Source organism: Sinorhizobium glycinis, assembly GCF_001651865.1.
GTDB lineage: Bacteria > Pseudomonadota > Alphaproteobacteria > Rhizobiales > Rhizobiaceae > Sinorhizobium > Sinorhizobium glycinis.
Genome location: NZ_LPUX01000060.1, coordinates 346,029 through 403,699, shown reverse-complemented (window position 1 = coordinate 403,699; position 57,671 = coordinate 346,029). Strand labels below are relative to the sequence as shown.

The 57,671-nt window shown below is 63.7% G+C and carries 53 protein-coding genes (2 of these 53 cut by a window edge); 20 read left to right on the top strand and 33 right to left on the bottom strand.

Features of this window, described 5'->3' with window-relative positions; genetic code table 11:
* The 5 genes from fdhF to AU381_RS15285 form a co-directional block, all read right to left on the bottom strand.
* Positions 1-2,095, bottom strand: partial view of a formate dehydrogenase subunit alpha gene (fdhF, locus tag AU381_RS15310; RefSeq protein WP_064242587.1) — the 5' portion only. It extends 785 nt beyond the left edge of the window; 2,095 of the gene's 2,880 nt are visible here — the first part of the coding sequence; it begins with the start codon at positions 2,093-2,095; its stop codon lies beyond the left edge, outside the window.
* Positions 2,096-2,324: 229 nt separating this feature from the next.
* On the bottom strand, positions 2,325-3,881 hold the full coding sequence (locus tag AU381_RS15300) for a formate dehydrogenase beta subunit (protein ID WP_064242585.1): 1,557 nt from the start codon (positions 3,879-3,881) through the stop codon (positions 2,325-2,327).
* Positions 3,878-4,357: a formate dehydrogenase subunit gamma gene (locus tag AU381_RS15295; protein ID WP_064242584.1), complete on the bottom strand. Its 480-nt coding sequence runs from the start codon at positions 4,355-4,357 to the stop codon at positions 3,878-3,880. Before AU381_RS15295 ends, AU381_RS15300 begins: the two co-directional genes overlap by 4 nt.
* Before the next feature lie 177 nt (positions 4,358-4,534).
* A complete protein-coding gene (locus tag AU381_RS15290) occupies positions 4,535-5,431 on the bottom strand; it encodes a LysR family transcriptional regulator (RefSeq protein WP_064242583.1) in 897 nt (298 codons plus the stop codon).
* Positions 5,432-5,680: 249 nt separating this feature from the next.
* A complete protein-coding gene (locus tag AU381_RS15285) occupies positions 5,681-6,451 on the bottom strand; it encodes an SDR family NAD(P)-dependent oxidoreductase (RefSeq protein ID WP_064242582.1) in 771 nt (256 codons plus the stop codon).
* 179 nt (positions 6,452-6,630) lie between these two features.
* Between AU381_RS15285 and AU381_RS15280 the strand changes: the two genes are divergently transcribed.
* From AU381_RS15280 to AU381_RS15235, 10 genes are all read left to right on the top strand, one after another.
* Entirely contained in the window at positions 6,631-7,395 is a 765-nt protein-coding gene (locus AU381_RS15280; RefSeq protein ID WP_064242581.1) for a DeoR/GlpR family DNA-binding transcription regulator, read from the top strand.
* 129 nt (positions 7,396-7,524) lie between these two features.
* Positions 7,525-9,042 (top strand): glycerol-3-phosphate dehydrogenase, encoded by a 1,518-nt coding sequence (gene glpD, locus AU381_RS15275; protein ID WP_064242580.1) that lies wholly within the window; start codon positions 7,525-7,527, stop codon positions 9,040-9,042.
* A gap of 40 nt (positions 9,043-9,082) precedes the next feature.
* A complete protein-coding gene (locus tag AU381_RS15270) occupies positions 9,083-10,153 on the top strand; it encodes an ABC transporter ATP-binding protein (protein WP_064242579.1) in 1,071 nt (356 codons plus the stop codon).
* Positions 10,154-10,174: 21 nt separating this feature from the next.
* On the top strand, positions 10,175-11,245 hold the full coding sequence (locus tag AU381_RS15265; RefSeq protein WP_064242578.1) for an ABC transporter ATP-binding protein: 1,071 nt from the start codon (positions 10,175-10,177) through the stop codon (positions 11,243-11,245).
* A gap of 1 nt (position 11,246) precedes the next feature.
* A complete protein-coding gene (locus tag AU381_RS15260; RefSeq protein WP_012709585.1) occupies positions 11,247-12,113 on the top strand; it encodes a carbohydrate ABC transporter permease in 867 nt (288 codons plus the stop codon).
* Positions 12,114-12,130: 17 nt separating this feature from the next.
* On the top strand, positions 12,131-12,955 hold the full coding sequence (locus AU381_RS15255; RefSeq protein ID WP_064242577.1) for a carbohydrate ABC transporter permease: 825 nt from the start codon (positions 12,131-12,133) through the stop codon (positions 12,953-12,955).
* 66 nt (positions 12,956-13,021) lie between these two features.
* On the top strand, positions 13,022-13,303 hold the full coding sequence (locus AU381_RS15250) for a DUF2160 domain-containing protein (protein ID WP_064242576.1): 282 nt from the start codon (positions 13,022-13,024) through the stop codon (positions 13,301-13,303).
* Between the two features lie 86 nt (positions 13,304-13,389).
* Positions 13,390-15,114, top strand: a complete 1,725-nt coding sequence (locus tag AU381_RS15245; protein ID WP_064242575.1) for an ABC transporter substrate-binding protein — start codon at positions 13,390-13,392, stop codon at positions 15,112-15,114.
* 278 nt (positions 15,115-15,392) lie between these two features.
* Positions 15,393-16,865, top strand: a complete 1,473-nt coding sequence (locus AU381_RS15240; RefSeq protein ID WP_082910033.1) for a nucleobase:cation symporter-2 family protein — start codon at positions 15,393-15,395, stop codon at positions 16,863-16,865.
* Between the two features lie 97 nt (positions 16,866-16,962).
* Positions 16,963-17,568: a deaminase gene (locus AU381_RS15235; RefSeq protein ID WP_064242661.1), complete on the top strand. Its 606-nt coding sequence runs from the start codon at positions 16,963-16,965 to the stop codon at positions 17,566-17,568.
* A 359-nt stretch (positions 17,569-17,927) separates the two neighbouring features.
* Here AU381_RS15235 and AU381_RS15230 read toward each other — a convergent pair whose 3' ends face one another.
* On the bottom strand, positions 17,928-18,356 hold the full coding sequence (locus AU381_RS15230; RefSeq protein WP_064242573.1) for a Fur family transcriptional regulator: 429 nt from the start codon (positions 18,354-18,356) through the stop codon (positions 17,928-17,930).
* Positions 18,357-18,479: 123 nt separating this feature from the next.
* On the opposite strand from AU381_RS15230, the gene AU381_RS15225 reads away from it, so the two are divergent.
* From AU381_RS15225 to AU381_RS15205, 5 genes are all read left to right on the top strand, one after another.
* Complete coding sequence (locus AU381_RS15225) at positions 18,480-19,385, top strand: metal ABC transporter substrate-binding protein (RefSeq protein WP_064242572.1); 906 nt, start codon at positions 18,480-18,482, stop codon at positions 19,383-19,385.
* Positions 19,382-20,311, top strand: a complete 930-nt coding sequence (locus AU381_RS15220) for a manganese/iron ABC transporter ATP-binding protein (RefSeq protein ID WP_064242571.1) — start codon at positions 19,382-19,384, stop codon at positions 20,309-20,311. Before AU381_RS15225 ends, AU381_RS15220 begins: the two co-directional genes overlap by 4 nt.
* Positions 20,308-21,168 (top strand): metal ABC transporter permease, encoded by an 861-nt coding sequence (locus AU381_RS15215; protein WP_064242570.1) that lies wholly within the window; start codon positions 20,308-20,310, stop codon positions 21,166-21,168. Before AU381_RS15220 ends, AU381_RS15215 begins: the two co-directional genes overlap by 4 nt.
* Complete coding sequence (locus AU381_RS15210) at positions 21,165-22,016, top strand: metal ABC transporter permease (protein WP_064242569.1); 852 nt, start codon at positions 21,165-21,167, stop codon at positions 22,014-22,016. Before AU381_RS15215 ends, AU381_RS15210 begins: the two co-directional genes overlap by 4 nt.
* Positions 22,017-22,327: 311 nt before the next feature.
* Positions 22,328-23,227 (top strand): DUF6030 family protein, encoded by a 900-nt coding sequence (locus AU381_RS15205; protein WP_064242568.1) that lies wholly within the window; start codon positions 22,328-22,330, stop codon positions 23,225-23,227.
* A gap of 7 nt (positions 23,228-23,234) precedes the next feature.
* Here AU381_RS15205 and AU381_RS15200 read toward each other — a convergent pair whose 3' ends face one another.
* Entirely contained in the window at positions 23,235-23,666 is a 432-nt protein-coding gene (locus AU381_RS15200; RefSeq protein ID WP_064242567.1) for an Lrp/AsnC family transcriptional regulator, read from the bottom strand.
* A gap of 127 nt (positions 23,667-23,793) precedes the next feature.
* Between AU381_RS15200 and AU381_RS15195 the strand changes: the two genes are divergently transcribed.
* Positions 23,794-24,897, top strand: a complete 1,104-nt coding sequence (locus tag AU381_RS15195) for a saccharopine dehydrogenase family protein (protein ID WP_064242566.1) — start codon at positions 23,794-23,796, stop codon at positions 24,895-24,897.
* Between the two features lie 369 nt (positions 24,898-25,266).
* Here AU381_RS15195 and AU381_RS15190 read toward each other — a convergent pair whose 3' ends face one another.
* The 7 genes from AU381_RS15190 to AU381_RS15160 form a co-directional block, all read right to left on the bottom strand.
* The gene (locus AU381_RS15190; protein WP_064242660.1) at positions 25,267-25,671 is read right to left on the bottom strand and encodes a F0F1 ATP synthase subunit epsilon; all 405 of its coding nucleotides are present in this window, start codon (positions 25,669-25,671) and stop codon (positions 25,267-25,269) included.
* A 121-nt stretch (positions 25,672-25,792) separates the two neighbouring features.
* The gene (atpD, locus tag AU381_RS15185) at positions 25,793-27,310 is read right to left on the bottom strand and encodes a F0F1 ATP synthase subunit beta (protein WP_082910032.1); all 1,518 of its coding nucleotides are present in this window, start codon (positions 27,308-27,310) and stop codon (positions 25,793-25,795) included.
* A gap of 24 nt (positions 27,311-27,334) precedes the next feature.
* The gene (locus AU381_RS15180; RefSeq protein ID WP_064242565.1) at positions 27,335-28,216 is read right to left on the bottom strand and encodes a F0F1 ATP synthase subunit gamma; all 882 of its coding nucleotides are present in this window, start codon (positions 28,214-28,216) and stop codon (positions 27,335-27,337) included.
* Positions 28,217-28,243: 27 nt separating this feature from the next.
* Positions 28,244-29,773: a F0F1 ATP synthase subunit alpha gene (gene atpA / locus AU381_RS15175; protein WP_064242564.1), complete on the bottom strand. Its 1,530-nt coding sequence runs from the start codon at positions 29,771-29,773 to the stop codon at positions 28,244-28,246.
* A complete protein-coding gene (locus tag AU381_RS15170) occupies positions 29,773-30,339 on the bottom strand; it encodes a F0F1 ATP synthase subunit delta (RefSeq protein ID WP_064242563.1) in 567 nt (188 codons plus the stop codon). Before AU381_RS15170 ends, atpA begins: the two co-directional genes overlap by 1 nt.
* A gap of 250 nt (positions 30,340-30,589) precedes the next feature.
* Positions 30,590-30,976, bottom strand: coding sequence for an AGROH133_08824 family phage infection protein (locus AU381_RS15165; protein WP_064242562.1), 387 nt, complete (start codon positions 30,974-30,976; stop codon positions 30,590-30,592).
* 119 nt (positions 30,977-31,095) lie between these two features.
* Entirely contained in the window at positions 31,096-33,300 is a 2,205-nt protein-coding gene (locus AU381_RS15160) for a primosomal protein N' (protein ID WP_064242561.1), read from the bottom strand.
* A gap of 176 nt (positions 33,301-33,476) precedes the next feature.
* On the opposite strand from AU381_RS15160, the gene fsa reads away from it, so the two are divergent.
* A complete protein-coding gene (gene fsa / locus AU381_RS15155) occupies positions 33,477-34,130 on the top strand; it encodes a fructose-6-phosphate aldolase (RefSeq protein ID WP_064242560.1) in 654 nt (217 codons plus the stop codon).
* 271 nt (positions 34,131-34,401) lie between these two features.
* On the opposite strand, the gene AU381_RS15150 is transcribed toward fsa, so the two are convergent.
* Positions 34,402-35,304, bottom strand: a complete 903-nt coding sequence (locus AU381_RS15150) for a GNAT family N-acetyltransferase (RefSeq protein ID WP_064242559.1) — start codon at positions 35,302-35,304, stop codon at positions 34,402-34,404.
* Positions 35,305-35,447: 143 nt separating this feature from the next.
* Here AU381_RS15150 and AU381_RS15145 point away from each other — a divergent pair, with 143 nt between their 5' ends.
* Positions 35,448-36,380: a tyrosine recombinase XerC gene (locus AU381_RS15145; protein ID WP_082910051.1), complete on the top strand. Its 933-nt coding sequence runs from the start codon at positions 35,448-35,450 to the stop codon at positions 36,378-36,380.
* 145 nt (positions 36,381-36,525) lie between these two features.
* Complete coding sequence (locus tag AU381_RS15140) at positions 36,526-37,605, top strand: TraB/GumN family protein (protein ID WP_064242557.1); 1,080 nt, start codon at positions 36,526-36,528, stop codon at positions 37,603-37,605.
* A gap of 173 nt (positions 37,606-37,778) precedes the next feature.
* On the opposite strand, the gene lpdA is transcribed toward AU381_RS15140, so the two are convergent.
* From lpdA to sdhC, 16 genes are all read right to left on the bottom strand, one after another.
* Positions 37,779-39,185, bottom strand: coding sequence for a dihydrolipoyl dehydrogenase (gene lpdA / locus AU381_RS15135; protein ID WP_064242556.1), 1,407 nt, complete (start codon positions 39,183-39,185; stop codon positions 37,779-37,781).
* A gap of 40 nt (positions 39,186-39,225) precedes the next feature.
* Entirely contained in the window at positions 39,226-39,978 is a 753-nt protein-coding gene (locus tag AU381_RS15130; RefSeq protein WP_064242658.1) for an SDR family oxidoreductase, read from the bottom strand.
* A complete protein-coding gene (locus AU381_RS15125) occupies positions 39,975-40,478 on the bottom strand; it encodes a hypothetical protein (RefSeq protein WP_064242555.1) in 504 nt (167 codons plus the stop codon). The genes AU381_RS15130 and AU381_RS15125 overlap by 4 nt, the downstream gene beginning before the upstream one ends.
* A 1-nt stretch (position 40,479) precedes the next feature.
* A complete protein-coding gene (locus AU381_RS15120; RefSeq protein ID WP_064242554.1) occupies positions 40,480-41,121 on the bottom strand; it encodes a LysE family transporter in 642 nt (213 codons plus the stop codon).
* Between the two features lie 164 nt (positions 41,122-41,285).
* The gene (odhB, locus tag AU381_RS15115; RefSeq protein WP_064242553.1) at positions 41,286-42,515 is read right to left on the bottom strand and encodes a 2-oxoglutarate dehydrogenase complex dihydrolipoyllysine-residue succinyltransferase; all 1,230 of its coding nucleotides are present in this window, start codon (positions 42,513-42,515) and stop codon (positions 41,286-41,288) included.
* 61 nt (positions 42,516-42,576) lie between these two features.
* Positions 42,577-45,573 (bottom strand): 2-oxoglutarate dehydrogenase E1 component, encoded by a 2,997-nt coding sequence (locus AU381_RS15110; RefSeq protein WP_064242552.1) that lies wholly within the window; start codon positions 45,571-45,573, stop codon positions 42,577-42,579.
* 228 nt (positions 45,574-45,801) lie between these two features.
* Positions 45,802-46,704, bottom strand: a complete 903-nt coding sequence (gene sucD / locus AU381_RS15105; RefSeq protein WP_064242551.1) for a succinate--CoA ligase subunit alpha — start codon at positions 46,702-46,704, stop codon at positions 45,802-45,804.
* A 17-nt stretch (positions 46,705-46,721) separates the two neighbouring features.
* A complete protein-coding gene (gene sucC, locus AU381_RS15100) occupies positions 46,722-47,915 on the bottom strand; it encodes an ADP-forming succinate--CoA ligase subunit beta (protein ID WP_064242550.1) in 1,194 nt (397 codons plus the stop codon).
* 113 nt (positions 47,916-48,028) lie between these two features.
* Entirely contained in the window at positions 48,029-48,994 is a 966-nt protein-coding gene (mdh, locus tag AU381_RS15095; protein ID WP_064242549.1) for a malate dehydrogenase, read from the bottom strand.
* A gap of 180 nt (positions 48,995-49,174) precedes the next feature.
* Entirely contained in the window at positions 49,175-50,329 is a 1,155-nt protein-coding gene (gene zapE, locus AU381_RS15090; RefSeq protein ID WP_064242548.1) for a cell division protein ZapE, read from the bottom strand.
* Positions 50,330-50,449: 120 nt separating this feature from the next.
* Entirely contained in the window at positions 50,450-50,992 is a 543-nt protein-coding gene (locus AU381_RS15085; RefSeq protein ID WP_064242547.1) for a protease inhibitor Inh/omp19 family protein, read from the bottom strand.
* Between the two features lie 181 nt (positions 50,993-51,173).
* A complete protein-coding gene (msrA, locus tag AU381_RS15080; RefSeq protein WP_064242546.1) occupies positions 51,174-51,770 on the bottom strand; it encodes a peptide-methionine (S)-S-oxide reductase MsrA in 597 nt (198 codons plus the stop codon).
* Positions 51,771-51,913: 143 nt separating this feature from the next.
* Positions 51,914-52,693: a succinate dehydrogenase iron-sulfur subunit gene (locus AU381_RS15075; RefSeq protein ID WP_064242545.1), complete on the bottom strand. Its 780-nt coding sequence runs from the start codon at positions 52,691-52,693 to the stop codon at positions 51,914-51,916.
* Between the two features lie 18 nt (positions 52,694-52,711).
* Positions 52,712-54,553 carry a succinate dehydrogenase flavoprotein subunit gene (sdhA, locus tag AU381_RS15070; RefSeq protein WP_064242544.1) on the bottom strand — a complete coding sequence of 614 codons (1,842 nt, stop codon included), beginning with the start codon at positions 54,551-54,553 and terminating at the stop codon, positions 52,712-52,714.
* A gap of 7 nt (positions 54,554-54,560) precedes the next feature.
* Positions 54,561-54,941, bottom strand: a complete 381-nt coding sequence (gene sdhD, locus AU381_RS15065) for a succinate dehydrogenase, hydrophobic membrane anchor protein (protein ID WP_064242543.1) — start codon at positions 54,939-54,941, stop codon at positions 54,561-54,563.
* A gap of 13 nt (positions 54,942-54,954) precedes the next feature.
* Positions 54,955-55,347 (bottom strand): succinate dehydrogenase, cytochrome b556 subunit, encoded by a 393-nt coding sequence (gene sdhC / locus AU381_RS15060; RefSeq protein ID WP_064242542.1) that lies wholly within the window; start codon positions 55,345-55,347, stop codon positions 54,955-54,957.
* 304 nt (positions 55,348-55,651) lie between these two features.
* On the opposite strand from sdhC, the gene AU381_RS15055 reads away from it, so the two are divergent.
* Positions 55,652-56,302, top strand: a complete 651-nt coding sequence (locus AU381_RS15055) for a hypothetical protein (RefSeq protein ID WP_064242541.1) — start codon at positions 55,652-55,654, stop codon at positions 56,300-56,302.
* 230 nt (positions 56,303-56,532) lie between these two features.
* On the opposite strand, the gene AU381_RS15050 is transcribed toward AU381_RS15055, so the two are convergent.
* Both AU381_RS15050 and AU381_RS15045 read right to left on the bottom strand, forming a co-directional pair.
* Complete coding sequence (locus tag AU381_RS15050; protein ID WP_064242540.1) at positions 56,533-57,201, bottom strand: class I SAM-dependent methyltransferase; 669 nt, start codon at positions 57,199-57,201, stop codon at positions 56,533-56,535.
* Between the two features lie 69 nt (positions 57,202-57,270).
* On the bottom strand, positions 57,271-57,671 hold the 3' portion of the coding sequence (locus AU381_RS15045; protein ID WP_064242539.1) for an EVE domain-containing protein. It continues 31 nt past the right edge of the window; only the last 401 of its 432 coding nucleotides appear in the window; its start codon lies beyond the right edge, outside the window; it ends in the stop codon at positions 57,271-57,273.

Below are 57,671 nucleotides of genomic sequence, written 5' to 3'. Positions count from 1 at the left end.
GGAAGGTCGAGCCCGGCAGGAAGACATGCGCGTAGTTGGCCGTCTCGTTCAAGAAGAGATCCTGCACCACGACGCATTCCATCGCCGCAAGGCCGGCCGCCACGTGCTTGGTGTCCGGGTCGGACTGCAGGATGTCCTCGCCCTGGACGTAGAGCGCCTTGAAGGTGCCGTCGACCGCCGCATCGAGCATGTTGGGGATGCGCAGGCCCGGCTCGTTGCTCAAGCTCACACCCCAGAGCTTCTCGAAGATCTCGCGGGTCGCATCATCGGAAATATGCCGGTAACCGGGCAGCTCGTGCGGGAAGGAACCCATGTCGCAGGAGCCCTGCACGTTGTTCTGGCCGCGCAGCGGATTGACGCCGACGCCCGGCCGGCCGATGTTGCCGGTCACCATGGCAAGGTTGGCGATCGCCATGACCGTGGTCGAGCCCTGGCTGTGCTCGGTGACGCCGAGACCGTAATAGATCGCGCCGTTGCCGCCTGTCGCGTAAAGGCGAGCAGCGCCGCGCACCAGTTCGGCCGGAACGCCCGTATAGGCTTCGGTCGCTTCCGGGCTGTGATAGGGTTCGGCCACGAAGGCCGCCCAGTCCTCGAACTCCGACCAGTCGCAGCGCTCGCGGATGAACGCTTCGTTGGCGAGGCCTTCGGTAACGATGACATGCGCCAACGCCGTCAGGATGGCGACGTTCGTGCCGGGCTTGATCGGCAGGTGGTACGACGCTTCGACATGGGCCGAGCGGACGAGATCGATCCGGCGCGGGTCGATGACGATCAGCTTGGCGCCTTCGCGCAGCCGCTTCTTCAGCCGCGAGGCGAAGACCGGATGGCCGTCGGTCGGGTTGGCGCCGATGATGACGGCGACATCCGTATGCTCGACGCTGTCGAAATTCTGCGTGCCGGCCGAGGTGCCGAAAGTCTGGTTGAGCCCGTAGCCGGTCGGCGAATGGCAGACGCGGGCGCAGGTATCGACATTGTTGTTGCCGAAGCCGGCGCGCACCAGCTTCTGCACCAGATAAGTCTCCTCGTTGGTGCAACGCGACGAGGTGATGCCGCCGACCGAATCGCGGCCATACTGGTACTGGATGCGTCGGAACTCGGAGGCGACATGGGCGAAGGCCTCCTCCCAGGTGACTTCGCGCCAGGGATCGCTGATCTTCTCGCGGATCATCGGGTTGAGGATGCGATCCTTGTGGGTGGAATAGCCATAGGCAAAGCGGCCCTTGACGCAGGAATGGCCGCGGTTCGCCTGGCCGTCCTTCCACGGCACCATGCGCACCAGTTCCTCGCCGCGCATCTCCGCCTTGAAGGAGCAGCCGACGCCGCAATAGGCGCAGGTGGTGACGACCGAATGTTCCGGCTGGCCGATCTCGATCACCGATTTTTCCGTCAGCGTCGCCGTCGGGCAGGCCTGCACGCAGGCGCCGCAGGAGACGCATTCGGAGGAGACGAAATCCTCGCTCATGCCGGCGGAGACGCGGGAGTCGAAACCGCGGCCGCTGATCGTCAGCGCGAAGGTGCCCTGCACTTCTTCGCAGGCGCGCACGCAGCGCGAGCAGACGATGCATTTCGCCGGATCGAAGGTGAAGTAAGGATTGGATTCATCTTTCGGCGTCCATTGGCGGTTGATCTCGCCATTGCTGCGCGCCTTGACGTGGTTGGCGCCGTCATAGCCGTAGCGCACGTCGCGCAGGCCCACGGCGCCCGCCATGTCCTGCAGTTCGCAATCGCCGTTGGCGGCACAGGTCAGGCAGTCGAGCGGATGATCGGAGATATAGAGCTCCATGACGCCGCGGCGGACGTCCTTCAGCCGCTGCGTCTGCGTCGAAACGCTGATGCCTGCTGCCACAGGCGTCGTGCAGGAAGCCGGCATGCCGGCGCGACCCTCGATCTCCACCAGGCAGAGCCGGCAGGAGCCGAACGCGTCCATCATGTCGGAGGCACAGAGCTTCGGCACCTCGATGCCCGCCTCCATCGCCGCGCGCATGATCGACGTGCCTTCCGGCACACTGATCTCGCGCCCGTCGATCGTCAGCGTCACAAGCTTTTCGGACTTGGAAGCAGGAGTGCCGAAGTCGATTTCATGAATGAGAGACATTAACGGGCCTCCTGGGAAGATACGTTCACGGGAGCGGGCTTACCCTCCGCCGCTGATACCGGCGCCTGCCCCTCATCCGGCTGCCGCCACCTTCTCCCCGCAGGCGGGGAGAAGGGATATGCCGCGCCGTCCTGCTCAACCGCCGCCACCGCAAGGGGGGTGTCCCCTCTCCCCGCGAGCGGGGAGAGGGCTAGGGTGAGGGGCAAAGCTCGATATGCCGTCGCTGCCATCATTCCGCAGCCTCCACCCTTGGCGCCGGCTTGAAATCCTCCGGGAAATGCGTCATGGCGCTCATCACCGGATAGGGCGTGAAGCCGCCGAGCGCGCAGAGCGAACCGAACTTCATCGTGTTGCAGAGATCGGCGAGCAGCTCGCGGTTCTTTTCCGGCTCGATGCCGGCGGCGATCTTGTCCGCGACCTCGACGCCGCGCGTCGAGCCGAGGCGGCAGGGCGTGCACTTGCCGCAGCTCTCGACCGCGCAGAATTCCATGGCGAAGCGGGCCTGCTTCAGCATGTCGGCCGTGTCGTCGAAGACGACGATGCCGGCATGGCCGATCAGCCCGTCCTTTGCCGCGAAGGCCTCGTAGTCGAAGGGCGTGTCGAAGAGTGCCCGTGGGAAATAGGCCCCGAGCGGACCGCCCACCTGCACCGCCTTGACCGGCCGGCCGCTCGCCGTGCCGCCGCCGATCACGTCGACGATCTCGCCGAGCGTCAGGCCGAAGGCGATTTCATAAAGGCCGGCATGCTTGACGTTGCCGGCAATCTGGATCGGGATCGTGCCGCGCGACCGCCCCATACCGAAATCGCGATAGTAAGCGGCACCTTTGTCCATGATGACCGGCACCGAGGCGAGCGAGATCACGTTGTTGATGACGGTCGGACAGTCGAACAGACCCTTGTGGGCCGGCAGCGGCGGTTTGGCGCGCACCAGCCCTCGCTTGCCTTCGAGACTGTTCAGGAGAGAGGTCTCCTCGCCGCAGACATAGGCGCCGGCGCCGGTGCGGACTTCCATGTCGAAGGCATGCGTCGAGCCGAGCACCGATTGGCCGAGCACGCCGGCGGCACGCGCGATCTCGATCGCGGCGCTCATGGCGGCAATGGCATGCGGATATTCGGAACGGGTATAGACGTAACCCTTGGTCGCGCCGGTGGCGATGCCGGCGATCGCCATGCCTTCGATCAGCACGAAGGGATCGCCCTCCATGATCATCCGGTCGGCGAAGGTGCCGCTGTCGCCCTCGTCGGCGTTGCAGACGATGTATTTCTGCGCGCCCTCGGCCTCGAGCACGGTCTTCCACTTGATGCCGGTCGGGAAGCCGGCCCCGCCGCGACCGCGCAGGCCGCTTTCGGTGACCTCGGCGACGATCGCCGCCGGCTGCATCGAGATAGCCCTTTCAAGGCCGCGCAAGCCGCCATGGGCGCGGTAATCGTCAAGCGACAGCGGATCGATGACGCCGCAGCGGGCGAAGGTCAGCCGCGTCTGCTGCTTGAGGAAGGGGATATCCTCGGTCTTGCCAAGACACAGCGGGTGCGCGGCACCCGAGGTGAGCCCTGCATCGAGAAGCGAAGCGACGTCGCGTGTCTGCACCGGACCGTAGGCGATGCGGCCCTCGGCGGTTTCGACTTCGACCAGCGGCTCCAGCCAGTGCATGCCGCGCGAGCCGTTGCGGACGATCGTCGCATCGAGACCGCGGGCGGCGATCGCCTCGGCCATCGCCGTCGCCACCTTTTCGGCGCCGAGCGCAATCGCTGCGGCATCACGCGGAATGTAGATCTTCACGGTCATCGGCGTGCCTCCGCGACCAGCGCCTCGATTTCCGCCTCGTCAAGCCGGGCATGCACCTCGCCGTCGAGCATCGCCGACGGCGAGCAGGAACAGAGCCCGAGACAGTAGACGGGCTCGAGCGTCACGGCGCCGTCCGGCGTCGTCTCGTGGAAGTCGATGCCGAGCAGCGCCTTGGCGCGTTCGGCGAGCCGGTCACCGCCCATCGACTGACAGGCTTCGGCGCGACAGAGCTTCAGTACATGGCGCCCAGCCGGATGTTCGCGAAAATCATGATAGAAGGTGACGACGCCATAGACTTCGGCGCGCGACAGGTTGAGTTCGCGGGCGATCACCGGCAGGCATTCCTGCGGCACATAGCCGAACTCGTCCTGGATTTCGTGCAGGATCGGCAGAAGCGGGCCTTCCAGCCCCTTGAGTTCGCCGACAATCGCCAGCGTCCGCTCGGTCACGTCTGCGCCAGGCAGATGAATGTTCACCCGAAGAGCCCTCCCGGCTCGCGGCGCGTCGCAATCAAGGTCTTGCTGGATCGCTACACGCTAGATTTCATGCGCTGCTGCAGAGTCGGAGCCTCTTCGGTCTCTGCACAGGCAACAAGCTTCGCGCTTAAGGGCAGAAGGGTCAATAATGCTGTTCCGTCAGTCGATAGAAAAAATCTATTGATCGACGTTGCGCTCGCTGAGCATGCGCGCCTCGTGCAGCAACGCCGAGACCAGTGGCGTAAACGGCTCACGATAGGTCGCGACCAGGCCGACCGTGTGACGCACGTCCGGTTCGACGATCGGAATCAACCGGATGTCCTCGTGAAAACCGAATGATTTCGCGACGTTGTAGGGCATGATGCTCGCCCATCGCCCGGTCCGGACGTGGGAGAAAAGCACGATCATCGAGTTCGATTCGAGCGTCGGACTGGCAACCGCACCGGCTTCGGCAAAGTGCTGATTGATGATGCGCCGGTTCTGCATATCGGCCGTCAATAGACAAAGCCGAATATTGCTAACCTCTTTCCAGGTCACGCTTTTGCGATCCGACAGCGGCGTGCCGGCGGCGGTAACCAGGTGATATTGCTCGATCTGCAGCGGCACGCTGGTGACGCGGCCAAGCGGCTCGTTCTCCAGATAGGTGAGCCCCGCGTCGATCTCGAGATTTTCGAGCAGCGCCAGGATCTGCAGCGAGGTGGTCGACAGCACCGAAAAGGTCACGTCCGGATGCTTCTCCTGAAACGGCGCGGTGATCATCGGCACCATCGACAGCGTCGTCGGGATCGCCGCAAGCCGGATGTGACCGGACAAGCCCTTGCGCGCCGCCCGCATCTCCTCGCGCATGGTGCGCGTATCGCCGACGATCCGCCGCGCCCATTCGAGCACCCGCTGGCCTTCGGGCGTCAGGCCCTGAAAGCGTGAGCCGCGATTGACCAGGATGACGCCGAGCTGATCCTCGAGCTGGCGGATCGCCGCCGACAGCGTCGGTTGCGTCACGCCGCATTCCTCCGCCGCACGGCCGAAATGCCGTTCACGGGCGAGGACGAGAAAGAATTCCAGCTTGTCGATCATGCCTGGCCTTTGAGCAGATGGGCACCGCCCCTTGCTCCAATGCTCATCCGCACGCGGGGTTCGCCCCTCTCCTCGGGTTTAACCCGAGGACTAACCCTCTCCCCGCCTGCGGGGAGAGGGGACTGAGGCGCCGCAGCCTCTCCCCGCAGGCGGGGAGAGGGGACTTGGACGGGGCGGCATCTCCCTTCTCCCCGCGTGCGGGGAGAAGGGACCGGCAGGCGGATGAGGGGCAAAACGCGCATATCTTCCCTAGCAGATGAGCTGGCCACCATTCACCTCCAGCACCTGGCCGGTGATATAGCCGGAAAGCGCATGCGAGGCGAGGAACAGATAGGCAGGCGCGCAATCCTCGGCGGTGCCGAGCCGCCCGAGCGGGATCGACTTGCGGGTCGCCTCGAGCTTGTCGGGTGTCGAGTAGCGCTCGTGGAAATCGGTGGTGATCGTCCCGGGCGAAACGCAATTGACGCGGATCCCGTCCGGCGCCAGTTCGCGCGCCAGCGCCTTGGAATAGGTCGAAACAAAGGCCTTGGTGGCGGAATAGATCGACGAGCCGGCGCTGCCGCCGGAGCGTGCCGAGATCGACACGGTGTTGACGACCGCCGGGTGCGAGCCCTTGCGCAACAGCGGCAGCATCGCCCGGGTCATCTCCACCACCGAGGTCTGGTTGAGCTGGACGATCGTTCGGTACTCGTCGTCGGTCAGGTCAGCTGCCGCAAAGCGACCGACCATGGTGCCGGCATTGTTGACGAGCACGTCGAGGCTGTCGAAGCGGTTCCTCACCTCGTCGGCAAGCACCTCGACGCCGCCGGCCGCAATAAAATCCGCCGCCGAAAGGAACGCCCTGCCTTCCGCCGCCGCCAGTTCGAGAAAATCCGGGCGCGCACCGGCAGTCGTCCGGCCGACATGGACCAGCACCCGCGCACCGCAATCGAGGAATTGCCGGGCGACTTCGAGACCGATGCCGCGACCGGCGCCGGTCACCACCACATTCATGCCCTTGAACAAGGCCGGATGATACATGGGCTTGCCTTCCTCCCTCTCGAAAAAACCACGCTGGCGCATCGCAAGGTGGATTGCAACGGTCGGTTTCGGCGACCGCCGCAGTCGAAGTCTAAATCACAACCAAGCGCTGATTCTGAAATTGCGCGGCTTTCGTTTTTGCATATTATGAAAGAAAACGAAAACAGAGGGAGCGAAGCATGTATCTCACCGGACGGCAAGCGGAGATTCTGGACCTGGCAAAGGCCGAAGGCCGCGTGCTCGTCGAGGAACTCGCCCAGCGTTTTTCGGTGACGCCGCAGACGATCCGCAAGGATCTGAACGACCTCTGCGATGCCAGGGTGCTCAACCGCATCCACGGCGGCGCGATCTTTCCGAGCGGCAAGGAGAACGTGAAATACGACGCCCGCCGCCAGATCGCCGCGACGGAAAAGCAGGCGATCGGCCGCGCCGCCGCTGCCCTCATCCCCGACAACGCCTCGCTCTTCATCAATATCGGCACCACCACCGAAGCGGTTGGCGAGGCGCTTCTCGACCACAGGGAACTGATGGTCATCACCAACAATATCAATGTCGCCAATCGGTTGCGTGTCTTTCCCTCGATCGAGGTGGTGATCGCCGGCGGCGTGGTGCGCGGTTCGGACGGCGGCATCGTCGGCGAGGCGGCGGTCGATTTCATCAGGCAGTTCAAGGTCGATTTCGCCGTCATCGGCGCCTCGGCCATCGACCACGATGGCGCGCTTCTCGATTTCGATTATCGCGAGGTGAAAGTCGCGCAGGCGATCATCGCCAATGCGCGCCACGTCATCCTGGTATCCGATTCGACGAAATTCGAACGCACCGCGCCGGTGCGGATCGGCCACATTTCCCAAGTCCAGACCTTCATCACCGATCGCTGCATCGTTGAAAATGTTCGCAAAATCTGTTCCGAGCAGGGCGTCAAGCTGGTCGAGACCGAGGAGTGACCGCATCCGAATGGATCCCGCCAGATTCGGGAAACATTCGTTTGACATTCGAAATGTTTTCGTTTTAACTGCCTTCACTTTCGCGATTGCATAAATTTGTGCATTGCGAAAAGTGGAGGGGAAATCACGGTGTCAGAGCAGGCAATCTTCGACGTCTTTGTCATAGGCGGCGGCATCAACGGATGCGGCATTGCGCGTGATGCGGTCGGCCGGGGATATTCGGTGGCGCTCGCCGAAATGGACGACTTCGCCTCCGGCACCTCGTCCGGCTCCACCAAGCTCATCCATGGCGGCCTGCGCTATCTCGAACATTACGAGTTCCGGCTGGTGCGCGAGGCGCTCATGGAGCGCGAAGTGCTCTGGGCGATGGCGCCGCACGTCATCTGGCCGATGCGCTTCGTTCTCCCCTACCACAAGGGGGGCCCGCGCCCCGCCTGGCTGATCCGCCTCGGCCTGTTCCTCTACGACCATATCGGCGGGCGCAAGCTGTTGCCGGCCACGGGCACGCTGGACATGACCCGCGATCCGGCCGGCGCGCCGCTGAAGCGACTCTTCACCAAGGCCTTCGAATATTCCGACGGCTGGGTCGACGACGCCCGGCTCGTGGTGCTGAACGCCCGAGATGCCGCCGACCGCGGCGCAAGGATCATGGCCCGCACCCGCGTCGTCTCGGCCCGCCGCGACAACGGACGCTGGGCCATCGAAACCGAGGACACGCTTACGGGCAAGCGCGAAACCCTCCGCGCCCGCATGCTGGTCAACGCCACCGGGCCATGGGTGGACCGGGTACTCGCCGACACGATCGGCAAGGACGATGTCCGCAATGTCCGTCTGGTCCAGGGCAGCCATATCGTCGTGAAGAAGAAGTTCGACGATCCGCGCGCCTATTTCTTCCAGAACCCGGACGGGCGGATCATGTTCGCCATTCCTTACCAGGACGATTTCACGCTGATCGGCACGACCGACCGGGATTTTGCCGGCAATCCGGCCGAGGTGCGCATCAGCGACGCCGAGATCGATTATCTCTGCACGTCGGCGAGCGAATATTTCAGCGAGCCGGTGACCAAGGACGATATCGTCTGGACCTATTCGGCGGTTCGCCCGCTCTATGACGACGGGGCAAGCAAGGCGCAGGAGGCGACGCGCGACTATGTCCTGCGCCTCGAGGATCAGAACGGCCAGGCGCCGTTGCTCAACGTCTTCGGCGGCAAGCTCACGACCTATAGACGGCTGGCGGAATCGGCGCTCGAGAAGATCGGCGAGGCGATCGGCACCAAGGGCGATAAATGGACGGCGGCGTCGCGCCTGCCGGGCGGGCATTTTCCCGCCAGCGGTTACGAGGCAGAGGTCGAGAAGTTGAAGGCGCGCTACCCTTTTCTCGCTGTTTCACACGCTCGCCGGCTGGTCCGGCTTTACGGCACGCATGCCGCAAGGCTGCTCGACAATGCCGCAAGCGAGGCCGACCTTGGAAGGCGCTTCGGGTCGGATCTCTATGCGGCCGAGGTCGATTGGCTGATAGCACAGGAATGGGCGTTGCGCGCGGAGGACGTGCTTTGGCGCCGGACAAAGCTGGGCCTGAAGCTGTCGCGAGCGGAAGCCGCGGAACTGGAGGAATACATGCGGGACGCGGCCAGCGCCGCCGCCTGATGTCCTGCAACTGAAAGCCGATGGCTGGGTGGAGAATTCGATGCTTGAAATGAAGAACATATCCAAGGTCGTGGGCGGGGAGACACATATCCACCCGACCGACCTTGCGCTTGAGCGGGGGTCGCTGAACGTGCTGCTCGGCCCGACGCTCTCCGGCAAGACGTCGCTGATGCGGTTGATGGCCGGTCTCGACAAGCCAGCCTCCGGTTCGATCCATTTCGACGGCGCCGATGTTACCGGCGTGCGCGTGCAGCAGCGCTCGGTCGCAATGGTCTATCAGCAGTTCATCAACTATCCGGCGATGACGGTCTACGACAACATCGCCTCGCCGATGCGCATCAAGGGTGCCGACGGTGCCACGATCGACCGGGAGGTCCGCAAGGCGGCAGAGCTCCTGAAACTCACCCCCTATCTCGACCGCACGCCGCTCAATCTCTCCGGCGGTCAGCAGCAGCGCACCGCGCTGGCTCGCGCCATCGTCAAGAATGCCGATCTGGTGCTGCTCGACGAGCCGCTCGCCAATCTCGACTATAAGCTCCGCGAGGAATTGCGCGAGGAACTGCCGAAGATCTTTGCCGCCTCTGGCGCGATCTTCGTCTATGCGACGACCGAACCTTCCGAGGCGCTGCTCCTCGGCGGCAATACGGCTACGTTGAGCGAAGGCCGCATAACACAGTTCGGCCGCACCATCGACGTCTACCGGCGGCCGGTCGACATCGTTACGGCCCGTACCTTCGCCGATCCGCCGCTCAACACGATCGCGCTGGTGAAAGCGGGATCGCATTTCACGCTTGAAGGTAAGCCGGTCCTTTCCGTTCCCGGTCATCTGGCGACGGTTTCCGACGGACCTTGCACGGTCGCCTTCCAGCCGCACCACATCTCTTTCGGCCGGCCCGACGGCAGCGGCAACCCGCTCACCGTCAAGACGGCGATTTCCGAGATCGCCGGGTCGGAAAGCTTCATTCACGTCGGCTTCGCCGATGCGCGCTGGGTCATGCTGGCGCCCGGCGTTCACGACATCGAACCGGACGCGACCCTCGAGGTCTTCGTCGACACACGGCACCTGATGGCCTTCGGGCCGGACGGCCGGGCGATCGGCGGGACAGCATAAGGGAGGCGCTGGGAGGAGACCATGGCACGCATCAATCTCGAACATATCCGCCACGCCTATGGCGCCAAGCCGAAGTCGGAAGCCGACTACGCGCTGAAGGAGGTCCATCACGAGTGGAACGACGGCGGCGCCTACGCGCTGCTCGGCCCTTCGGGCTGCGGCAAGACAACGCTGCTCAATATCATTTCCGGGCTGATCAACCCGTCGGAAGGCCGCATCCTCTTCGACGGCACCGATGTGACGCATCTGACGACGCAGCACCGCAACATCGCCCAGGTGTTCCAGTTCCCGGTCATCTACGACACGATGACCGTCTACGACAACCTCGCCTTTCCGCTGCGCAACCGCCACGTGCCGGAGGCCGAGGTCGACCGCCGCGTCAAGGAGATCATCGACATGATCGGCCTCGGCGGCTGGGCGAAGAAGACCGCACGCGGATTGACGGCCGACCAGAAACAGAAGATCTCGCTCGGCCGCGGCCTGGTGCGCTCCGATGTCAGCGCCATCCTGTTCGACGAGCCGCTCACCGTCATCGATCCCGAAATGAAATGGGTGCTGCGCTCGCAGATCAAGCGGCTGCACAAGCAGTTCGGCTTCACCATGGTCTATGTCACCCACGACCAGACCGAGGCGCTGACCTTCGCCGACAAGGTCGTCGTCATGTATGACGGCCAGATCGTCCAGATCGGCACGCCGGCCGAACTCTTCGAGCGTCCGCGCCACACCTTCGTCGGCTACTTCATCGGCTCGCCGGGCATGAACGTGCTGCCGGCCGAGATCGAAGGCAACAGGGCAGCCGTGGGTGAGCAAAGCATCGCCCTGAGTTTCCAGCCGAAGGTCAAGGCCGGCGCCAAGACCGAACTCGGCATTCGCCCGGAATTCATTTCCCTCGGCCGCGAGGGCATGCCGGTGGCAATCACCAAGGTTGAGGATATCGGCCGCCACAAGGTGGTCCGCGCCCGCTTCGCCGACCGGCCGATCTCGATCATTGTCGACGAGGACGGCGAGATCCCGGCCGAACCGCGCGTCAGCTTCGACCCGAAGGCAATCAACATCTACGCCGATTCCTGGCGTGTCGGCGAGGAGGCCTGACATGGAGAAGACCTGGAACAACAAGGCCTGGTTCATGGTCCTGCCGGTTCTGGTGCTCGTCGCCTTCTCGGCCGTGATCCCGCTGATGACCGTCGTCAACTATTCGGTGCAGGACACCTTCGGTAATAACGAGTTCTTCTGGGCCGGCACCGACTGGTTCATGGATGTGCTCGAATCCGACCGCTTCTGGGACGCGCTCACCCGCAACCTGATCTTTTCGGCGATCATCCTGGCGATCGAGATCCCGCTCGGCATCGTCATCGCCCTCAACATGCCGAAGAAGGGCATCGGCGTACCGATCTGCCTGGTGCTGATGGCGCTGCCGCTGCTCATTCCGTGGAACGTCGTCGGCACCATCTGGCAGGTCTTCGGCCGCGTCGACATCGGCCTGCTCGGACGCACGCTCGCCGCGCTCGGCATCAACTACAACTACGTGCAGAACCCCATCGACGCCTGGGTGACGCTGATCGTCATGGACGTCTGGCACTGGACGAGCCTCGTCGTGCTGCTCTGCTACGCTGGTCTCGTGTCGATCCCGGACGCCTATTACCAGGCCGCCAAGATCGACGGCGCTTCGCGCTGGTCGGTGTTCCGCTACATCCAGCTGCCGAAGATGAAGCGCGTCCTGCTGATCGCCTTCCTGCTGCGCTTCATGGACAGTTTCATGATCTATACGGAACCGTTCGTCGTCACCGGCGGCGGCCCGGGCAACTCGACGACCTTCCTGTCGATCGATCTCGTCAAGATGGCGATCGGCCAGTTCGACCTCGGCCCCGCCGCAGCCCTTTCGATCATCTACTTCCTCATCATCCTGCTCTTGTCGTGGATCTTCTACACCGTGATGACCACAAGCGACGCGCAAGGCTGAGAAGGGAGGGAGGAGAAATGATGACCAACAAGCAACCGCTTACGCAGCGCCTCTCCTGGCTGGTGCCGACGATCTACATCGTCTTCCTGCTGCTGCCGATCTACTGGCTCGTCAACATGAGCTTCAAGGAGACGAGCGAGATCCTCAGCACCTTTTCGCTCTGGCCGCAGAATCCCACGCTTCGCAATTATACGGTGATCTTCACCGATCCGTCCTGGTATTCGGGCTACATCAACTCGATCACCTACGTCGTCTTGAACACGCTGATCTCGGTGACCGTGGCGCTGCCGGCCGCCTATGCCTTCTCGCGCTACCGGTTCCTCGGCGACAAGCACCTGTTCTTCTGGCTCTTGACCAACCGGATGGCGCCACCGGCGGTTTTCGCCCTGCCCTTCTTCCAGCTCTATTCCGCCTTCGGCCTGATCGACACCCATATCGCCGTGGCGATCGCCCACTGCCTGTTCAACGTGCCGCTCGCCGTCTGGATCCTCGAAGGCTTCATGTCCGGCGTGCCGAAGGAAATCGACGAGACCGCCTATATCGACGGCTACTCCTTCCCGCGCTTTTTCGTGAAGATCTTCGTGCCGCTGATCGCCTCGGGCATCGGTGTCGCCGCCTTCTTCTGCTTCATGTTCTCCTGGGTCGAGCTCCTGATCGCCCGCACGCTGACGACGACCGACGCCAAGCCGATCGCCGCGACGATGACGCGCACGGTTTCGGCCTCCGGTCTCGACTGGGGCGTGCTCGCCGCCGCCGGCGTGCTGACGATCATCCCCGGCGCGCTCGTCATCTACTTCGTCCGCAACTACATCGCCAAGGGCTTCGCCCTGGGTCGCGTCTAGAGCGGGATGAGGAAAAGTGTGTGCGGTTTTCCGCCCGCATCCCGCTCTAACTAAAGGAGACTTCCAATGGACTTTTCATGGATGGCATGGACGCTGCCGACGGCGCTGTTCTTCCTGGCGATCGCGCTGATGCTCGTCGGCATGGGCGTCTGGGAATATGTCTCGCCCGGCGGCAATCCGCGCGTCGGCGTGCTGCGCTTCGAGACGACAAGGGGCGACCGGCTCTTCGTGTCGCTGCTCGGAGCCGCATTCATTCACCTCGCCTGGCTGGGGCTGGTCGGCGCAAATCTCTGGTGGGCGCTCGCCCTCTCGGTGATCTACGCCATCGCCGTGTTCCGCTACGTCTGAGGCACCGGAATGAGGGGTGCCCGGCCAAGGGGCGCCTTTCGAAACTGCAAGGAAACGCAATCGCAAAACCCAAAGGGAGGAAATTTATGCGACGGCACCTTTTGACAACGACGGCGGCAATGCTGCTGGCACTTACCGGCACGGCCTTCGCCGGCATGGACGAGGCAAAACAGTTCCTGGACAAGGAAGTCGGCGATCTTTCCTCGCTCGACCGCGCGTCGCAGGAAGCCGAACTTCAATGGTTCGTCGATGCGGCGAAGCCCTTCGCCGGCATGGAGATCAAGGTCGTTTCCGAAACGATCACCACCCATGAATACGAAGCGAAGGTGCTGGCCCCGGCCTTCACCGCGATCACCGGCATCAAGATCACCCACGACCTGATCGGCGAAGGTGACGTCGTCGAAAAGCTGCAGACGCAGATGCAGTCGGGCGAAAACGTCTACGACGCCTATATCAATGACTCCGACCTGATCGGCACCCATTGGCGCTACCAGCAGGCCCGCAACCTGACCGACTGGATGGCGAACGAAGGCAAGGACGTCACCAACCCGAACCTCGACATCGACGACTTCATCGGCAAGTCCTTCACCACCGCTCCGGACGGCAAGCTCTACCAGCTTCCCGACCAGCAGTTCGCCAACCTCTATTGGTTCCGCTACGACTGGTTCAACGACCCGAAGATCCAGGAAGAGTTCAAGGCCAAGTATGGCTACGACCTCGGCGTTCCGGTCAACTGGTCGGCCTATGAGGATATTGCCGAGTTCTTCAACGGCCGCGAGATCGACGGCAAGAAGGTCTATGGCCACATGGACTACGGCAAGAAGGACCCGTCGCTCGGCTGGCGCTTCACCGACGCCTGGCTGTCGATGGCCGGCAACGGAGACAAAGGCATCCCGAACGGCCGCCCGGTCGACGAGTGGGGCATCAAGGTCGACGAGAATTCCCGCCCGGTCGGTTCCTGCGTCGCGCGCGGCGGCGACACCAACGGCCCGGCCGCGGTCTATTCGATCGACAAGTACCTGACCTGGCTGAAGAGCTACGCTCCGCCGGAAGCTCAGGGCATGACCTTCTCCGAAGCCGGCCCGGTTCCGGCCCAGGGTGCGGTCGCCCAGCAGATGTTCTGGTACACGGCCTTTACCGCCGACATGGTCAAGGACGGTCTGCCGGTCGTCAATGCCGACGGCACGCCGAAGTGGCGCATGACCCCCTCGCCGCATGGCGTCTACTGGAAGGACGGCATGAAGCTCGGTTATCAGGACGCCGGCTCCTGGACGCTTCTGAAGTCGACCCCCGACGACCGCGCCAAGGCCGCCTGGCTCTATGCGCAGTTCGTCACCTCGAAGACCATCGACGTGAAGAAGAGCCATGTCGGCCTCACCTTCATCCGCCAGTCGACCCTCGACCACCAGAGCTTCACCGAGCGCGCACCGAAGCTCGGCGGCCTGATCGAGTTCTACCGTTCGCCGGCGCGGGTGCAGTGGACCCCGACGGGCACGAACGTGCCTGACTATCCGAAGCTGGCGCAGCTTTGGTGGCAGGCGATCGGCGATGCGTCTTCCGGCGCCAAGACCGCGCAGGAAGCGATGGACTCGCTTTGCGCCGAGCAGGAGAAGGTGCTGCAGCGCCTCGAGCGCGCCGGCATCCAGGGCGACATCGGTCCGAAGCTCGCCGAGGAACACGATCTCGAATACTGGAACGCGGAAGCCGTCAAGGCCGGCAATCTCGCTCCGCAGCTGAAGGTCGAGAACGAAAAGGAAAAGCCGGTCACCGTCAACTACGACGAACTGGTCAAGAGCTGGCAGACCAATTAAGTCCAGCGGCAAAAAAGCGCCGCCCGGATGTTTCGGGCGGCGCTACACGAAGGAGATGCGGCGCCGGGGCTGGCAACAGCTCCGGTTTTCGCTTTCCTTGCGGGCGCGAACCGCGCGCTGTTCGGGCCATCGGGCCTGATCGAAAGCATTACGGCCGTACAACCGAAAACTGTTTCCGTTTTTTCGATAAAGTCAGGCTCCGCAGCCGATGCCATAGTTTGCCGCCCACGTCGCAGGAGGAGGTGGGCATGCACGCAAAGGTATTGGAGGAGACTACCTTGGCAAACAGCCCGGAGGAGACTGTGGCGCAATCGCGCCCGGAAGACGAAAAGCTCGGCATCGGCGCCAATCTGGCCTATGGCCTGCAACACGTGCTTACAATGTATGGCGGTATCGTTGCCGTGCCGCTGATCCTGGGCCAGGCGGCGGGCCTGAGTTCCGGCGAGATCGGTCTGCTTGTCACCGCATCCCTTTTCGCCGGCGGCCTCGCCACCATCCTGCAAACGCTCGGCCTGCCCTTCTTCGGAAGCCGGTTACCGCTGGTCCAGGGCGTTTCGTTTTCCGGCGTCGCGACGATGATTGCCATTTCCGGCAATGGCGGCATGCAGTCGGTACTGGGCGCGGTCATGGCCGCCTCGCTGATCGGCCTTCTGATCACGCCGATCTTTTCGCGGGTCACCCGCTTCTTCCCGCCGCTCGTCACCGGCATCGTGATCACGACGATCGGCTTGACGCTGATGCCGGTCGCCGCACGCTGGGCGATGGGCGGCAATGCCCAGGCGCCGGACTTCGGCAGCCCGGCCAATATCCAACTCGCCGCAGTGACGCTCGTCATCGTACTCTTGCTCAGCAAGCTCGGCAGCTCAGCGATCTCGCGGCTCTCGATCCTGATCGCCCTCATCATCGGCACGCTCATCGCCTATTTCACCGGCATGGCCGATTTCTCCAAGGTGGCCGAAGGACCTTTCTTCGCCCTGCCGACGGTTTTCCACTTCGGCTACCCGATCTTCGAGATTGCTGCGATCGTGTCGATGTTCATCGTCATCATGGTGACGCTGGTCGAGACCTCGGCGGATATCCTGGCGGTTGGCGAAATCATCGAGACGAAAGTGGATTCGTGCCGCCTCGGCGACGGCCTGAGGGCCGACATGCTCTCGAGCCTCGTCGCGCCGATCTTCGGCTCCTTCACCCAAAGCGCCTTTGCTCAGAATGTCGGGCTGGTGGCGGTCACCGGCGTGAAGAGCCGCTACGTGGTGGCGACCGGCGGCTTGTTCCTCGTGGCGCTCGGTTTGCTGCCCATCATGGGCCGCATCGTGGCGGCGGTTCCGAGCGCCGTGCTCGGCGGCGCAGGCATCGTGCTCTTCGGCACGGTCGCGGCGAGCGGCATCCGCACGCTGTCGAAAGTCGACTACAACAACAACATGAACCTGGTCATCGTCGCCACCTCGATTGGCTTCGGCATGATCCCGATCGCCTCGCCCGGCTTCTACGAGCACTTCCCGGCGTGGTTTGCGACGATCTTCCACTCCGGCATCAGTTCGGCCGCGCTGATGGCGATCAGCCTCAACCTTATCTTCAATCACCTGACCGCCGGCAACTCCGACCAGCAATCGGTATTCGTCGCTGGAACGGAGCGGACACTCCGGTACCAGGACATCGCGCGGCTGCACGATGGCGACTATTTCCTCAACGGCAAGCTCTACGACGCGAAAGGCATCGAGGTGCCGGTGATCGCGTCGGAAGCGCACTAATCCCCAACTGCCGCAACGCATCATGCTTGCTCCCGGGATCGGTCACGACCGCTCCCGGGCCGGCGCAGCGGCGCGGCACAACAACAAAGGAACGATCATGGCACAACAACAGGAATTACTCGGGCTGCTCGACGCCCTGCTGACCACGATGGAGCAAGGCATCATCCCGGCGACGGAAGCAGGCGTCGCTGCCGGCAACAAGATCTTCGGCGCCGCCCTCATCAGGAAATCGGACCTGTCGCCGGTCCTCGTCGAGACCAACAACGAAACCGAGAATCCGCTCTGGCACGGCGAAGTGCATACCTTGAAGCGGTTCTACGAAATGGCGGGCGGCGAACGCCCGGATCCGGGCGACCTCATCTTCCTGTCGACGCACGAGCCCTGCTCGATGTGCTTATCGGCCATCACCTGGGCGGGCTTCGACAATTTCTATTATTTCTTCAGCCACGAGGATTCGCGTGATGCCTTTTCGATCCCGCACGACCTGAAGATCCTCAAGGAAGTCTTCACCCTGGAGCCCGGCGGCTACAACAGGACAAACGCCTTCTGGAAGGGCCAGTCGATCCATGATCTGATCGCCGCCGTTCCCGAGCCCGACCGAGCGCGGCTTCAACAGCGCGCGGAGGCGATCAGCAACAAATATGCCGATCTCTCGGCCGCCTATCAGGCCGGCAAGAAGAACAACGCCATTCCTCTGAATTAAGTCGCTTATCCGGCGTCAACGCGATCGAAATGCCTCATGGATCACTTAGAGCGCGCAAACCGTTGCACACTTCTGGGCGGCATCCACTATATTTTGTGGACAGTCACCGCGGGAGCAGGTGGACGGCGCCGATGATACCCCCTCTGGCCTGCCGGCCATCTCCGCCACAAGGGGGGAGAATAGGTGCGGCTCGCCCCTCGCTCCAACCAAGTCGCTTCTACAAACGGATGCGCGGGTCGGGGCGCAAAGCGTACCGCGTCCACTCTCCCACCCCTTTGTGGGTCCCTTGTGGGGGAGATGGCCGGCAGGCCAGAGGGGGCTCAGCCAGCTCAAGACGCAATGGGCCAAGTGTCCGCGACCTATTCCTTCCGCTTCCGGCAATAAAGCTCCAGCCGGTGGCGCACCAGGTCGTAGCCTAGCTCCGCGGCGATTTCGGCCTGCAGCTGCTCGATCTTGTCGGAGCGGAATTCGATGACGGCGCCCGTTTCGATGTCGATCAGGTGGTCGTGGTGCGGGGCGTCGGCGGTCTCGAAGCGGGCGGTGGCATTCTCGAAGGCGTGCCGCTGCACGACCCCCTGCTGCTCCAGCGCCGACAAGGTGCGGTAGACGGTCGAGAGCGACACGGTCGCGTCGATTTCCTTGGCGCGCCGATGCAGTTCGCTTGCATCCGGATGGTCCTCGGCCTCGGCCAGAATCTTCAGAATCGCCGCCCGTTGGCGGGTGACGCGCACGCCGCCTTCACGAAGGATTCCTTCCAGCTCGACGATCCTATTCTTGCTTTGTCTCATGCGGCGACACTAGCCAAGGGCGATCCTTTTGAAAATAGCTAGTTGCAAATGGTTCTCATTTGCATTGACTTATGCAGGCCCTTCGCCTACCCATAACGCAGGTTCAAGATTGAGGAGCGATGGATGATCGATCGGATGCGGCGCATGATTCTTACGGCAGCAACGGCAATGGCTGCCCTTTCCCTCCTGCCCGGCGCGGCAGCAGCGGCGGATAAATTCAAGGCGGTTACCACCTTCACGGTCATTGCCGACATGGCGCAAAACGTTGCGGGCGATGCGGCGATCGTTGAATCCATCACCAAGCCCGGCGCCGAGATCCACAACTACCAGCCGACGCCCCGCGACATTCTGAAGGCGCATGATGCCCAGTTGATCCTCTGGAACGGCCTCAATCTGGAGCTCTGGTTCGAGAAATTCTTCCAGAACTTCGATGACATTCCAGGCGTCGTCGTCTCCGAAGGCGTCGAGCCGATGGGCATCGCCGAAGGCCCCTATACGGGCAAGCCGAACCCGCATGCCTGGATGTCGCCATCGGCCGCGATGATCTATGTCGACAACATCCGCGACGCCTTCGTCAAGTTCGACCCGGAGAATGCCGAGACCTACAAAGCGAATGCCGAGGCCTACAAGAAGAAGATCGAGGCGACCATCGCGCCGATCAAGGCGGAGCTCGACAAGATCCCGGCGGAAAAGCGCTGGCTGGTCTCAAGCGAAGGCGCCTTCAGCTATCTCGCCCGCGATTTCGGCCTGAAGGAGCTCTATCTCTGGCCGATCAACGCCGACCAGCAGGGCACGCCGCAGCAGGTGCGCAAGGTGATAGACGCGGTGAGAGCCAACCACATTCCGGTGGTCTTCTCCGAAAGCACCATCTCGCCCGACCCGGCCAAGCAGGTGGCGCGCGAGACGGGTGCCAAATACGGCGGGGTGCTCTATGTGGATTCCTTGAGCGAGGCCGACGGACCGGTCCCGACCTATATCGATCTCCTGCGTGTCACGTCCGAAACGATCGCGAAAGGTCTTTCGCAATGAACCTTCAGGTAAAGGCCCGGCCTATCCCGCGGCCCGGCTCTCAGGACGAGGGCGGCGGCATTCGCGTCCGCCATGCCACTGTCACCTACCGCAACGGGCACCGAGCGCTGCATGACGCCTCATTCGAGATTCCGACCGGCACCATCGCCGCGCTTGTGGGCGTCAACGGCAGCGGCAAGTCGACGCTGTTCAAGGCGATCATGGGCTTCGTCCGGTTGGCCAAGGGCGAGATTGCGGTCCTCGGCCTCACCGTGCCGCAGGCGCTGAAGAAGAACCTCGTCGCCTATGTCCCGCAGGCCGAGGAGGTCGACTGGAATTTCCCGGTCCTCGTCGAGGATGTGGTGATGATGGGCCGCTACGGCCACATGAACATGCTGCGCATGCCGAAGCGGGCCGACCACGAGGCGGTCGAGGCGGCGCTGGCGCGGGTCGGCATGAGCGATTTCCGCAAGCGCCAGATCGGCGAGCTTTCCGGCGGCCAGAAGAAGCGCGTTTTCCTTGCCAGGGCGCTCGCCCAGGACGGCCGCGTCATCCTGCTCGACGAGCCCTTCACCGGTGTCGACGTGAAGACCGAAGACGCGATCATTCGCCTCCTTCTCGCGCTTCGCGACGAGGGGCGCGTGATGCTCGTCTCCACCCACAATCTCGGCAGCGTGCCGGAATTCTGCGACCGCACCGTGCTCCTGAAGAACACCGTGCTCGCCTACGGGCCGACCGAGACGACCTTTACCCGCGACAATCTCGAACTCGCCTTCGGCGGCGTGCTGCGTCATTTCGTGCTGGGCGGCGACAGCCTGCACGACGATGCCGATCCGCGCCAGCTTTCGGTCATCACCGACGACGAGCGGCCGCTGGTCATGTACGGCGCGAAGGGAAAAATGGTCACCTGGCCGGCCAAGCCCGAGACGGAGGCGGACAGCGAATGATCGCCCTGCTCGCCGAGCCCTTCACCTATGGCTACATGCTGAATGCCATGTGGGTCAGCGCGCTGGTCGGCGCCGTCTGCGCCTTCCTCTCGGCCTATCTGATGCTGAAGGGCTGGTCGCTCATCGGCGATGCGCTCTCCCACTCGATCGTGCCCGGCGTCGCCGGCGCCTATATGCTCGGTCTCCCCTTCTCGCTCGGCGCTTTCTTCTCCGGCGCGCTCGCCGCCGCCGCCATGCTGTTCCTGAACCAGCGCACACGGCTGAAGGAAGATACCATCATCGGATTGATCTTCACCTCCTTCTTCGGCCTCGGCCTCTTCATGGTGTCGCTGTCGCCGACCTCGGTGAACATCCAGACGATCGTGCTCGGCAACGTTCTTGCGATCACACCCGCCGACACGCTGCAGCTCGCCATCATCGGCATTGTCTCGCTGGCGATCCTGTCGGCGAAATGGAAGGATCTGATGGTGACCTTCTTCGACGAGAGCCACGCCCGCTCGATCGGCATCCATACGACCTTGCTGAAGGTGCTGTTCTTCACCTTGCTTTCGGCCTGCACGGTGGCGGCGCTGCAGACCGTCGGCGCCTTTCTGGTCATCGCCATGGTCGTGACCCCGGGAGCCACCGCCTATCTGCTGACCGACCGTTTCCCGCGGCTGATCCTGATCAGCATCGCCATCGGGGCGCTCACGAGCTTCGTCGGCGCCTATGCGAGCTATTTCCTCGACGGCGCCACCGGCGGCATCATCATCGTGCTGCAGACGGTGTTCTTCCTGCTCGCCTTCGTGCTTGCCCCGAAACACGGGCTGATCGCCGCCCGCCGCCGTGTGTCGGAAGCATTGGAGGCGACGCGATGATCTCTCTCGACATGCTTACTGCAGTCTTCGAGTTCGAGTTCATGCGCAATGCGCTGCTGATCTCGGTCCTCGTCGCCATCCCGACGGCGATGCTCTCCTGCTTCCTGGTGCTGAAGGGCTGGTCGCTGATGGGCGACGCGATCTCGCACGCGGTTTTCCCCGGCGTCGTCGTCTCTTATATCGTCGGGCTGCCGCTTGCTCTGGGCGCCTTTACCGCCGGCATGTGTTGCGCGTTGCTCACCGGCTATCTCAAGGAAAACAGCCGCATCAAGCAGGATACGGTGATGGGCGTCGTCTTTTCCGGCATGTTCGGCTTTGGCCTGGTGCTCTACACCAAGATCCAGAGCGACGTGCATCTCGACCACATCCTCTTCGGTGACATGCTCGGCATCGGTTGGGGCGACATCCTCGAGACCGGCCTCATCGCACTTTTCGCCGCCGGCATCCTTTCTTTGAAATGGCGCGACCTGCTGCTGCACGCCTTCGATCCGGCCCAGGCGCGCGCCGTCGGCTTGCCGGTCGGCTGGCTGCATTACGGGCTGCTGGCCATCCTGTCGCTGACGATCGTCGGCGCGTTGAAGGCCGTCGGACTGATCCTCGCCATCGCCATGCTGATCGCCCCCGGCGCGATCGCCTTTCTCGTGACGCGGACGTTTCGCGGCATGCTGATCGTCGCGGTCGTCGTCGCGGTCGCCGCCGCCTTTTCCGGCGTCTACCTCTCCTTCTTCATCGACAGCGCCCCCGCCCCGACCATCGTCCTCCTGATGACCGTGATCTTCCTCGCCGCCTTCGCCTGGTCGACCTGGAGAACGGCACGGATGGAAGCGCAGCGGACACGCGTGGAGTAGAAAAACTGACCCCTCCCCAACCCCTCCCCACAAGGGGGAGGGGCTCAGCGCCAGCGGCGGTCTCCTGCCAATTCGAACCGTCGCGTCTGCGCGAAGGTCGAGTTGGAGGCCCAGACGGTGCGGCCAGGTAGCCCCTCCCCCTTGTGGGGAGGGGTTGGGGAGGGGTCCTTTTGCCCTTCGCTTCTGCCTTGCCTATTTCGAGCACAAAGTCTCTTGGAGGCCGGTGCCACAATCCCTTATTGTGCCCCGTCGATTAGGTGATGGGACGCGGGCGGAGAACTCCCTGCGCTCCCGGTCGGAGCAACGGTGGCATGGAGAAGAAGCAGAAAGGCCGTTCCGGCGCCGCTTTCTTCCTGTCCGCCGTGGCGCTGATCTTCACGGCGATCCTCGCGACCGTGCTGCTCGCCAACGAACACCGGAATCTGAAACAGTTGCTGACGGCGCTGGGGCTGCAAGATGTGCTCTCTCGGGCCGCGCCAATGCCGGCGCCCGCGTCTGTCCACGTGCGTCCCAAGAGGGCGGAGCCCCCGAAGGCGTTGCTGCCGGCCCGGACGTTCGAGGATCTTGATGCGCCGGAGCAGCAATTCGTCCGCCAGATCCGCAGCGACCCGCGTGCCCTGTGCGAGGGCCTGCGGGAGGCCGGCTTTCGCGAACTCGAATGGAAGTCGGCCGAGAGCAGCCGGTGGGAATGTTCCTCGCTCGTTCCTTTTGCCCGCCCGGGCGTGGAGAAAAGTTCATCCATCTTCATCTTCGTCAAAGGCAGCGAAGAGGATGAAATCACCTCCTTCCGGGTCAAGCTCAACATCGAGCATCCCGAAGACACCCAGGCTGTCACCAGCGCCGCGGCGACGGCCGCTTCAGTGTTTCTGCGTGAGGTTCATTGGGCCGACAGCGAAAGCGTGACGCTGAAGATACAGGCGCTCGGCGAATTCGATCTCAAGCGTTTCGGCAGCCGCATCCAGTTCAAGCGCGAATCGGGCAACACGCCACGCTACAACTTCCTCGCCAACCAGACGGCGCGCACGCGAGCAAAAAGCGCCGCCGAGCTCTACTTCGATCGCGAGAAATGGCTGCCGCCCGGGGATGGCTCGATTGTTTCCGCCATTCGCGGCCCAGATGCCTGGAACAAAGCTCCAGCGCCAGGCCAGCCGCAAACCGAAACCGCTCCTGACGGTGGCGGCGGCCGGACCGAAAGCGCCACGATCCGCTGAGGAAGCGTCAGCGGTCGATGCGGGTCGAGAGAATGATCGACGACAGCGTCTTTTCGACTCCGTCGATCTCGCCGATCCGATCGATCAGCAGGTCCAGCTCGCTGATCGATGCCGCCGCAACGACGGCGATCAGGTCGAAGCTACCGCTGACCGAGTGCAAGGTACGGATCTCGCGGATCGCGCTCAACTCCGGCGTGACGCGGCTGAGCGCCCGCGGCGCGATGGTGATCAGCACATGCGCCTTGACAAGCCCTTTCTCGTAGCTTTCCGCCAGCCGGACACCGTAGCCGGCAATCACCCCCTCGCGCTCGAGCCGCTCGATGCGCGCCTGCACGGTGGTGCGCGAAAGGCCGAGTCGCCGCGCGATCGTCGCCGTCGGCATGCGGGCATTCTCACTGAGGATGGCCAGAAGTTCACGATCCTTGTCGCTGACATGCATATCGTCGTTTCCGATCGGCGAAATGCCGATTATGCGTCGTCGATTTAGCCATATCGGCGCTTCAAATCAACATGCCCTCGCAGGACAATGACAGCCGAAGAGGCTCATACCCTAGGGGAAAAGAAGAATGAAAGACATCGTTGTCATCGGCGCCGGCAAGATCGGCTCGACGATTGCCCGCATGCTGGCCCATACCGGCGACTACCGCGTCTGCGTGGCCGACCGCAGCGCCGAACAATTGCAGCAGGTCGAGAGCCACGAGGCGATTTCGACCGCCGTCGTCGACATCGCCGACCGACAAGCCCTCGTTGAGCTGCTGACAGGCAAGTTCGCGGTCTTGAGCGCCGCACCCTTCCACCTGACGGTCGCGATCGCCGGGGCTGCCGCCGAGGCGGAGATCCACTACCTCGACCTCACCGAAGACGTCGAATCGACCCGCCAGGTCAAGGCGATCGCGGCGGAAGCGAAGACCGCCTTCATCCCGCAATGCGGCCTCGCACCCGGCTTCATCTCGATCGTCGCCAACGACCTCACCAGGCATTTCGATACGCTCGAAAGCGTCCGCATGCGGGTCGGCGCCTTGCCGCAATACCCGTCGAACGCCCTGAACTACAATCTCACCTGGAGCACCGACGGCGTCATCAACGAATATATCGAGCCCTGCGAGGCGATCGTCGAAGGTTCGCTGATCGAGGTTCCGGCCATGGAGGAGCGCGAGGAGTTTTCCTTGGACGGCGTTACCTACGAAGCCTTCAATACCTCCGGCGGCCTCGGCACGCTGTGCGAGACGCTCAAGGGCAAGGTCCGGACGCTCAACTACAAGACGATCCGCTATCCCGGCCATGCTGCGATCTTCAAGGCGCTGTTGAACGACCTCGGCCTGCGCCATCGCCGCGAGGTCCTGAAGGACATCCTCGAAAACGCCCTGCCGACCACCACCCAGGACGTCGTGGTTATCTTCGTAACGGTGTCCGGCTTCCGCCAGGGCCGGCTCATCCAGGAGACCTATGCCAACAAGGTCTATAGCGGCGTCGTTGCGGGACGCATGCAGAGCGGCATCCAGATCACCACGGCCGGCAGCATCTGCGCCGTCCTCGACCTGCTTGCCGAAGGCAATATCCCGACGACAGGCTTCGTCCGCCAGGAAGACGTTTCCCTCGACACGTTCCTCGCCAACCGCTTCGGCCGCTACTACGCGCAAAAACATGAGACGGAACGGGCGGCGGGCTAACCTCGTCCGAGCGGCAGCGTGGGCTGCAAGCCTCGGAAATAAGAAATGCCCGGACATACTCCGGGCATTTTCGTTCGTGGCACATTCGGATGCTTCGATCCAAGGCCGTCCCCCTCATCCGGCCTGCCGGCCACCTTCTCCCCGCAGGCGGGGCGAAGGGACTCGCGGCTAGGCGTTGCCTTCCAGTCCCCTCTCCCCGCGCGCGGGGAGAGGGTTAGGGTGAGGGGCAGAATTGCCTACGTCCAAACGATCGCGCCATAGCTGCACGCGCCGCCTCTGGTACATTGCAGCAAGATGGCAAGCACAAAAAACCCCGCTCGGAGCGGGGTCTGATGTCTATCCGTCGTTTCCCTTATCGGGATGTCCCTTTCACGCGGGGATGACGATCTCCCCAAGTGTCGTCAGTTCGGCGATGAACTGCTCGATGCGGGTCTTCTTCTCGTCGATCGCCCCTTCGAGCTCGGCGCGGGCCTCGTCGATACGGTTCTCGAGCACCGTGCGATCGAGCTCATCGACATGGACCGCCGACTCGGCAAGCAGCGTGCAACCCGTCGGCAGGATGTCGGCGAAGCCACCGAAGACGGCGAAACGATCGGTCTTGCCGTCGGCCGTCCTGACCGTGACCACACCCGGCTTGACGGTCGTCATTGTCGGAGCGTGATTGGCCATGACGGTCATCTCACCCTCGGTAGCCGGGATGACGACTTCGGTCACCTGAGCGGAAAGCAGCAGGCGCTCCGGGGAAACAAGCTCGAAATTGAAACTGTCGGCCATGACCATTCACTTCTGGTAAGCGCGCCGCGGATCGGCGGCTGTGCATGTTCTCAGCCGCTTGGCAGCGCGGCGGAATGAAAACCGTGGCGCGAGAGCTCCGCGCCACGGTTCACGATGCCTATCAGGCGGCTTCGGCAGCCAGCTTCTTGGCCTTCTCGATGGCTTCCTCGATGGAGCCTACCATGTAGAAGGCAGCTTCCGGTAAGTGGTCGTACTCGCCGTTGACGAGGCCCTTGAAGCCCTTGATCGTGTCTTCGAGAGCGACCAACTTGCCCGGCGAACCGGTGAAGACTTCGGCAACGAAGAACGGCTGCGACAGGAAGCGCTCGATTTTGCGGGCGCGGGCAACGGCGAGCTTGTCCTCTTCCGAGAGCTCGTCCATGCCGAGGATGGCGATGATGTCCTGGAGCGCCTTGTAGCGCTGCAGGGTCGACTGCACCTTGCGCGACACCTCATAGTGCTCTTCGCCGACGATCATCGGGTCGAGCATGCGCGACGTCGAGTCGAGCGGGTCCACGGCCGGGTAGATGCCCTTTTCGGCGATCGAGCGCGACAGAACGGTCGTCGCGTCGAGGTGGGCGAACGAGGTCGCCGGCGCCGGGTCGGTCAAGTCGTCCGCCGGAACGTAGATCGCCTGCACCGAGGTGATCGAGCCCTTGGTCGTCGTGGTGATGCGCTCCTGCATCTGACCCATGTCGGTGGCGAGCGTCGGCTGATAGCCCACGGCCGAAGGAATACGGCCGAGCAGAGCCGACACTTCCGAGCCTGCCTGGGTGAAGCGGAAGATGTTATCGACGAAGAAGAGAACGTCCTGACCTTCGTCACGGAAGTGCTCGGCGATCGTCAGGCCGGTGAGCGCGACGCGGGCGCGGGCGCCCGGCGGTTCGTTCATCTGGCCGTAAACGAGGGCTGCCTTGGAGCCTTCGCCGCCGCCGTGCTTGTTCACGCCGGATTCGATCATTTCGTGGTAGAGGTCGTTGCCTTCGCGGGTGCGTTCACCGACGCCTGCGAAGACCGAGTAACCGCCGTGCGCCTTGGCGACGTTGTTGATCAGTTCCATGATCAGAACGGTCTTGCCGACGCCTGCGCCGCCGAAGAGGCCGATCTTGCCGCCCTTGGCGTAAGGAGCGAGCAGGTCGACGACCTTGATGCCGGTGACGAGGATCTGCGCTTCGGTCGACTGCTCGACATAGGCCGGCGCGTCCTGGTGGATGGCGCGGCGGGCCGAGGTCACCACGGGGCCGGCTTCGTCGACCGGCTCGCCGATGACGTTCATGATGCGGCCGAGGGTTTCCTTGCCGACCGGAACCGAGATCGGGCCGCCCGTGTCGGTGACCGACTGGCCGCGGACCAGACCTTCGGTCGAGTCCATCGCGATCGTGCGCACGGCGTTTTCGCCGAGATGCTGTGCGACTTCGAGAACCAGGCGGTTGCCCTTGTTGTCGGTCTCCAGCGCGTTCAGGATCTGCGGGAGCTGGCCTTCTTCGAAAGCGACGTCGACGACGGCGCCGATGACCTGCGTCACGCGGCCGACAGCGCCCGTTGCCGCAACAGCGACGGTCTTGGCGGTAGCTGCCTTCTTCGGAGCAGCGGGCTTCTTCGCCGCTGCGGTTTCTTTGGGGGTAGCTGCCTTAGCCATAATTCTTACCCTCTTCTCGTAACCTTAGAGCGCTTCCGCGCCCGAGATGATTTCAATGAGTTCCTTGGTGATCTGCGCCTGCCGCTGACGGTTGTAGTTGAGCGTCAGCTTGTTGATCATCTCACCGGCATTGCGCGTCGCATTGTCCATGGCACTCATCTTGGCGCCCATTTCGCCGGCGACGTTCTCGAGCAGGGCCCGGAAGATCTGGACGGAAATGTTGCGCGGAATGAGATCGGTGAGGATGGCCGCAGCGTCCGGCTCGTATTCGTAGATCGCCGATGCGCTGTCTGCCTCGGCAGCAACGGTACCGGCCGATGCCGGGATGAGCTGCTGGGCGGTCGGAACCTGCGAAATAACGGACTTGAACTCGGAATAGAACAAGGTGCAAACGTCGAACTCACCCTTTTCGAAGAGCTCGATGACCTTGTGGCCGATCCGGTCGGCATTCTCGAAACCGATCTTCTTGATCTCGCGCAGGTCGACGCGGTCGATGATCAGCGACGCGAATTCGCGCCGCAGGATATCGAAGCCCTTCTTGCCGACGCAGATGATCTTGACCGTCTTGCCCTGGGCGAGCAGCTTGCGCACGTGATCGCGGGCAAAGCGGGCGATCTGCGAATTGAAGCCGCCGCAGAGACCGCGCTCCGCCGTGCAGACGACCAGCAGGTGCGTGTCGTCCCTGCCGGTGCCCGTCATCAGCCGCGGCGCGCTGTCGTCCGCGCCGACCGCCTCGGCGATATTGGCGAGAACGGCAGCCATGCGCTGCGAATAGGGCCGGGCGGCCTCGGCCGCCTCCTGGGCACGCCGAAGCTTTGCCGCGGCGACCATCTTCATCGCCTTGGTGATCTTCTGCGTCGCCTTGACGGAGGCGATCCGGTTCTTCAGATCCTTAAGTGAAGGCATCCGTTGTCCGTCCTAGTTGAAGTCCGCTCAGGCGAAAGACTTGGAGAAGCTGTCGATTGCAGCCTTCAGCTTGGCCTTGGTGTCGTCCGAGATCGCCTTTTCCGTACGGATGGTATCCAGAACGGCCTTGCCTTCCGAACGCAGGTAGGAAAGCAGACCCTGCTCAAACTTGCCGACCTGGTTGACCGGCAGCTTGTCGAGATAGCCGTTGACGCCGGCGAAGATCACCGCGACCTGCTCTTCCGTCTTCAGCGGCGAGAACTGCGGCTGCTTCAGGAGTTCGGTCAGGCGGGCACCACGGTTGAGCAGGCGCTGCGTGGCGGCGTCGAGGTCCGAGCCGAACTGCGCGAAGGCCGCCATTTCGCGGTACTGGGCGAGTTCGCCCTTGATGGAGCCTGCGACCTGCTTCATCGCCTTGATCTGGGCGGAGGAGCCGACGCGTGAAACCGACAGACCGACGTTAACGGCCGGACGGATGCCCTGGTAGAACAGGTCGGTTTCAAGGAAGATCTGGCCGTCGGTGATCGAGATCACGTTGGTCGGAATGAACGCGGACACGTCGTTGCCCTGCGTTTCGATGACCGGCAGAGCGGTCAGCGAGCCGGCGCCCTTCTCGTCGGAGAGCTTTGCAGCGCGCTCGAGGAGACGGGAATGCAGGTAGAAGACGTCGCCCGGATAGGCTTCGCGGCCCGGCGGGCGGCGCAAGAGCAGCGACATCTGGCGGTAGGCGACGGCCTGCTTGGAAAGGTCGTCATAGCCGATCAGCGCATGCTTGCCGTTGTCGCGGAAGTATTCGCCCATCGCGCAGCCGGCGAACGGAGCGAGGTACTGCATCGGCGCCGGGTCGGAGGCGGTCGCAGCGACGATGATCGAGTACTGCAGCGCGCCGCGCTCTTCGAGCACCTTCACGAACTGCGCAACCGTCGAGCGCTTCTGGCCGATGGCGACGTAGACGCAATAGAGCTTGTCACCTTCCGGACCATTGTCGTGAATGGCCTTCTGGTTGAGGATCGTGTCGAGGATGATCGCGGTCTTGCCGGTCTGGCGGTCGCCGATGACCAGTTCGCGCTGGCCGCGGCCGACCGGGATGAGGGCGTCGATGGCCTTGAGGCCGGTCGACATCGGCTCATGCACCGACTTGCGCGGAATGATGCCGGGCGCCTTGACGTCGACGCGGGCGCGCTGCTTGGCGTTGATCGGGCCCTTGCCGTCGATCGGGTTGCCGAGCGCGTCGACGACGCGGCCGAGCAGTTCCGGACCAACCGGAACGTCCACGATGGCGCCGGTCCGCTTGACGGTGTCGCCTTCCTTGATGTCACGGTCGGAGCCGAAGATAACCACACCGACATTGTCGGCTTCGAGGTTCAGCGCCATGCCGCGAATTCCGCCCGGGAATTCGACCATCTCGCCTGCCTGGACATTGTCGAGGCCGTAGACGCGGGCGATACCGTCACCGACGGAGAGCACCTGGCCGACTTCGGAGACTTCTGCTTCCTGGCCGAAATTTTTGATCTGATCTTTGAGAATTGCGGAAATTTCCGCGGCGCGGATATCCATCAGCCGACCTCTTTCAGTGCAAGCTTAAGGGTAGAGAGTTTGGTGCGAAGGGAGGTGTCAATCTGGCGGGACCCGACCTTGACGATCAGACCTCCAAGAATAGACGGGTCGACGGTGACGTTGACCGCCACGTCTTTGCCGGTGACGCCCTTGAGCGTCGCCTTCAATTCGGTTTGCTGCGCTTCGGTGAGCGCATGCGCCGACGTGACGTCGGCGGTGATTTCACCACGGTGGCGAGCGGCGATCAGGCGGAATGCCTTGATGCTGCCCGGCAGCGCGAAGAGACGGCGATTGCGCGCCACGACCTTGAGGAAGTTACCGACGAGCCCGGAGAAACCGAATTTCTCGACCAGCGCCGAAACGGCCTTGAACTGATCATCGGCAGAAAAGACCGGGCTCACGATCAGCCGCTTCAGATCCTCGCTGCCGTCGATCAGCGTCTGGACGCGATCGAGGTCGGCACCGACCGTCTCGACCGAACCAGCCTCCAGGGCGAGTTCGAAAAGCGAGGACGCATATCTTTCTGCAACACCGGAAATAAGCTGGGATGTGTCGGCCACGGGCACAAGCTTCTCTCAAAATCATCCAAGAGCGTCAGCAGCGGCGAACCGTTGGCCTAACATCTTGAATTTGCTGCAATAACTCGCAGGATATCGAGGCCTTTCGACCCACTTCCCCCGCAATTCGCGGTTCGTCTAGCATAGGATGTTTGGACTCGCAACACGCCAACGGCAGGAATGCGGCATTACACCGCCCCGTTCGACGGAATTTTGCCTAAATTGCTGGGAGCCCGGATTTACGCCCGTCCCGAGATCGTCAGATGAACCCGAAAACATAGGCGAGCGGCAGGATGGCAAGCGCCGACTGGACGGCAAGCGCGGCCCAGTTGAAAAGCGTCGCGCCGTTGTCGCTCATCATCGACAGCATGCGGCCGAATGCCGCGAGCGCAAAGGCGGCGCCGACGGCGAGATAGACCATCGGCTGGGCCAGCAGGATCGCGCCGAGGCCGAGGCCCACATGCATGCCTCCCATGGTGGAGCGCGCCTCCGCCAGCCCGCCGCGCCGGCCCTCGGCGACGCCGATTCCGGCGGCACGAAAGGTAAGACGCGGCGCAAAGAGCATGACGAGACCGATCAGCATCGCCGCCCCGGCCGCGCAAAAGGCCAGGAACTCCCCGGTTTCCGTCGGAATATAGAACTCCATGCCCTTCCCCGCGGCAGGTCATTGGTATCGCCGGCCGAGAAACGATTCTCGCCGACGCCCACTGGTCTAGCGCATGTACACGACGATGGGAATCGGCTGCATGGCAGGTCCGGTTGCAATCACAGAAAACTCTGCGGATCGACGTCGAGCTGGACGCTGATCGAGCCGCGCTCCTTCGGCCCCCCGGCAATCATCGCCTTCAGGAAGGACTGCATGTCGCTGTTGCGCCTTCCGTGAACAAGCAGCCGGAACCGATGCCGGCCGCGGATCAGCGCAAGTGGCGCCTCGGCCGGACCCAGCACGGAAATGCCGTCGACGCGCGGCGCCGCGTTGCGCAAGGCGCGGGCGTGGCCCTCGGCATCGCTGCGCGCGTCGGCGGAAACGATGATCGAGGCAAGCCGGCCGAAGGGCGGCAGCGCCGCACGTTCCCGCTCATGGATCTCGCGGTCGTAGAAGGCGTCCGAATCGCCCGACACGATCGCCTGCATCACCGGATGCTGCGGCTGGTAGGTCTGCAGGAGGCCAAGGCTTTTGAGACCCGTCCGACCGGCACGGCCCGTCACCTGCGACAAGAGTTGGAAGGTCCGCTCGGCGGCCCGCGGATCGCCATTGGCGAGGCCGAGATCGGCGTCGACGATGCCGACCAGCGTCATCATCGGAAAATTGTGGCCCTTGGCGACGAGCTGCGTGCCGATGACGATGTCCGCCTCGCCGCGGGCGATCGCCTCCAGCTCCAACCTCAGCCGCTTGACGCCCATCAGGTCGGAGGAGAGCACGATGGTACGGGCGTCGGGAAAGTGCCGCTCGACCTCCTCGGCGATGCGCTCAACCCCCGGGCCGCAGGCGACCAGGTGGTCGAGCGTGCCGCATTCGGGGCAGGCCTCCGGAGTGCGCTCCGAATAGCCGCAATGATGGCACTGGATCTGGCCGCGGAAGCGGTGCTCGACCAGCCAGCTCGAGCAATCGGGGCACTGGAAGCGGTGGCCGCAGACGCGGCAGAGCGTCAGCGGCGCATAGCCGCGACGGTTCAGGAACAGGAGCGCCTGCTCGCCGCGACCGATCGCCTTGCCGACCTGGTTCAACAGCACAGGCGAGAGGAAGCCGCCACGCTCCGGCGGATGGCGGCGCATGTCGACGACGCCGAGCTGCGGCAGCGCCGCATCGCCGAAGCGGGTCGGCAGGTGGATCGGCCGGTAGCGGCCGACCTCGCCGTTGACCCGGCTCTCGACCGAAGGCGTTGCGGAAACGAGCACGACCGGAAAGCCGCCGATCCGCCCGCGCACCACCGCCATGTCGCGGGCGTTGTAGAAGACACGATCCTCCTGCTTGTAGGCGGGGTCGTGCTCCTCGTCGACGATGATGAGGCCGAGATCCTCGAAGGGCAGGAACAGTGCCGAGCGGGCCCCGGCGACGACCCGCACCTGCCCGGTCGTCACCTGCCGCCACACCTTCTCCCTCGTGCGCGGCGCAAGGTCGGAATGCCATTCCGCCGGCTTCGCACCGAAACGGTCCTGGAAGCGCTCCAGGAAGCTCGCGGTCAGCGCGATCTCCGGCAGCAGGATCAGGACCTGCTTGCCGGCCCTGAGGGTTGCGGCGACCGCCTCGAAATAGACCTCGGTCTTGCCGGACCCCGTGACGCCGTCGATCAGCGAGACGGAGAACTTTCTTTCCTCGACCGCCGTGAGCAGATCGGCGGCAGCCTCCTTCTGCGGACCCTCGAGGCGCGGCGCGGCGAAATCGGGATCGGGCGTGGCGACCACCGGCGGCGGCGGCATGAACACCGTTTCGAACACGCCCTGTGCGGCAAGTCCGTCGATCACGCCGGAAGAGACGCCGGCGGCATGGGCAAGGCCGGAGCGCGTCCAGGAGAAGCCATCGCTGGCCGTCGCCAGCACGCGTTCACGCGCCGAGGTCATGCGTTCCGGCCGCCGTTCGGTCAGCCGCAACGCCTCGACCATCGGCTCCGGATCGAAGGCGGTCGGCGCGCGCAGCGCCATCCGGGCCACGAGGCCGGGGGGCGTGACCGTATAGGAGGCCACCCAGTCGAGAAAGGCGCGCATGTCGCGGGTGAGCGGCGGGCAGTCGAAGACCTTCTCGATCTCCTTCAGCTTCGTCGGATCGACCGTGCCGTCGTCGAGGCCGTCCCAGACGACGCCGACGACAAGCCGCGGCCCGAGCGGCACCTGCACGATCGAGCCCGCTTCGACCGCCATTCCCTCCGGCACCGCGTAGGAATAGGGCCTCGGCGCCGGCATCGGCACCAGGACGGGCACCACGCGGCGGTCGAAGAGAGCGCCGAATAAATCGGTTGAATCAAGAGTCATTTGGCCGTGACCTTGCCACCGCTTTCAGTTAAAGAAAACTGCACAGCGAACCGCCGCCTTGCAGGAGCAAGGGTTTGTCACGGTTCCACCCCAGTTTCAACGCGCGCGATATCCGCCGTGGATTTTCCCTGAAGCGGAAAGGCGCCCGAACGGCTGAATGCCAAAGGAACGGTCCCATGAAATTTTTCGTTGATACCGCCGACGTGAAGGAAATCCGGGAACTGAACGATCTCGGCCTGCTCGACGGCGTCACCACCAACCCGTCGCTGATCCTGAAGTCGGGCCGCGACATCGTCGAGGTCACCAAGGAAATCTGCGGAATCGTCGAGGGCCCCGTGTCGGCCGAAGTGACGGCGACCGAATATAGCGACATGATGAAGGAAGCGGCCGCTCTTTCGAAGATCGCCGACAATATCTGCATCAAGCTGCCGCTGACGCTCGACGGCTTGAAGGCCTGCAAGGCGCTGACCTCGGACGGTCACCAGACCAACGTCACGCTCTGCTTCTCCGCCAACCAGGCGCTGCTCGCCGCCAAGGCCGGCGCAACCTTCGTCTCGCCCTTCATCGGCCGCCTCGACGACATCGCCTTCGACGGCATGGACCTGATCCGCGAAATCCGCCACATCTTCGACAATTACGGCTACGAGACGGAAATCCTTGCCGCCTCGATCCGTACCGTGAACCACGTCAAGGAAGCCGCCGTGATCGGCGCCGACGTCGTCACCGCCCCGCCGGCCACGCTGAAGGCGCTCGTCAAGCACCCGCTGACCGACAAGGGCCTGGAAATGTTCCTCGCCGACTGGGCCAAGACCGGCCAGAAGATCGCCTGATCGATCCTCGATTTCAACTTGCATGAGGGCCTCGCAGCGATGCGGGGCCCTTTTTGTTTCGGCAGTCTTTGGGCGATTGCGGCTTTCCACATTGGATGACCAGCGCGCGAGCGCAGGCGTGATTGCCCCTCTCCTCGGGTTTAACCCGAGGACTAGCCCTCTCCCCGCAGGCGGGGAGAGGGGACTAAGTGGGCGCCGCGAGTCTCCTTCGCCCCGCTTGCGGGGAGAAGGTGGCCGGCAGGCCGGATGAGGGGCTTTTCCCGTGCCGCGGTCACGGCGTCGCGAAAACCGCGTCGCTATCTCGCGCCAGTTCAAAAACCGTATGGCGTTCGAGCGCCCGGGTCACCTCCATCGGATCGCCGTCAAGCGCGTCCGCAGGAATGAGATTGCCGATGCGAAAATCGAAAAGGTCGCCCTTCTTGTTCAGGAGCTCGTGGAAGACGGTCATGTCGCGCAGTTCCGTCGACCATTTGGCGAACCAGTAGAACAGGCCGGAATTGCGGGCGCTCATGTGGACCGGCAGGATCGGCAGGTTGTACTTGCGGGCAAAGCCGATGGCGGAGCTTTTCCAGGGGCGCTCATTGAGACGCCCCTCGGCCCAGTAGGCGATGCGGCCCGAGGGAAAGAGCACCGTTGCCTTCCCCTCTTCAATCGCCCGGTTGGTGACCTGCAAAGTCTCGCGCGCCTTGAGTTTCGACTTGTACTCCTCGCGCCACTCGACCGGGATGACCATCTCGACGAAACGCGGGTTGACCCGTATGGCGTCGCGATTGGCGAAGAACATCATGTCCGGCCGGCGGCCCTTCAGGAGATCGAAAACGGCAATGCCGTCGGCGATGCCGGTCGGATGGTTGCTGACGAGGAGAAAGCCGCCTTCGGCCGGAATCCGCTCGGGCTTGTCGACACGGACGTCGAGCGCCAGCAAAGAACTCAGGTGTTCGAACGCCTGGAAACCGGGCATGTTCGCGACTGCATTGGCGAATTCGATCGCCTTGCGGTAGTTGAGCAAGGAGTACAGAAAGGGCCGCATCACCGGCCACAGGGGATGGCGAACGATCTTCCGGCCGCGTTCGGCGATCAGCGTGTCGACGATATGACCCGGACGCCCCTGGGAGACCAGCGCAACTGCCTCTGCAAAATGCGCCAGCGCGCTCGCCGAATCACGTCTCGCCATAGTCCCATCCGCGGTTGCTGAGCGAACATCGCAATTCAATATGATCTAAGAATGACAAATTCCAAGAGGATGTTAGCAAAAACATAACGGCCCCGGCGGCATGCTCGGCGATGGCAAACAGCCGTGCGATCGCAGGACCGACAGTGAACGAACTTCTTGTGATAGGCCATCCCGAGGTGATGGCGGAGCGTCAGCGGTGGCTTGCAAGCCTTGCCGAGGAACGCCGCCTGTCCGAAAAGACGGTCGAGGCCTATGAGCGGGACACGCGGCAATTCCTGACCTTCCTCACCGGCCATCTCGCCGGGCCGCCCCGGCTCGCAGATATCCGCACGCTGAGGCCGGCCGATCTGCGCGGCTTCCTCGCGCAGCGCCGCAAGGCCGGAGCGGGCGCGCGCACTCTGGGGCGCGGGCTCGCCGGGCTGCGCTCGTTCCTGCGCTACCTCGAGAAAAACGGCCTTGCCAACGCCGCGGGCGCCGGCGCCGTGCGCTCGCCAAAACTGCCGAAATCGCTGCCGAAGCCGTTGACCGATCGGGATGCCCTGAAAGTCGTGACGGCGGATGCACAGCTTGCCGAGGAGCCGTGGGTCGCCGCCCGCAACGCTGCCGTGCTCACGCTCCTCTACGGCTGCGGCCTGCGCATATCGGAAGCGCTGGACCTGACGCCGGACGATTTTTCAGGGGCGGCCTCGCTTCGCATCACCGGCAAGGGCGGCAAGACCCGGATCGTGCCCCTGATCGCCGCGGCGATGGAGGCGGTGGCGACCTACAGCAAGCTCTGCCCCTACCATCCTGGTCCCGCAGAGCCGCTCTTCCGCGGCGCCCGTGGCGCCAGGCTGCAGCCGGCAATCATTCAGCGCGAGATGCAGAAGCTGCGTTCCGCCCTTGGCCTGCCCGATTCGGCAACGCCGCATGCGCTGCGCCATTCCTTCGCGACCCATCTGCTCGCCGGCGGCGGCGACCTGCGCACCATCCAGGAACTGCTCGGCCATGCCAGCCTCTCGACCACGCAGGTCTATACCGGCGTCGATTCGGCGCGGCTGCTGGAAATCTACGATCGCGCCCATCCACGCGCCTGAAAGGATTAATTCCCAAGACCGCTCACGCTTTTCCCGATCCCGTTCTAAAATTCGACGCGCTCGCCCGTTAACCACGCGCGTTAAGGAACCCGTGACCGAGGCGGCGTAGGGTTCGAACGACATTGGCCCCGGGGGACCGATACTCATGACGACGCTCACAGGACCCGTTCGCGCTGTTGCCGCCAAGGCTGTCGGCGGCCTGCCGTGGCTGATCGCACTATTGCACGTGCTGCTGGCCGCAAGCCTCTTCGTCGTTTTGTTCTCCCTCTCCAAGGCCGAAGCCGCGGAAAATACCGACTGCGGCGGCAGCAATGTTCTCGCCGAACTCGAGCGGTCCGATCCGGCCCGCCTTGCCGCGATACGCCGCGAGGCCGATGCCGTACCGAACGGAAAAGGCCTGCTCTGGAAGATCGAAGGGCGAGGATTGGCGCCGTCCTTCCTGCTCGGCACCATGCACGTCACCGACCCGCGCGTGCTGGCAATGCCCGCCGGCGGCGCGGAAGCCTATGCCGGGGCCAAGACCGTCGTCGTCGAGTCGGACGAGATCATCGACGAGAGAAAGGCCAGCGCCGCCATCCTGATGCGCCCCGACCTCACCATGTTTGCCGACAACAGGACGATCGACGACTTCCTGGAGGCGAAGGACCGGGCCCTTCTCGAAGAAGGCCTCAAGGCGCGCGGCATTCCCCTGCCCCTGGTCGCCAGGATGAAACCCTGGATGATCGCCAGCTTCGTCGCCCTGCCGGCCTGCGAGTTCACCCGCAAGGCCGCCGGCGCATCCTTTCTTGACAAGAAGCTCGCCGAGGATGCCGTGAGCCAGGGCAAGAGCCTGAAGGGGCTGGAGAGCCTGGTCGAGCAGCTTTCCGCGATGGATTCGCTTCCCGTCGAGTGGCATCTGAGGGCACTGATCGATACGCTCGCGCTCGGCAGGACGATCGACGATGTGCTGGCGACGATGACCGACCTCTATCTCGCCGGCGACACCGGCATGATCATGCCGATGATGCGGTCGGTGGCCGAGAAAATCTCGCCCGGCGATCTCGGCTATGCCGATTTCGAGCAGCGGATCATCATCGACCGCAACAGGATCATGGCGGTACGGGCCGAGCCGATCCTGAAAGAGGGCAATGTCTTCATGGCCGTCGGCGCGCTGCACTTGCCCGGCAAGGAAGGACTTGTCGAGCTCCTGCGCCAGCAGGGCTTCACCCTCACGCCTGTCAACTGAGCGGGGCGCGTTTGCCCCTCTTCCCGGATTAAACCCTGGGTTTAACCCGAGGACTGCCCTCTCTCCGCGTGCGGGAGAGGGGACTTGAGCGGTCGCCGCGAGTCCCCATCGCCCCGCCTGCGGGGAGAAGGTGGCCGGCAGGCCGGATGAGGGGCAGCCCGGCCACTCCGATCTCACATGTGGATCGGCTTGAAGAAGGTCGAAAGCGCCGCTTCCTTGACCGCCTCCGACATGGTCGGATGCGCGTGGCAGGTGCGGCCGAGGTCTTCGGACGAGCCGCCGAATTCCATCAGAACGGCGATCTCGTGGATCATCTCGCCGGCGCCGAAGCCGATGATGTGGCCGCCGAGCACCCGGTCGGTCTCCTTGTCTGCGAGGATCTTCACGAAGCCGTCCGTCTGGAGCATGGCGCGGGCGCGGCCATTGGCCGTGAAGGGGAACTTGCCGACCTTGTAGGCGACCCCGGCGGCCTTCAGTTCCTCCTCGGTCTTGCCGACGGACGCGACCTCCGGCTGGGTGTATACGACGCCCGGAATGACGTCGTAGTTCACGTGACCCGCCTGTCCGGCTATGATTTCCGCCACGGCCACGCCTTCGTCCTCCGCCTTGTGAGCGAGCATCGGCCCGCGCACCACGTCGCCGATGGCGTAGACGCCGGCGATGCTCGTCTGGAAGTGATTGTCGATCTCGATGCGGCCACGCGAGTCGAGAACGACGCCGGCCTTCGCCAGACCCATGTTCTCGGTGCAGGGCTTGCGGCCGGTCGCGACCAGCACGACGTCGGCCTCGAGCGTGGTCGATTCGCCGCCCTTGACCGGCTCGAAGGTGACGCTGGCGCCGCTGCCAGGCTTCGCAACGCCGGTCACCTTGGCGCCGAGCTTGATGTCGATGCCCTGCTTCGCCAGCATCCGCTGCAGCTGCTTGGCGACTTCGCCGTCCATGCCGCCGAGGATCGTGTCAAGGAACTCGACGACGGTGACCTTGGCGCCGAGGCGCGCCCAGACCGAACCGAGCTCGAGGCCGATGACCCCGCCGCCGACGACGATCATGCTCGCCGGCACCTTCTCCAGCTCCAGCGCTCCGGTCGAGGAGATGATGACCTTCTCGTCGAACTCGAGCTCGACGCCGGGAATGCCGGCAACGTCCGAGCCGGTGGCGATGACGATGTTCTTCGCTTCGAGGACCTGCTCCTCGCCCTTGTCGTTGGTGACGGAGACCTTGCCCTGGCCGAGGACCTTGCCGGTGCCCTGAAAGCCATCGATCTTGTTCTTCTTGAAGAGGAAGGAGACGCCGTCGACATTCGCCTTAACGGTGGCGTCCTTGTGAGCGAGCATCTTCTGAAGATTGAGCTTCGGGCTTGCGACCTCCACGCCCAGCGCGTCGAGACCGTGCTGCGCGTGATGGAACATCTCGGAGGCATGCAGCAGCGCCTTGGAGGGAATGCAGCCGACATTGAGGCAGGTGCCGCCATAGGTGCTGCGCTTCTCGACCACGCCGACCTTCATGCCCAGCTGCGCCGCCTTGATAGCGCAGACATAGCCGCCGGGACCGCTGCCGATAACGATGAGATCATAAGCCATTTGATAATCCTTCTGGGAGGGTAGTCTTCTGAAAGGGCGGTCAGCGCCCGCCGCTGACATTGAGAATGGCTCCGGTCACATAAGTCGCCTTATCCGACAGGAGATAGAGAATTGCGTCGGCCACTTCGCCGGCCGTGCCCGGGCGCCGCATCGGGATCGACGGCGCCATGTCGCGGGCCCGATCGGGCAGGCCGCCGGACGCATGAATGTCGGTGTCGATGATGCCGGGGCGAACCGCATTTACACGGACACCCTCGGACGCCACTTCGCGCGCGAGACCGACGGTGAAGCTGTCGATCGCGCCTTTCGCGGCGGCATAGTCGACATATTGACCCGGCGCGCCCAGCACGGCCGCGACGGAGGAGAGATTGACGATCGAGCCGCCCTCACCGCCGTGACGCGTCGACATACGGAGCACCGCCTCCGCCGCGCAGCGCATGGCGCCGGTCACGTTCACACGAAACATCCGCTCCAGCCGCTCGGGTGGAATCTCGTCGATCCGCTGCGGCGGGCCGACGATGCCGGCGTTGTTGACCAGCCCGTCGAGCCGCCCGAAGGCGGCATCGACCGCCGAGAATATCGCTTTAATCCCGTCTTCAGAGCCGACATCCCCCTGGATGGCGATCGCCGAGCCGCCGGCCTCGGAGATTTTGCGAACGATCTCCTCGGCAGCTTGCCGCTGGGAGGCATAGTTGACAGCCACCCGCCAGCCCTCGGATGCCGCGGCCAGGCAGACGGCCGCGCCGATGCCGCGGCTGCCGCCGGTGACGAGAAGGACGCGGCCGCCGCTCATCCGGCGCATGCCTTGAACTCGAAGACGTCGGAACTGTCGGACGTCGCCTTGCCTTTGCCCCAGGCACTCGATTGGCGCAGCGACGGGCCGAAATCCGGGAGCAGGATCTGTCGGGCGGCGGGTGCAGTCTCGCCCTGTAGCAACCCTACGGTGCCGGCGCTGTCGACGGCGTAGATCGGGCCCTGCCAGACGGTGCAGGCCGTAAGTTCGGCGCCGGTCACGTCACCCGTCGGGCAATTGTTCATGACGATCCCGTTCGGGCGTTCCGGTTCGCCGGAGGGCAGTACGACCCCGTCGAGCAGCAAGGCCGTGCCCGCGATGCTGATCTTGAAGTGATTGCTGGTGACGGCCGCTTCCGACCCGACCGGTTCGAAACGCAGCTCATAGCCACCGGCCGGATCGGCATAGATCGCCCGGGCCTGCTTGCAATCCTCGGCAAACGCCGGGAGCGGGGCCAGCGCCACTGCGAAGGAAGTGAGGATGGCTGGCCGGCCGAACATCTCAGGCAGCCTTTTCGGTCGCGAGTTTCAGGCCCAGCGCAATAAAGACCAATCCGCTTGTCCGGTCGATCCACTTGCTCGCCCGCGTAAAGGCGGCGCGCATGCGCGGCGTCGTCATGAACAGGCTGACGCCGACGAACCAGAGGATGAGAGCGCTGGCCATGGCGAGGCCGTAACCGAACTTCACAAGCATCGGCGTATGCGCGCTGACGACGGTCGAAAAGATCGACAGGAAGAAGAACACCGCCTTCGGGTTGAGCGCATTGGCGGCAAAGCCGAGGCCGAAGGCCTTCAGTGCCGACTGGCTCCTGCGCGTCCCGGCATCTTCGCCCGGCTCCACGGAAATCTCCGTCTGTCCGGCCCTGAGTGCCTTGACGCCGATATAGATCAGGTAAGCGACGCCGCACCATTTGACGATGTTGAAGAGGTAGATCGACTGCGAAATGATCAGCCCGAGGCCAAGGACGGTATAGCTGACATGGAACATCAGCGACGCCCCGACGCCGAAGGAGGTGATGATCGCCGCGCGCCGCCCGTGCACCAGCGACTGCCGCATCACCATGGCGAGGTCGGCCCCCGGCGAGACGATGGCGAAGGAAAAGATCGCCATCAGCGATGCAAGTTCGATCAGGTAAGCGCTCATGGTTGCCACCGTTGCGTTGAAGATCAAGATGGAGCCGGAAAAGCCTGAATGCGCGCATAGCGTGCCTTGCAGACCCTAACCTCCTGCTCCATCGCTGTCGAGCGGTCCGCGTCGACGGTTGCGCGCGGCGAGAAAGAAACGGGGGCTCACGCCCCCGCCTTGTCTTAGAGGTCGAGCACCAGGCGCTCCGGATCCTCGAGGCTCTCCTTGACGCGCACCAGGAAGGTCACGGCTTCCTTGCCGTCGACGATGCGGTGATCGTAGGAGAGCGCCAGATACATCATCGGGCGGATGACGACCTGGCCGCCGATCGCCACCGGCCGGTCCTGGATCTTGTGCATGCCGAGGATGCCCGACTGCGGGGCATTGAGGATCGGCGAGGACATCAGCGAACCGTAGACGCCGCCATTGGAGATGGTGAAGGTGCCGCCCTGCATGTCGGCCATCGACAGCGTTCCGTCGCGTGCCGCCTTCCCGAGACGGCCGATTTCCTTCTCGATCTCGGCGATCGACATCTGGTCAGCGTCACGCACGACAGGCACGACAAGGCCCTTGTCGGTGCCGACGGCGACGCCGACATGGCAGAAGTTCTTGTAGATGATGTCGGTGCCGTCGATCTCGGCGTTGACAGCCGGCAACTCCTTCAGCGCATGCGTGACCGCCTTGGTGAAGAAGCCCATGAAGCCGAGCTTCACGCCATGCTTCTTCTCGAAGATGTCCTTGTACTTGTTGCGCAGGCTCATGACGGCGCTCATGTCCACCTCGTTGTAGGTGGTGAGCATCGCGGCGGTGTTCTGCGCGTCCTTGAGCCGGCGGGCGATCGTCTGGCGCAGGCGGGTCATCTTGACGCGCTCTTCGCGAACGGCGTCTTCGGCGGGCGCCGGGGCACGCGCCTGGACCTTGGCCGGTTCGGCAGCAGTCGGCGCCGAAATCCCCTTGGCGACGGCGGCAAGCACGTCGCCCTTCAGCACCTGGCCGCGCTTGCCGGAACCGTCGATCTGGTCGGCGGAAAGGTTGCTCTCGGCAAGGAGCTTGGCGGCCGCCGGAGCCGGCGGCATCGAGGACTGGGCCTGCGGTGCGGCAGCGGCGGCCGGAGCGGCGGCAGCGGGCTCGGCCTTCTTCTCGGCGGCAGCCGGGGCGGCTGCGGCAGCACCCGCGCCTTCGGCGATCTGGCCGAGCAGCGCGCCGAGGCCGACGGTCTCACCGGCCTGGGCGACGATTTCCGAGAGCGTACCTGCGGCCGGCGCCGGCACTTCGATCGTCACCTTGTCGGTCTCAAGCTCGAGGATCGGCTCGTCGGCCTTGATCGCATCGCCGACCTTCTTGAACCAGGTCCCAACGGTTGCTTCGCTGACGGATTCGCCGAGGGTAGGAACGCGGATTTCAGTTGCCATGATTTTAGTTCCGTTGATCAGATGTCTGTTTCTGTCGATTGGCAGGCGGCGAGGGGCTCGATCAGCCCCCCAGCGCGTCCTCGAGGAAGGCGGCGAGCTGCGCCATGTGCTTGGACATCAGGCCGGTTGCCGGCGAAGCGGCGGCCGGACGGCCGGTGTAGCGCACCCGCTGATACTTGGCGTCGATATGGGCAAGAACCCATTCGAGATAGGGGTCGATGAACGACCAGGCGCCCATGTTCTTCGGCTCTTCCTGGCACCAGACCATCTCGGCGTGGCGGAAGCGGCTGAGCTCGTTGATCAGCGCCTTGGCCGGGAACGGGTAGAGCTGCTCGACGCGCAGCAGATAGATGTCGTCGATGCCGCGCTTCTCGCGCTCTTCGAGAAGATCGTAATAGACCTTGCCCGAGCACATCACGACGCGGCGGATCTTCGAATCCTTCTGCAGCTTGATCGGGCCGTCCTTGATGACCTCGGCGTCGTCCCAGAGCAGGCGGTGGAAGGAGCTCTCGCCGGCCATTTCCGACAGGCTGGAGATCGCCCGCTTGTGGCGCAGCAGCGACTTCGGCGTCATCAGGACCAGCGGCTTGCGGAAATCGCGCTTCACCTGGCGGCGCAGGATGTGGAAGTAGTTCGCCGGCGTCGTGACGTTGGCGACCTGCATGTTGTCTTCCGCGCAGAGCTGCAGGAAGCGTTCGAGGCGGGCCGAGGAATGCTCCGGTCCCTGGCCTTCGTATCCGTGCGGCAGCAGGCAGACGAGGCCCGACATGCGCAGCCACTTGCGTTCGCCCGACGAGACGAACTGGTCGAAGACCACCTGCGCGCCGTTGGCGAAGTCGCCGAACTGGGCTTCCCAGAGCGTCAGCGCGTTGGGACGGGCGAGCGAGTAGCCGTATTCGAAGCCGAGCACCGCCTCTTCCGAGAGCATCGAATTGATGACTTCGTAGCGCGCCTGGGTCGGCGACAGGTTGGCGAGCGGGATGTAGCGCTCTTCTGTCTCCTGGTCGTAGAGCACCGAATGGCGCTGCGAGAAGGTGCCGCGCTCGCAGTCCTGGCCCGACAGGCGAATCTTCGTGCCCTCGGTGACGAGCGTCCCGAAGGCGAGCGCTTCGGCCATTGCCCAGTCGATACCCTCACCCGTCTGGATCATGCCGGCGCGGTTTTCCATGAAGCGCTGGATGGTGCGGTGCGCCGTGAAGCCGGTCGGAATCTCCGAGAGCTTGCGGCCGATTTCCTTGAGCTGCTTCATCGGCACCGAAGTCCGGCCGCGACGCTGCTCGTCCTGATTGTCGGCCGTGCGCAGGCCCGACCATACACCGTCGAGCCAGTCGGCCTTGTTCGGCTTGTAGGACTGGCCGGCCTCGAACTCCTGCTCGAGATGGGCGCGCCAGTCGGCCTTCATCTTCTCGACTTCGCCCTCGCTGATGATGCCCTCGGCGATCAGTCGCTCCGCATAGAGCTGGACGACCGTCTTGTGGGCGCGGATCGCCTTGTACATCTTCGGCTGCGTGAATGCCGGTTCGTCGCCTTCATTGTGGCCGAAGCGGCGATAGCAGAACATGTCGACGACGACCGGCTTGTGGAACTTCATCCGGAACTCGGTCGCAACCTTGGCGCCGTAGACGACGGCCTCCGGATCGTCGCCGTTCACGTGGAAGATCGGCGCCTCGATCATCTTCGCCACGTCCGACGGATAGGGCGACGAGCGCGAGAAGGCCGGATTGGTGGTGAAGCCGATCTGGTTGTTGATGATGACGTGGACGGTGCCGGCGACGCGATGGCCGCGCAGGCCGGAGAGGCCGAGTATTTCGGCAACGACACCCTGCCCCGCGAAGGCGGCATCGCCATGGAGGAGCAGCGGCATCACCTTGACGCGCTCGCGCAGCGGAATGATGTCGCCTTCGAAGACGGTCGCCATCTGGTCCTGCTTGGCGCGCGCCTTGCCCATGACCACCGGGTTGACGATTTCGAGATGCGACGGGTTCGCCGTCAGCGACAGATGCACCTTGTTGCCGTCGAACTCGCGGTCGGAGGAGGCGCCGAGGTGATACTTGACGTCACCGGAGCCTTCCACGTCGTCGGGCGCATAGGAGCCGCCCTTGAACTCGTGGAAGATGGCGCGATGCGGCTTGGCCATGACCTGCGAGAGAACGTTGAGACGGCCGCGATGGGCCATGCCGAGGACGATCTCCTTGAGACCGAGCTGGCCGCCGCGCTTGATGATCTGCTCGAGCGCCGGGATCAGCGATTCACCGCCGTCGACGCCGAAGCGCTTGGTGCCCTTGTACTTGACGTCGATGAACTGCTCGAAGCCTTCCGCCTCGATCAGTTTCTGCAGGATCGCCCGCTTGCCCTCGGGCGTGAATTCGACGCCCTTGTCCGGTCCCTCGATCCGCTCCTGGATCCAGGCCTTCTCCTCCGGGTTGGACATGTGCATGAATTCGACGCCGATCGTCGAGCAATAGGTCCGCTCGAGGATCTCGACCATCTCGCGCACGGTGCCGTATTGGAGCCCGAGCACGTTGTCGAGGAAGATCTTGCGGTCGTAATCCTTCTCTTCGAAGCCATAGGTCTTCGGCGAAAGCTCGTCGTAATCCTCAACCGGATCGGCAAGGCCCAGCGGGTCGAGCTTGGCGTGCAGGTGGCCGCGCATGCGATAGGCGCGGATCATCATGATGGCGCGGACGGAATCGCGCGTCGACTGATGAACCTCGGACTCGCTGACCGGCACGCCGGTCGCCGCAGCGGCTTCCTCGGCCTTCGCCTTGACCTTCTTCTCGACGATCTTTTCGACCGTACCCCAGTCGCCGTCGAGCGCGGAGACGAGTTCGCCATTGGGCGTGATCGGCCAGTTCTTCTTCTTCCAGGAGGCTCCCTTGGCCGCCTTCACCACATCTTCGGGCCTGTCGGCAAGCGCCTTGAAGAAGGACTGCCATTCGGCCGAAACGGACGACGGGTCCGCTTCATAGCGTGCATAGAGCTGCTCGATATAGGCGGCGTTGGCGCCGTCCAGAAACGAAGTGAGCTGGAATTGCTCGTTGGCCTCTTGCCTTGTCATGGTCTCTCGCGGACTTGGGTCCGCCTCCTGACTGAAGTTGGGATGCCGGGTTGTCCCGGTCATGTTTTGCCTGGCGCCCGGCTCAGGATGGCCCTCGATAGGTCAGGCGCATCCGTCCCGGCTTGGCGTCGTCGGAGCGGGACGTGGCGCCCTCGCCCGAAGCCTCATCATCGTGTCGTTCGTGGCTCCATCGGGGTGGCACCCATGGCCGCCCCGATGGAGAATTCGTCAGCCCTTCAGCACTTCGACGAGCGTCTTGCCGAGCCGGGCCGGCGACGGCGAGACGCGGATGCCGGCGGCTTCCATCGCCGCGATCTTGGATTCCGCATCGCCCTTGCCGCCGGAAACGACGGCGCCGGCGTGACCCATGGTGCGGCCCTTCGGCGCGGTACGGCCCGCGATGAAGCCGGCCATCGGCTTCTTGCGGCCCTTCTTGGCCTCGTCGATGAGGAACTGCGCCGCATCCTCTTCGGCCGAGCCGCCGATTTCGCCGATCATGATGATCGAGGTCGTGGCCTCGTCCGCCAGGAACATCTCCAGCACGTCGATGAACTCGGTGCCCTTGACCGGGTCGCCGCCGATGCCGACGGCCGTCGTCTGGCCGAGGCCTTCGTTGGAGGTCTGGAACACGGCTTCATAGGTCAGCGTACCGGAGCGCGAGACGATGCCGACCGAACCCTTGCGGAAGATCGAGCCCGGCATGATGCCGATCTTGCATTCTTCCGGCGTCAGGATACCGGGGCAGTTCGGGCCGAGCAGGCGCGACTTGGAACGGTCGAGACGAGCCTTGACTCGCACCATGTCGGCAACCGGGATGCCTTCGGTAATGCAGGTGATGAAGGGGATTTCCGCATCGATCGCCTCGATGATCGCGTCCGCGGCGCCTGCCGGCGGAACATAGATCACGGATGCGTCCGCACCGGTCTTTTCACGGCCTTCGGCAACCGACGCGAAGATCGGCAGGGTTTCGCCCTTGGAACCCGTCCAGGTTTCGCCGCCCTTCTTCGGGTGAATGCCGCCGACCATCTGCGTGCCATAATAGGCAAGCGCCTGTTCGGTATGGAAGGTGCCGGTCTTGCCGGTCAGGCCCTGAACGAGGACCTTGGTGTTTTTGTTGACGAGAATCGACATGAGGTCTGGTCCTTCAGTTAGCCGTTGATCGCGGCGACGATCTTTTTGGCAGCGTCATCCAGATCGTCGGCGGCGGTGATCGCCAGGCCGGATTCGTTCAGGATCTTCTTGCCAAGCTCGACATTCGTGCCTTCGAGACGAACGACCAGCGGTACCTTGAGGCCGACTTCCTGCACGGCCGCGACGACACCTTCAGCGATGACATCGCACTTCATGATGCCGCCGAAGATGTTGACGAGGATACCCTCGACCTTCGGGTCGGCCGTGATGATCTTGAAGGCTGCCGCGACCTTCTCCTTGCCGGCGCCGCCGCCGACGTCGCAGAAGTTCGCCGGCTCCTTGCCGTAAAGCTTGATGATGTCCATCGTCGCCATGGCAAGACCCGCGCCGTTGACCATGCAGCCGATGTTTCCGTCGAGCGCCACATAGGCGAGGTCCCACTTGGAGGCCTCGATTTCCTTGGCGTCTTCTTCGGTTTCGTCGCGCAGCGCCCTGATGTCGTCGTGGCGGAACAGGGCGTTGCCGTCGAAGGACACCTTGGCGTCGAGAACGCGCATGCGGCCATTCTTCATGACGATCAGCGGGTTGATTTCGAGCAGGCTCATGTCCTTCTCGACAAAGGCCTTGTAGAGGATCGGGAAGAGCTTTTCGGCGTCAGCCTTGGCTTCGCCTTCGAGCTTCAGGGCCGAGGTGAGCTTGGCGAGATCGGCTTCGGTGACGCCGGCTTCCGGGTTGATCGCGACGTTGACGATCTTTTCCGGCGTGTCGTGGGCAACAGCCTCGATGTCCATGCCGCCTTCCGTCGAAACGACGAAGGCGATCTGGCCGACCGAGCGGTCAACGAGCAGCGAAAGATAGAGTTCGCGATCGATGTCGGCGCCGTCCTCGATGTAGAGGCGGTTCACCTGCTTGCCGGCAGGGCCGGTCTGCGCGGTGACGAGCGTATTGCCGAGCATTTCCTTGGCGTGAGCCTGGGCTTCATCGATCGAGAAGGCCAGACGAACGCCGCCCTTGGCGTCGGCAGAGAGTTCCTTGAACTTGCCCTTGCCGCGGCCGCCGGCATGAATCTGGCTCTTGACGACGTAGAGCGGGCCCGGGAGCTTCTTGGCAGCGGCCTCAGCTTCGTCGGCGGAGAAGATCGCGACGCCTTCCGCGACCGGTGCGCCATAGCTCTTCAAGAGAGCCTTGGCCTGATATTCATGAATGTTCATGGTGATTATCCTGTCTGGAGCATTCTGCAGACAGGTGAAACACCTGCCGTCGCACAAATGCGGCAAAAACAAAGAGGTTGAGCGGATGCCGGCATCCGCTCAACGGGACGCGATTACTGCTTCAGGCTGGGCGCAATGCCGATGCAGGCTTCGCAAAGGCCGGCGACGGCCGCGACCGACTTGTCGAAGGCTTCCTTCTCGCCCTTGTTGAGGTCGATCTCGATGATCCGCTCGACGCCGCCGGCGCCGATGACCGTCGGCACGCCGACATACATGTCCTTGACGCCGTACTGGCCGGAGAGATGCGCCGCGCAGGGAAGCACGCGCTTCTTGTCCTTGAGGTAGGCTTCGGCCATCTCGATCGCGGAAGCCGCCGGTGCGTAATAGGCCGAGCCGGTCTTCAGGAGGCCGACGATCTCCGCGCCGCCGTCACGGGTGCGCTGGATGATTTCCTCGAGGCGATCCTTGGTGACCCAGCCCATCTGTACGAGATCGGTCAGCGGAATGCCGGCAACGGTCGAGTAGCGGGCGAGCGGCACCATCGTGTCGCCATGGCCACCGAGAACGAACGCGGTGATGTCCTGGACCGAAACGTTGAATTCCTGGGCGAGGAACAGGCGGAAGCGCGAGGAGTCGAGCACACCCGCCATGCCGACGACCTTGTTCTTCGGCAGGCCCGAGAACTTCTGCAGCGCCCAGACCATGGCGTCGAGCGGGTTGGTGATGCAGATGACGAAGGCGTTCGGAGCATATTTCTTGATGCCGGCGCCGACCTGTTCCATGACCTTCAGGTTGATGCCGAGCAGATCGTCGCGGCTCATGCCGGGCTTGCGCGGAACACCGGCGGTGACGATGCAGACGTCGGCACCCTCGATCGCCGCATAGTCGCTGGCACCCGTCAGCGAAGCGTCGAAGCCTTCGACCGGCGAGGACTGGGCGATGTCGAGGCCCTTACCCTGGGGGATGCCGTCGGCGATATCGAACAGGACGATGTCGCCCAGTTCCTTGAGGCCGGCGAGATGCGCCAGCGTGCCACCAATCATCCCTGAACCAATAAGTGCGATCTTGTTGCGCGCCATGAAAGTGCTTCCTTTGTGATCCATGATCGAGGCCTGAAACGCGGCAAACGCCAAACCTTCGCGAAAAAGCCCTTAAACGGCAAATGGTAAAATATCAATCGATAGTTTTCGACGAAGCAAATTCAATCGGTTAGATGATAAAATTCTTACGTAAAGGTAAGAGTATTCGTCATCGTCGCGTCATCGAACGGCCGTATTTTCAATATGTTGGGCGGCATATTCCTCGCTCTGCATCTCGATGAGACGTGAAACCGTACGATCGAATTCGAATCCCTCGGTACCTTTTTTGGCTGTCAGAAGCCGCTCCGGCTCGGCGGCAGCAGAGGCGAAAAGGCGGGCGCCCTGGTCGTAGAGCGCATCGACCAGGATGATGAAGCGCTTCGTTTCGTTGCGCACATGCGGACCGAGATTCGGAACGTGGTCGACGAAGACCGTCCTGTATTGCGACAATATGGCGAGATAGTCGGCCGCTCCGAGCGGCTGGGCGCAGAGATCGGCGAAGGAAAAGCGGGCGCAATGACCGACGGCGGCCGGCACGCGGATCTTGCGGCCCTTCCGGCCGATCTCCGCCGAGGTGGCGGGCGCGCCGCCGGTCGCGACATACCAGGCGCGATCCATCCCGGCTTCCGTGTCCGGTCCGAGCGGCGACAGCCAGACGGGATTTCCCTCGGTCTTGCGAAGGCGATAATCGGTATCGGTGTCGAGCGAGATGATCTCGGTATTGGCTTTCAACAGGTCGATGAAAGGCAGGAAGAGCCCGCGGTTGAGCCCGTCGCGATAAAGCTCGGACGGCTCCACGTTCGAGGTCGCCACGAGGACGCAGCCCTTGGCGAAGAGCTCGCCGAAAAGGCGCCCGAGGATCATCGCATCGGCAATGTCGGTCACCGAGAATTCATCGAAACAAAGGAGACGCGCCTCGGCGAAGAGCTCCGAAGCGACCGGGGGTATCGGGTCGGCCTGCTTGGTCTCGCCGTTCTTTAGCTTCTGCCGGTGCTTGTAGATGCGTTCATGCACATCCGCCATGAACTCGTGGAAATGGGCGCGCCGCTTGCGCTGGATGGGCACGGCGTCGAAGAACATGTCCATCAGCATGGTCTTGCCACGGCCCACGCCGCCATGGATGTAGAGACCCTTGACCGGCGCATGGTCCTTCTTGCGGGCCGCGAACAGCCAGCCGAGCGCGTTGGACTTTCGCGAAGGCCGGCTGGCAAGGAGCTCCGCCGTCAGATGGTCGAGCCGCCTTGCGATCGCCAGCTGAGCCGGGTCACGCTGCCGCTCGCCGGCCGCAGCGAGCGCCTCGAGCTTGTGGAGAATGCTGTCGTCAGGATTGAGCACGATGCACCTGGTTGTGCCAGGGGCTTTTTCGAAAGGCGGGACTTAAGGCTGCAGGCGGAAGCCCCACCCCCGCTACAGGCCGTTCAGGGGTCCGGCGGGAAAGCCGGACCGGAGTTTGGATCAGCGGCTCAGGCTGACCGGCTGGCCGCCATTGGTCGAGCCGTCGAAGCGCGAATCGGCGGTCTTGTAGAGGCGGGCGATCGCATTGCCGTTGCGATCCTTGAGCACGACCTGCTTGCCGGCCACCTCCCACGATCCCATCGCCGTCAGTTCGCCGGCGCAGCCGCGTGTGCCGCCGCGCGAGCCGCTTCCGAGATTGGTCAGCGTCAGGAACATGTCGCAGGAGCTGCCGGCGCTCGAAACGCGCCAATTGCCGACCATCGATTCCTTCGTCACGTCGAGGGCGCTGGTGGCGGCGGCCACGTCCGTGCCCCCGGGCGCGCCGGCTGCTGGCGTAGCGCCCGTCGGAGCGCTCGGGAATTGCGAGGTGCTCGTCGTCGGATCCGGAAGCTGGCCCGCCGAGACCGATGGCACCGGTTGCGCCTGCAGGGGGGCTGGAGAGGCAGAAACATCCTGAGAACCGAAGCCGCCAAAGGATGTCCGCTGGCATCCGGTCAGCGCAAGCACAATAACAAGCCCCGCCGCCGCATGAAAAACCCGCATGTCTTTACCCCCGATATTGTCCGCGAACCATGATGCAATGCGATAATAAAGGCCGAATTACAGCAAATCCACCTGTGAGATCAAGGCACCACGTTTCGGCCTTGGCTGTTGCACGAGGGAAACGCTTGTGATGCGCAGCGTAAAGGCGGAGCCTAAACTGTTCGCAGGACGCGGAGATGGCTCAGTGGCTGACGCCGGCATAGGCGCGTTCGCCCCAAAGCGCCTCGACTGTCCGGTTTCGGCCGCAGCCGTTGCGGTAGTACCAGTAGCGGATCGGATTTCGCACCGCGAAGTCCTGATGATAGTCTTCGGCAGGCCAGAATTTCGCGGCCCCTTCGACGGGCGTCACGATCGGCCTGCCGAGTTCGGCCTCGGCCTTGATCTTCTCGGCCTTGGCCTGCATCGCCTGCTGCTCGTCGAGCGCGTAGATCGCCGTGGTATAAGAGAAGCCGCGATCGCAGAACTGGCCGGCGCCATCGGTCGGGTCCGTCGTGTGGAACAGCACGCCGACGAGGTCCGCATAGGAGACCTTGTCGGGATCGAACTTGATCCGCACGACCTCCCGGTGCCCGCCCTTCGCATAGTCTTCGTAAGTCGGGTTTTCGTTCTTGCCGCCCGCATAGCCGGAGATCGTCTCGACGACGCCGGGCACGTCATCGAAGTCGCTCTCGACGCACCAGAAACAGCCGCCGGCGAAGATCGCATATTGCGGCTCGGCCGCCCGCGCCGGCGACAGCAAAAGGCAGCTCACGGCAATTCCGGTAAGCAGGCGCAGCATCGGAGACCCTCCACCCTCTATTACCTATGCGCCTTGCGACCGCTTTCAATTCAATTACCGACACGTTGGTGTGAGAGCCGTGATAAGCAAACGGCGGGCTCAGAGCCCGCCGTCGGATTCGGATTATTGTTGAACCTGGACGCTCAGAACCGGCGCTCGACCAGCATCTTCTTGATCTCGCCGATCGCCTTGGCCGGGTTCAATCCCTTCGGACAGGCCTGGGCGCAGTTCATGATCGTGTGGCAGCGGTAGAGCCGGAACGGATCCTCGAGGTTGTCGAGCCGTTCGCCGGTCGCCTCGTCCCTGGAGTCGATCAGCCAGCGATAGGCCTGCAGCAGAACGGCGGGCCCCAGATAGCGGTCGCCGTTCCACCAATAGCTCGGACAGGAGGTCGAGCAGCAGGCGCAGAGGATGCACTCGTAAAGCCCGTCGAGCTTCTGGCGGTCCTCGTGGCTCTGCCGCCATTCCTTGGCCGGCGTCGGCGACACCGTCTTCAGCCACGGCTCGATCGAGCGGTGCTGGGCGTAGAAATTGGTGAGATCCGGCACCAGGTCCTTGACGACCGGCATGTGCGGCAGCGGATAGACCTTCACCGAGCCCGTGATCTCGTCCATGCCCTTGGTGCAGGCGAGCGTGTTGGTGCCGTCGATGTTCATCGCGCAGGAGCCGCAGATGCCCTCGCGGCAGGAGCGGCGCAGCGTCAGCGTCGGATCGATGTTGTTCTTGATGTACAGCAGCCCGTCGAGAACCATCGGCCCGCAATCGTCGATGTCGATGTAGTAGGTATCGACCCGCGGGTTCTTGCCGTCGTCCGGATTCCAGCGATAGACGCGGTATTCGCGCACGTTCGTCGCGCCGGCCGGCTTCGGCCAGACCTTGCCTTCGTTGATCTGCGAGTTCTTCGGGAGAGCGAGTTCAACCATGTGCCTTAGTCCTCGAGATCAGTAGACGCGCGCCTTCGGCTCGATCTTTTTCGGATCGATGCCGCCGGCGATCAGCTCGGTATGAACCGGACGATATTCGAGCCGGACGTCGCCGGCATCGTTGACCCAGGCAAGCGTGTGCTTGCGCCAGTTCGTGTCGTCGCGGCCGCCGAGCGGGCCGTCCTTGTAGTCCTCGCGGGCGTGCGCTCCGCGGCTTTCCTTGCGGGCCTCGGCGCCGTAGACCGTGGTGATGGCGTTCGCCATCAGGTTTTCGAGCTCCAGCGTCTCGACGAGGTCGGAGTTCCAGATCATCGAGCGGTCGGTGACCTTGACGTCCGGCATTTCCTTCCAGATCGCAGACAGGCGGCGGCAGCCGGATTCGAGCGATTCCTGGGTGCGGAACACCGCTGCGTCTTCCTGCATGGCGCGCTGCATCTTGTCGCGCAGCACCGCCGTCGGCGTGCCGCCCCTGGCGTGACGCAGCCGGTCGAAGCGCTCCATGATCCGGTCCGAGGCGGCCGTGTCGACCTCCGCCACCGCCTCATTGCGGTCGATGATCTGGCCGGCGCGGATCGCCGCGGCGCGACCGAAGACGACGAGGTCGATCAGCGAGTTGGAGCCGAGGCGGTTGGCGCCGTGTACCGAGGCGCAGCCGGCTTCGCCGACGGCCATCAGGCCGGGCGCCAGGCGCTCCGGGTTCTGGGCATCGGCATTCAGAACCTCGCCCCAGTAATTGGTCGGGATGCCGCCCATGTTGTAGTGGACGGTCGGCAGCACCGGGATCGGTTCGCGCGTCACGTCGACGCCGGCAAAGATCTTAGCCGATTCCGAGATGCCCGGCAGGCGCTCATGCAGGACCGCCGGGTCGAGGTGGTCGAGGTGCAGGAAGATGTGGTCCTTGTTCTTGCCGACGCCGCGGCCTTCTCGGATCTCCATCGTCATGCAGCGCGAGACGACGTCACGGGAAGCCAGGTCCTTGGCCGACGGGGCATAGCGCTCCATGAAGCGCTCGCCTTCCGAGTTGACGAGATAGCCGCCCTCGCCGCGCGCCCCTTCGGTGATCAGACAGCCCGCGCCGTAGATGCCGGTCGGGTGGAACTGCACGAACTCCATGTCCTGCAGCGGCAGGCCGGCGCGCGCGATCATGCCGCCGCCGTCGCCGGTGCAGGTATGGGCCGAGGTCGCCGAGAAATAGGCGCGGCCGTAACCGCCGGTCGCCAGCACCACCATCTTCGCGGCGAAGCGATGGATCGTGCCGTCGTCGAGGTTCCAGGCGACGACGCCGGTGCAGCGGCCGTCATCCGACATGATCAGGTCGAGGGCGAAATATTCGATGAAGAACTCGGCGTTGTTGCGGAGCGACTGGCCGTAGAGCGTGTGCAGGATCGCATGGCCGGTGCGGTCGGCGGCCGCGCAGGTGCGCTGCACCGGCGGGCCTTCGCCGTAGTTCTGCATGTGGCCGCCGAAGGGCCGCTGGTAGATCTTGCCTTCCTCGTTGCGCGAGAAGGGCACGCCGTAATGCTCGAGTTCGTAGACGGCCTTCGGCGCTTCCATGGCGAGATATTGCATGGCGTCGACGTCGCCGAGCCAGTCCGAGCCCTTGACCGTGTCGTAAAGATGCCACTGCCAGCAGTCCGGCGTCATGTTCTGCAGCGAAGCCGCAATGCCGCCTTGCGCGGCGACGGTGTGGGAGCGGGTCGGGAAGACCTTGGTGATGCAGGCGGTCTTGAGGCCCTGCTCGGCCATGCCAAGGGTCGCGCGCAGGCCGGCGCCGCCGGCGCCGACGACGACGACGTCGAAGGCGTGGTCGACATATTGATAGGCCTTGCCGTTTGCAGCGGGTGAACTGATCGATGCCATGACGAAATTACCCCGCAAAAGCGATCTTCAGGACGGCGAAAAGACAGAGCCCGCCGATCGCGATCGCAAAGAATGTATTGAGCATGAGAAGCGCGATCTTGACGCCCTCCGCATGAACGTAGTCCTCGACGATGACCTGCATGCCGATCCGCATGTGGATGAGTGCGGAGGTCACGACGAGGCCCATGATCACCGCGACGAAGGGATTGGCGAGGGCAGCGACGACTTCCGGATACGGCGCACCGGCATAGCGGGCGACGAAGAAGACGAAGAAGATCAAGAGCGGAAGATTGGAAACGGCCGTCAGGCGCTGGCGCCAGAAGTGGTCCGTGCCTTCCTTGGCCGAGCCGAGGCCGCGAACCTTGCCGAGGGGTGTGCGCATATCCATGGTATTTCCCTCGTCAGCGAAGCAGAGAACCGATGATCCAGATGACGAGCGTCAGCGTCACCGATCCGGCGAGCGTCGCCTTGGCCATCTTCGTCGCGAAATGTTTTTCGTAGCCGTAGCCGAGGTCCCAGACGAGATGCCGCAGGCCGCCCAGCATGTGGTGCATCAGCGCCCAGGTGTAGCCGAAGAGGACGAGCTTGCCGATCAGCGTGCCGAACAGCCAGCTCACCCAGTCGTAATAGGCCGCGCCCGAGGCGGCGGCGATCAACCACCAGGCGACCAGGATCGTGCCGAAATAGAGTGCGCCGCCGGTGATGCGGTGCATGATCGACATGACCATGGTGGGGATCGGTTTGTAGATTTGAAGATGCGGCGAGAGCGGCCGGCTTCTTGTGACATCCGTCATCGGAACCTCACGAAATGACCGGATTCCTCGCCCTTAAACTAGACTATTCTAATCCGGTATCGCACCCGATTGTGCGCAATTCAGTCATTCGGACCTTTAATCACCATATTGCTTAACGACAAGTATGTTTGCAGTGCAAAATAAATAAAATCGATTAGACGAAAAGCGGCATTTTCCGGCCTGCCGGAGACATCCGGCCGTTAACGATAAGGCCGGAAAAGCCAATCGAATCCGTGACATTTGGCTGCGCTTGCATCAGGATGCAGTTAACAATTCGTTAACCGCATCCAAAGGGCATGGCAGAATGAATCTGTTGCGCGGGGTCCATGCGACCAAAGTTCTACTCCTGGCCTTCACCCTGGCGATGCCGGTCGGCCTGCCTGCGACAGCCGGAAGCGGTAACTGCCTGCCGCAAGTGGAGACGCGCGTGCGCCATGTCCGGCTCAAGCATCGCCCCCCACACCACGCGTGGCGCAAGGCACACGATTATCGCCGTCATTTCGCCGGCCATCGGCGCCACCGCTCCGTCAAATCAAGCATCGATGACTTCTCGTCTTTCGAGACGGGTGGCCTGGGCGATGTTCAAACCCGCACCCGCCATATCCGGCGGAAGCACTGGCCCTCTCATTTTGCCCGACGAGACCACAATCGCGGCCGCGTCATATTCATCTACGGAGGGAACTACCGGGCAGGCAGGTATAGCGGCGAAATCGACGGCAGCTATGACTTTCCGTCCGGAATCCCGGGCCTCGGCACCTATGCCGGCAACCTTTCGGCCTACCAGCAGCCGGGCAACGGCATCTATTTCAGGCAGGCCGGCAGCTATTCCTCTTTCGCCGGGGACGGCCTCGAGACAGTGCCGCCGGCGGAGAGCCCGAAGATCATCGTCGTCTCGCCGCAGACCGACGACAGCGCCTGCTCGTGGGAGCAGGGCGTCTGTGTCGTCCGGCCGTAGGGGAGCCGACGCGCCGGTCAAGTTCACCAATCCCAGTTCACCCCTCCCCAACCCCTCCCCACAAGGGGGAGGGGCTCGGCGGTCGCTGCGACAACCTGCCATTTTTTAACCGTTTCGCCGCGCGGAAACGTGAACGTGGAGGAGGAAATGGCGCGGCCCCGGTGAGCCCCTCCCCCTTGTGGGGAGGGGTTGGGGAGGGGTTTAGCCCACGAGTCGAGGCACTCGGCTTTTCAATTGCCAGCACCGTCGCCGGCCGCCCCGAACCGCCAGACCGTCGTCCGCTTCACCTCGCTGTCCTCGAGCGCGCGGGTAACCGGAACCTCGTAGGTCGCGAGCGCCGTCATCCGCTCGCGCGGGCAATAGGCGCGTCCGGGGTCGCCGACGAGAACCAAGACGCCGGAGCGCTCGAGCGCGTCGAACCATGGTTGAATCAGATCGGCAAAGCCCCTGTCGTAGAAGACGTCACCGGCGAGATAGACGTCGGCGGCACGCCCGCGGCCGATGATGTCCTCGCTGAGAAAGCTCACCGAAACGCCATTCAGTTCCGCATTGAGCCGCACGGCGGTTTCCGCCCACGGGTCGATATCGACGGCGAGAACCTCGGCAGCGCCGGCCAGCATGGCGGCGATGGCGACGAGGCCGGAGCCGGCGGCGAAATCGACGACGCGGCGGCCGCGCACCACCTCCGGATGATCGAGGACATAGCGGGCGAGCCCCTGACCACCTGCCCAGGCGAAGGCCCAGAAGGGCGGCGGCAGGCCGATCTCCTCCAGTTCCTCCTCGGTCTTCAGCCACAGGTCATGCGCTTCGCTCGCGAGGTGCAGGCGGATCTCCGGCACGTGTGGCGGCGACAGGATGCCGGTATTGGCGCGAATGAAGCTTTCCGGATCGGTTTTCAAACGGGGACTCTCAAGCGTGATCCGAAAAGTGGGAACCGGTTTTCGGATAAATCACGCGGAAAGACAAAACTACTTCGGCGGATTGTCGAGCCCGCCCATGCGGCAGACCTCGATCCACTCGTCGTCCGTCACCGGTTGGACGGAAAGGCGCATCGAGGTCACCAGCGACATCCTGGCGAGCTTCGGGTTTTCCTTGATCTCCTTCAAGGAGACAGGGCGCGGCATGTCGATCACGGCGCGGATATCGACGCAGTCCCAGCGGGCGTCACCCTCGGCCGTCGAATCCGGATGCGAGAGTGCGCAGACCTCGGTGATGCCGACGATCTCCAGCCCCTCGTTGGAATGATAGAAGAAGCCCCTGTCGCCGATCTTCATTGCCCGCATGTTGTTGCGCGCCAGATAGTTGCGCACGCCGGTCCATTCGGTGCCCTTCTTGCCGGCATCCTTCTGCATCTGCCAGGACCATTTGT

Coding starts and splice junctions, on each gene's coding strand:
- AU381_RS15300 (WP_064242585.1), bottom strand. CDS start 3,881: ATGACCGTGAAGATCTACATTCCGCGTGATGCCGCAGCGATTGCGCTC.
- AU381_RS15290 (WP_064242583.1), bottom strand. CDS start 5,431: ATGATCGACAAGCTGGAATTCTTTCTCGTCCTCGCCCGTGAACGGCAT.
- AU381_RS15285 (WP_064242582.1), bottom strand. CDS start 6,451: ATGTATCATCCGGCCTTGTTCAAGGGCATGAATGTGGTGGTGACCGGC.
- AU381_RS15280 (WP_064242581.1), top strand. CDS start 6,631: ATGTATCTCACCGGACGGCAAGCGGAGATTCTGGACCTGGCAAAGGCC.
- AU381_RS15270 (WP_064242579.1), top strand. CDS start 9,083: ATGCTTGAAATGAAGAACATATCCAAGGTCGTGGGCGGGGAGACACAT.
- AU381_RS15265 (WP_064242578.1), top strand. CDS start 10,175: ATGGCACGCATCAATCTCGAACATATCCGCCACGCCTATGGCGCCAAG.
- AU381_RS15260 (WP_012709585.1), top strand. CDS start 11,247: ATGGAGAAGACCTGGAACAACAAGGCCTGGTTCATGGTCCTGCCGGTT.
- AU381_RS15255 (WP_064242577.1), top strand. CDS start 12,131: ATGATGACCAACAAGCAACCGCTTACGCAGCGCCTCTCCTGGCTGGTG.
- AU381_RS15250 (WP_064242576.1), top strand. CDS start 13,022: ATGGACTTTTCATGGATGGCATGGACGCTGCCGACGGCGCTGTTCTTC.
- AU381_RS15245 (WP_064242575.1), top strand. CDS start 13,390: ATGCGACGGCACCTTTTGACAACGACGGCGGCAATGCTGCTGGCACTT.
- AU381_RS15235 (WP_064242661.1), top strand. CDS start 16,963: ATGGCACAACAACAGGAATTACTCGGGCTGCTCGACGCCCTGCTGACC.
- AU381_RS15230 (WP_064242573.1), bottom strand. CDS start 18,356: ATGAGACAAAGCAAGAATAGGATCGTCGAGCTGGAAGGAATCCTTCGT.
- AU381_RS15225 (WP_064242572.1), top strand. CDS start 18,480: ATGATCGATCGGATGCGGCGCATGATTCTTACGGCAGCAACGGCAATG.
- AU381_RS15220 (WP_064242571.1), top strand. CDS start 19,382: ATGAACCTTCAGGTAAAGGCCCGGCCTATCCCGCGGCCCGGCTCTCAG.
- AU381_RS15215 (WP_064242570.1), top strand. CDS start 20,308: ATGATCGCCCTGCTCGCCGAGCCCTTCACCTATGGCTACATGCTGAAT.
- AU381_RS15210 (WP_064242569.1), top strand. CDS start 21,165: ATGATCTCTCTCGACATGCTTACTGCAGTCTTCGAGTTCGAGTTCATG.
- AU381_RS15205 (WP_064242568.1), top strand. CDS start 22,328: ATGGAGAAGAAGCAGAAAGGCCGTTCCGGCGCCGCTTTCTTCCTGTCC.
- AU381_RS15200 (WP_064242567.1), bottom strand. CDS start 23,666: ATGCATGTCAGCGACAAGGATCGTGAACTTCTGGCCATCCTCAGTGAG.
- AU381_RS15195 (WP_064242566.1), top strand. CDS start 23,794: ATGAAAGACATCGTTGTCATCGGCGCCGGCAAGATCGGCTCGACGATT.
- AU381_RS15190 (WP_064242660.1), bottom strand. CDS start 25,671: ATGGCCGACAGTTTCAATTTCGAGCTTGTTTCCCCGGAGCGCCTGCTG.
- atpD (WP_082910032.1), bottom strand. CDS start 27,310: ATGGCTAAGGCAGCTACCCCCAAAGAAACCGCAGCGGCGAAGAAGCCC.
- AU381_RS15180 (WP_064242565.1), bottom strand. CDS start 28,216: ATGCCTTCACTTAAGGATCTGAAGAACCGGATCGCCTCCGTCAAGGCG.
- atpA (WP_064242564.1), bottom strand. CDS start 29,773: ATGGATATCCGCGCCGCGGAAATTTCCGCAATTCTCAAAGATCAGATC.
- AU381_RS15165 (WP_064242562.1), bottom strand. CDS start 30,976: ATGGAGTTCTATATTCCGACGGAAACCGGGGAGTTCCTGGCCTTTTGC.
- AU381_RS15160 (WP_064242561.1), bottom strand. CDS start 33,300: ATGACTCTTGATTCAACCGATTTATTCGGCGCTCTCTTCGACCGCCGC.
- fsa (WP_064242560.1), top strand. CDS start 33,477: ATGAAATTTTTCGTTGATACCGCCGACGTGAAGGAAATCCGGGAACTG.
- AU381_RS15150 (WP_064242559.1), bottom strand. CDS start 35,304: ATGGCGAGACGTGATTCGGCGAGCGCGCTGGCGCATTTTGCAGAGGCA.
- AU381_RS15140 (WP_064242557.1), top strand. CDS start 36,526: ATGACGACGCTCACAGGACCCGTTCGCGCTGTTGCCGCCAAGGCTGTC.
- lpdA (WP_064242556.1), bottom strand. CDS start 39,185: ATGGCTTATGATCTCATCGTTATCGGCAGCGGTCCCGGCGGCTATGTC.
- AU381_RS15130 (WP_064242658.1), bottom strand. CDS start 39,978: ATGAGCGGCGGCCGCGTCCTTCTCGTCACCGGCGGCAGCCGCGGCATC.
- AU381_RS15125 (WP_064242555.1), bottom strand. CDS start 40,478: ATGTTCGGCCGGCCAGCCATCCTCACTTCCTTCGCAGTGGCGCTGGCC.
- AU381_RS15120 (WP_064242554.1), bottom strand. CDS start 41,121: ATGAGCGCTTACCTGATCGAACTTGCATCGCTGATGGCGATCTTTTCC.
- odhB (WP_064242553.1), bottom strand. CDS start 42,515: ATGGCAACTGAAATCCGCGTTCCTACCCTCGGCGAATCCGTCAGCGAA.
- AU381_RS15110 (WP_064242552.1), bottom strand. CDS start 45,573: ATGACAAGGCAAGAGGCCAACGAGCAATTCCAGCTCACTTCGTTTCTG.
- sucD (WP_064242551.1), bottom strand. CDS start 46,704: ATGTCGATTCTCGTCAACAAAAACACCAAGGTCCTCGTTCAGGGCCTG.
- sucC (WP_064242550.1), bottom strand. CDS start 47,915: ATGAACATTCATGAATATCAGGCCAAGGCTCTCTTGAAGAGCTATGGC.
- mdh (WP_064242549.1), bottom strand. CDS start 48,994: ATGGCGCGCAACAAGATCGCACTTATTGGTTCAGGGATGATTGGTGGC.
- AU381_RS15085 (WP_064242547.1), bottom strand. CDS start 50,992: ATGCGGGTTTTTCATGCGGCGGCGGGGCTTGTTATTGTGCTTGCGCTG.
- msrA (WP_064242546.1), bottom strand. CDS start 51,770: ATGCTGCGCCTGCTTACCGGAATTGCCGTGAGCTGCCTTTTGCTGTCG.
- AU381_RS15075 (WP_064242545.1), bottom strand. CDS start 52,693: ATGGTTGAACTCGCTCTCCCGAAGAACTCGCAGATCAACGAAGGCAAG.
- sdhA (WP_064242544.1), bottom strand. CDS start 54,553: ATGGCATCGATCAGTTCACCCGCTGCAAACGGCAAGGCCTATCAATAT.
- sdhD (WP_064242543.1), bottom strand. CDS start 54,941: ATGGATATGCGCACACCCCTCGGCAAGGTTCGCGGCCTCGGCTCGGCC.
- sdhC (WP_064242542.1), bottom strand. CDS start 55,347: ATGACGGATGTCACAAGAAGCCGGCCGCTCTCGCCGCATCTTCAAATC.
- AU381_RS15055 (WP_064242541.1), top strand. CDS start 55,652: ATGAATCTGTTGCGCGGGGTCCATGCGACCAAAGTTCTACTCCTGGCC.